Below are 57,671 nucleotides of genomic sequence, written 5' to 3'. Positions count from 1 at the left end.
GATCCAGCAAGCTTATCATACCAAGAATGGGTAGACGTAGGCATGGCACTAAAAGCAGAAGGATATACAGCACACGACTGGGAAGAATGGTCAGCCAGTGATAGCCGACACAAATCTGGAGAATGTTACTTCAAATGGGATACGTTCCAAGATACAGGTATTACAGGAGCAACTATTACACAAATGGCCAAAGACAATGGCTGGCAATCAAAACGCAGCAATATACAAGGTGGCGCATTGTCATGGGATTCAGTCATTTCAGATGAGTTACGCATTGTAGACGATGCTTGGATTGAAGATAGAGAAGTACATGAGCCAGTTAATTGGAAGCCACACGAAGAAGTCATTCGCTACATTAATACCTTATTTGATTCCAATGATTACGTTGGATATGTGACGAGTACATACGAAACAGGCGATGGTAAGCATTTACCAAGTAAAGGTATCTACTCAAAGACTGCCGGTCAAATTATTGAAGATATCAAGAAATATGGTGACGACTTAGGTGCTGCTTTAGGAGATACAGACCCTGAAGCGGGTGCTTGGGTAAGATTTAATCCACTAGATGGTGAAGGTGTTAAAAACGATAACGTTACAGATTATCGCTATGCCTTAGTAGAGTCAGACAATACAGAAATCGCTCGTCAAAACTCATTGCTTAGAGAATTAGAATTACCAATCGCCATGTTAGTACATAGTGGTGGACGTTCCTTACATGCCATTGTACGTATAGATGCCAACTCATTACCACAATATAAGGAACGTGTGAATCATCTATATACCGTGTGTCAGCGTAACGGTTTAGAAGTAGATACGCAAAACAAGAATCCTAGTCGATTAAGTCGACTGCCTGGAATTATGCGGAATGGTAAAAAACAATTCATTGTTGATTCTAACATTGGTAAATCGTCATATGAAGAATGGTCAGAATGGATTGAAGAAGTTAACGACGATTTACCGGACCCATCGCCTTTATCAGACGTATGGGACAGCATGCCAGAGAAAGCTCCAGAGCTTATTGAAGGTGTGCTTAGACAAGGACACAAACTATTGTTTGCTGGTCCATCTAAAGCAGGTAAGTCATTTGCTTTAATCGAGTTGGCCATAGCAATTGCTGAAGGTACTCGTTGGTTAGGTTGGCCATGTACACAAGGACGTGTACTGTACGTCAACTTAGAATTGGACGACGCCAGTGGTTATCATCGATTCAAAGACGTATATACCGCATTAGGTTTACAACCGTATAATATCCAAAATATCGATATTTGGAACTTACGTGGTAAGACTGCACCACTTGATAAATTAGCACCGAAGCTGATTAGACGTGCGGAAAAGAAAGGCTATATCGCCGTCATCATCGACCCTATTTACAAGGTTTTAACAGGGGATGAAAATTCAGCCGAGGATATGGCAGCCTTTACAAATCAGTTTGACAAAATCGCCACATCATTAAAAACTGCAGTAATCTATGCTCATCATCATTCAAAAGGTGCTCAAGGTGGTAAACATTCAATGGATCGTGCCAGTGGTTCAGGCGTATTCGCCCGTGACCCGGATGCAATTCTAGACTTGATTGAACTTGATGTAAACGAAGGCATCCGGAATCAACAAGCAGATAGAGCCGTATGTGACGAAATTGTTCGTTGGTTCAAACATTACAACCCAGGCTACTTTGATACATGGGTAAGTCGTGATGATCAGTTAAGTGTAGTGGCCATGGATAATCATGCGAAACAAGGTTTGAAAGAGTACCAACAGCAATTAGTAGTGGCTACTATTGAAGCTGGGCAACGCGCCAAGAAGAAATCAGCATGGCGGGTTGAAGGTACATTACGTGAGTTTGAGAAGTTTGCGCCAGTTGACATGTGGTTTGAGTATCCTACTCATAACATTGACGAAAGTGGAATATTGAAACAAGTTCAGCCGGAATCTGAAAAGGCTCCTTGGCAGAAAAAAGGACCAAAAGCAAATAAGGATAATAAAGAAGAAAGAAAGCAATTGCGATTAGAAGCACTTGAAGAAACGTTTGATGACTTAGTTGAAGATGGAAAAGTAGATGTTAAAATCGCTGCTGAAACCATGGGAAAATCGGACAGAACTATTAGAAGTTATGTTAAAGAACACGAAAATTTTGAAATAGTAGATGGATTTATTGTAGAACGTTGAAGTGAAAAAGTTGGGTAAATTTCATAATTTCAAGATGAGTGAAGAAATGAAAAAGTCCCATGAGTTTCACGCTGAAAGAAATGAAAAAGATGCAACAATTTCAAAACTTTCACAGTGAAAAAGTTGGGTAAATTTCAATTTCTTCAAAACTTGCAAAATCCAGTCATATCAACGTTTGAAACAGTGAAATGAAAAAGTACTTCCCAAGGGAAGTATATGGAGTGTTTTGCAAACTAAAATTCGTGAGTAGGAAAGTCCGGCTGAGTTGCCCGGACATTTCCCTAACTCATTTCACGCAGAAGCGAATAGCGCGGAAAATATTAAAAATTTTGGAGGTATAAAAATGACAAATGATATTTATATCTACACAGGTAAACAGCTGCTTTGGGAATTGTATCAAAAGTTTATGTCGTTTGATGATATCGTTTGGAGAACATTCTTAAATGATTATGACGAGTTTGGTAATTTTAAAGATATCGAAGCAGATAGACTATATGTTGTGAATTCAGAATTAGAAATTTTAAGAGAAGCACATATTGAGGATTTAACTTTTCAAGAAGTCTTAAAAGCATTTCAAGATGCTGCACCTTATTGGCGTGATCAATGGCTAAAAGAGTTAAGAGATAGATTTAGTGGGAAGGTGAAATAATGTCAATTTTGACTATTCTAATTGTCTCCATACTAGGTGGCGGATGGATTGCATTAATGATTTGTTTCACTAGTGCCTTTAAAACTGTCGTCAAATACGAAGATACAGACATTAAAGAAATGGAAGAGCACCGAGAACGTATAAAAGATATTAAATAATGAGGTGATTAAGTGCTTGAGTTTTTTATGCCAATGAAGAATCCACCAACGACTACACATCAACAGAAACAAGTAACAATCATAAAGGGCAAACCGGTATTTTACGAACCAGATTCACTGAAAGCTGCTAGAGCTCAATTGATGAATCACCTAGCGCCTTGTGTGCCTGATGAACCGTTTAACTCAGCAGTACAATGCACAGTTAAGTGGCTATTCCCGACTACTAGACATGAAGATGGGGCTTGGAAAAAAACTAAGCCAGATACGCATAACATGAATAAGTTACTTTTTGATGTGATGACAGACCTCGAATTTTGGAAAGATGATGCACTAGTAGTTAGCGAACACATTCAAAAGTTTTGGGTCAACGGATCAGTGCCAGGGATCTACATCCGGATTGAGGAGGTATAGGTCATGAGACAGTTTTACATGGATTTAGCTGATTGGGTAGAGTCAGTGAATCTAAATAGTCAAACACTTAGTGAAAGTGATTACTGGGATTACGTCATCATGTCGTGTGGAGAATTAGAAGTTAAATATAAAAGAAATCAATTGGTAGTTGATGTTTTAGTTGCACACCTTAAGTTTTTAGATAAAGGTCGAGGGTGAATGCATTGGTTATTTTATTATTTTTACTATTTTTAGTAATAGCATGTGTAGTGGTCATAGGGTCATTTTTGCTACTTACTTTCATTTATTTTGATGAATGGTTTTTTGAAAAGCTGCAAGAGGAGGAAAGAAATGTACGTAACGCAAGCAGATTTATTTAGAATTTTGTCTTTTGAGTATGGTGTGACACAAGCAGATATGCAACGACATTGCGGTGTTGGCAAAAGCCTTTGGTTTAAAAATGTACTTGCAGATGAAATGATACCTAAAATCGATAAAGGTTTAGCTGATTTGTTTGGTAAAGATTATCGAAGTGAACGAAATATTAATAAATATTTACGACACGAAGAAATTATAAAAGATGTGGATATTTCGTTAATTAGAAAACGCCGCCAGTTTTTTGATCTAACTACTGCAGAGATTGGTGACATGATTGAACTTTCAAAAGGAAGTTACCAAAAAATTGAACACGGGAAAAACGATGTGAAATCATGGAAAATGTATATCGATTTAACAATGATATTAAAAAGTGATTTGCTGAAAGCAGATAGCAAATTCAAAGTAAAACGAAATAATAAAAGGTCAACACCTAAAAAGTACATCACGTTTAAAAATGTAGGTGGACGCTGGGTGCTTGGTCGCAAGATGGTTTACTAACATATAAAGGAGATTAAAATATGACACCAATAATTTATTCTAAAAATGACTGTATGCAATGCAACTTTACTAAAAAATACTTAAGCGAACGAGGTATTGAATTTATTGAGAAGAACGTTGAAGAAAACGAACAGTATCGTGAGGAAGTTAAAGGGATGGGTTATAAATCGGTCCCAGTTATTATTACTGCCAACGAGACTTGGACAGGTTTCCAGCCAGATAAGTTGGCGAAGTTGGTGGAATAGATGGACCTAATAACACAACTGTTATTGTACATTAGTGCATTCGCATTGATCGTTGTGGTAGGTACATTCATTTTCATAATGCTGAACACGATATTCGATGTAATTGAGGAGCAACAGCAAGCGAGAGAACGTGATAAAACGAATAGGAGTGATTGAGTGGCAAGTAAAGATTTTAAAAGAGTTGAACAACTTTTAGAAGATTACCCTAAATTAGATAGCGAAATAAAAAAACGTCGATTAGCACTTCTATACCCTGTTAGAGAATATGATGAAAATATAGGGGGTAGCAAATCACAGTCTAATACTAGTCTAGCTGAAAACTTTGTGGTAACGCTCGACCAAGATAGGCGATTAGCTAGGCTAGAAGAACAAAAGTTTATCATCGAAGAAGTGTTAAAAAAGCTGCACGAAGATGATTATAGTGTAATTAAACTATATTACTTCGAAAAGCCAAGAACGTTAACTTGGGACGGTATCGCTATGGCTACTAGAAACTCAAGATCTAGATGTTTTGAAGTTAGAAAAACTGTCGTTGAAGAAATTGGTAGGAAGTTAGGTGAATTGGACTAATTGCGGACTTTTAAGGCAATAATCTGATGTATATTGGTATTGTGATATTTAGGCGATGAGGTATCACATAGCCACCTCCTTAGTGGAAAGTCTTTATCATACGGAAATATGCATAAAGCAAACGCAGGTTCCTCCTGTGGATATATAAGCTACTGATGTTTAGCAGGTAAGAGAGTTGCGACCACTCTCCAGTAGCATAGCAAGGCACAGTCAGCTCAAATAAATCATACATTTAATCATCACTGACTAACCTTGCTTTATTTATTTATACAGAATAACCTTTAACATATCCACCAACTAGGACGATAGGTTGGCATGTTGATTCGGTTACTATATTAACGAAAATGCAGGATGTGGGTTATTCGTATAAGTAAGTAATTTCCGTTACGCTTTAATAAGTTAGGGACGCCTAAGGTAAACAGCGTTATAAAAAAACTTTCCAGCCAAGTTTCGGTTTAAAGCTTGGGGCAACTAACCTATATACTGTTGTAGCAACAGTCGGGTATGGTTGCTTATTGAAAACTGCACAATGTCGATAGAGTAATTGCATTTGGTAGCTACTTATGCGATTGTCCTAAAACCGGGTGGGCAAACGGCCTTACATTTTGATTGGACTCGATAACTCTGGGGGTTGTGTAGTTTTGAGTAATAAAAATAGCATCAATAGCTACCCAGCCTAAAAATAGGCACACTTACGAGTGATGGGTGGCTTTTTATTACGTCGTGAGGTGATTGATATGTGTAGCGATATGCAGATGAATAAGGGGAGTGATCCATTATCTTGGATTGACTGACATGCAGTCAAGCATTAGCTAAAGTGCAAAGGAGATGTGATAACTATCTTAGATACTTCAAGTAAGAAAGCTAGACGAATATTCTATACAAGTTCTGATTGGCGAATGATGAGAGCTTATATATTAGAGCGCGATAACTATGAATGCCAGTGGTGTAAGAGAGATGGTAAGGTTACTAGTCAATTAGACTCAGTCCTTGAAGTAGATCATATCAAAGAGCTGAAAGACTATCCTGAACTTGCACTTGATGAATCTAATTTAAGAACACTGTGTAAAGATTGCCATAACAAACGTCATAATCGCTTTAATTATCGCGAGAAAACGAAAAATATAAAATGGAACGATGAGTTTTGGTAATGGGTACCCCCGGTCGAAAAGGTTGATACAAAGCCATTCTAGGAAACCGGTGGGAAGGGTCTTTTGCACGGTCGTAACCGTTTCTAGCACCCCTATCCCCCGCCATATTAATTGTTTGAAGAAAGGAGGTTGAGTATGGTTGGAATTGAATATTAACACACGTATTAAACGACTAAGAAATGAACATAAATTAACTCAAAAAGAGCTGGCTGAATCAGCAAATATTTCTGAATCTTATTATCGAAAAATTGAAACAGGAAACAATTCACCGAGTATAGAAACATTAAACAATATCGCTAAAGCATTAGATGTTTCCTTGCTTTATTTAATCAATGACCGTATAGAAGAAATGGAAAATCGTTCTGAAATTGAAGAACTAAGATTACGTGAAATTTTCAAAAATATACCAAAAGAGCAACTAGATATTGCTGAAGGTTTAATCATTCAAGCTGCTCGACTACGTATCCTTTTGGATGACAATTGGAAGGATATTTTGGAGAATGGAGAGTACGAGCGATTTAGTCAATCAAAAGACCAAATTCCATACGACCGAAAACGACCGATTGTTGAAAATTATGATAATCGAGATAAAACTTATAAAGATATTATTAAGCAGCTAACTGAATTATTGCCAAAAGAAGCTAAAAGTTCAGCGAGAGAAAACTTGTTGGGTGGTTAGCCTATGTTGCGTACAGAACATGTTGATTTTTATTTGGAACTATTTCAAGAAGGTTATTTGGTATTCAATGAAAAACGGGTTCAATTAGTGGAGTGGTTAAAAAGAGATATCTTATCCAAAGATAATGAGTATTACTTTGATGACCAGCAAATTGAAGATTATATTAATTTTAGTGAGCGATGGTACTATCCCTTAGATGATTGGGAAAAGTTCCTCGCTTCTTTTGTTTTCTTTTATAAGCGTTCTAATGACACACCAGTATTTAGAATATTCATCTTGGTTATGGGCCGTGGTGCTGGTAAGAATGGTTTTATATCAACAATGGCTCATTTCTTGGCATCAAGTTTGCATGGAATTGAAGAATATGATGTCTCAATTGTGGCCAACTCGGAACATCAAGCAAAAACTTCCTTTGAAGAAATTTATAACAAAATAATCAAAGACCCTAGATTGTCAGCAGTTAATACTCGTGATACTACTTTTGAAGATGAGCCTATTGGTGAGTTTGAACCTTGGAAAAGCAAGATTATTAGTCAAGAAACACAATCTAAAATTATGTACCACACCTCCAATGCCAAAACAAAAGATGGTGGTCGTGAAGGTGCGTTGATATTCGATGAGTTCCACGAATATGAGAATTCAGAATTGGTAAAAGTGTTTACTGGTGGTCTTGGTAAGAAACCAAATCCGAGACAATTTTTCATTGGTACGAAAGGATTCATTAGAGAAGGCTATTTCGATATGCTCTATGATCGTGCAACAAATATTTTAAACGGTGATGCACCATTTAATGGCCATTTTCCATTTATTTGTGAGTTGGATGATATAAAAGAGATGGATAGTCCAGATTTGTGGGAGAAAGCTAATCCTACTCTACAGAAACCATTAACAGGACGTGCGGAACGATTGCTTCAAACGATGGAAGATGAGTATGCAGACTTAACCTATGAGCCGTCTGGACGACCTATGTTTGTTACAAAACGAATGAACGTAATTGAGGGTGACTCTGAACATAGCGTTGCTAGTCGAGAAGAGTTACTAGCAACTAACCGACCATTTTTTGATTTAGACGGATTAAAACCTATTGGATCGCTTGATTATGGATCTGTTCGAGATTTTGCAGCATGTGGACTTTTATTTAAAAAAGGAGAAGAGTATGCATTCAAAACCCATTCATTCGCTATTAAACATTTTGTTGATATTCATTATGGTTATTCAAATTCAGCAAATGCATTGGGCGGAAGCAAGAAAGCCCCCATAAAAGCTTGGGAAAAACAAGGACTCATGTCAGTTATTGATGAGCCATCTCTTGATCCAATGCATATCGTGGAGTGGTTTGTAAATGCTAGAGAAAAATATGGCGTTGAAAGAATTGTGGCCGATAACTTTAAGTTGGATATATTAAGGCCTTTACTTGAAAAGGAAGGTTTTGAGGTCGATTTAATTAAACGTCCGCAATCTATTCATCCGCTTGTTGCACCAAGAATTGAAGATGGATTCGCAAATAATAAAATCATATTCGAAGATAATCCTCTGATGCGTTGGTACACCAATAATGTGTATGTAAAAGAAACATCTAACGGTAAAATTTTCGATAAAAAAGAAGAAGTGAAGCGTAAAACTGATGGATTCCAAGCTTTGGTACATGCAATGTATCGTGCTAATGAATTGGACGACCAGACTGATTTAGACGAATTTTTCGATATGGTTAGCCAATTACAATATTAGAAAGGAGGGAAATTTTGGGACTATGGGAATCAATTAAGAACCGAATAAATAAAGTAGAATTGATTGGTTATGAGTATCCGATTGATGATCACACGAAGCGTGTTTATTTAAAACAAACATCCATTGATAAAGTCGTGAATTATGTTGCAAGAACAATGTCTACTGCTAAATTCATTATCAAGACACCGGATGGTAAAGATGATGATTTTACCCACGATTGGGAATACAAGTTAAATGTACGGCCTAATAGAAATCAGAATGCTACAGAATTTTGGCAAAAAGCGTTCTATAAGTTGTTATTCGATAATGAGGTTTTGATTATTATGTCAGACGATGATCAGATGTTGATTGCAGATTCATTTGTTAAAGATGATTCTATAAGTTTATATGACTATCGATTTACAGATGTGGTTGTTGGTCAATATACCTATAAGAGACCATTTATTCGTTCTGAAGTTCTATATCTAAAATATGGTAATGAGCAACTGTCTAAAATGATTGATGGTCTTTTTGAAGATTATGCGGACTTATTTAATTCATTACTAAAATCAGTTTGGCGTAACGGTCAAGTCCGTGGTTCTGTTTCTATTAACAAAACCGGTACTTTTGCAGATGCTAAAGAACGGACGGAGCAGGTCCAAAGTTATTTGAATAATATGTTCAAAATTTTTGATACTAAAGAAACAGCTTATGTTATGACACCAAATGGCATGGATATTGAAGAATTCTCTAATAAAGGGAATTCAAGTAATATACCTTTTAGCGATTTAAATAGTGCGCGTTATGCGATGACTGCTGAAGTTGCTGAATTAGTCGGAATACCATCAAATTTAGTGTTTGGAGATAAACTAGAGTTAGAACAAAATAAAAAGTTGTACAAAGAAAATGTGGTTAATCCGCTGATTAAAATGCTTACCGATGAGATGAATGGTTTAATGATATCTCAATCAGATTATCAAAAGGGATTACGATTAACTATTTCAAACGTACTGACTACAGATGTTTTTGAGTTATCTACTCAGATTGATAAGTTGGTAGCTTCAGGAGTCTTTAGTCCTAATGACATTCTAGAAGAACTAGGACGTGATAAAGTGGATGACCCCATGATGGATAAACACTATATCACGAAAAATTACACTGAATATCAGAATAATGAAAGGGGTGAGGAAATAAGTGAAGAAAATTAAAGTACACGGTACAATTGTAACTAATGATAATAAATGGATTTATGATTTATTTGATATGGATTCAACTAGTCCTAAAGATATTTCTGATACATTAGCTGATATGACTGATGATGTAGTTATTGAAATTAATTCTTATGGCGGATATGTTGATGCAGGTAATCAAATTTACTCAGATTTAAAAAACTACCCGGGAAATGTAACGGTAGAAGTATTAATGGCCGGTTCTGCAGCATCAGTTATTGCGATGGCTGGAGATAAAGTTAAGATGTCACCAGTCGGACGTATTATGATTCATAATGCTTCAGTTGGTGCGCAAGGCGACTATCATGCAATGGATGCAGCTAGCGAAGCATTACAAATGGCTAACTCAGCAATTGCAAATGCATATGTTGGTAAGTCTGGAATTGCTAAAGAAGAAGCGTTAGCTTTGATGAACAAAGAAACGTGGATGGATGCTGATAAAGCATTAGAATACGGATTTGTTGATGAAGTAATTGAATACACTGAATCGACACCAGTATTTGAACTTGTAGCAAACGGATTAACGAATGGTATCATCCCTCAAAACGTGATTGATAAAGTTCGGAATGATAAACAGCTACCAATGGCTAGTGTTCAAGTAAACACTGATGAAATTGTGGACAAGATTTATGAAAAGCTAAAAGCTGATTTTGATGTTGAAATTGAAAATAACAAGAAAGAGGAACCCAAAGCTAAAAGTTTTGAACGGTTCCTTTTTTAGTACAAAATTAAAGGAGAGAAAAATTAAATGTTTAAATTAAAATCTATGACAAACTTCGCTTCTAAACGCGAGGAATTTATTAATGCTGTAAAAAATGGCGCTGATCAAGAGGCACAAGGTGACGCTTATTTAAATATGATTAATGCATTAGCTGAAGATGTAATGGATGAAGCTAAGAAAGAAGTTAATCTTCAAGTTGACCAAGCTGCTAACATCAACAAGGCTAAAATGAGCAAAGAAACGTATGAATTCTTTAATGAAATCAATACTGAGGTTGGTTATAAAGAAGAAAAATTATTACCAGAAACAACAATTGATGAAATCTTCGAAGATTTAACAACTGAACATCCATTACTAGATGCAATCGGCTTAAAATCCGCTGGTATTCGCTTGAAATTCTTACGTTCTGAAACGTCTGGCCAAGCGGTTTGGGGTAAAGTGTTCGATGAAATCAAGGGTCAATTAGATGCGACATTCAGCGATGAAGTTGCGATTCAAAACAAGTTAACAGCATTTGTTGTTGTTCCAAAAGACTTAGCAGATTTATCTGTTAACTGGATTGAACGTTTTGTTCGCTTGCAAATCACTGAAGCATTTGCAGTTGCTTTAGAAGCAGCATTCCTATCTGGTGATGGTAATGATAAACCGATTGGTTTAAACCGTGATATCGATAATGGTACTGTATCTGGTGGCGTGACGACTTATCCAGTTAAAACAGCTCAAGGGACTTTATCATTTGCCAATACAGATTCAATCATTCAAGAATTTAAAGATATTAAGAAGTACCACTCTACTAAATCTAATGGACAAGCAATTAATACTGCAGGTCAATTATACCTAGTAGTTTCTTCAGAAGATAAAGCAGATATCGAAGCGAAATTTACTATCTTAAATGCAAATGGTGTTTATGTAAATGCAGTGCCATTCAACATCAATATTGTTGAATCTGTTTTCCAGGAAAAAGGTACGGCAGTATCGTTTGTTAAATCTCGTTACGATGCGTACATTGGTGGTGGTATTACTTTACGTAAGTTCGACCAAACATTCGCATTAGAAGATTTAGATTTATACACTGCTAAACAATTTGCTTACGGTAAAGCAAAAGATGGTAAAGCAACTGCAGTTTGGACATTAGCTGAACCAGCAACTTTACCAGAAGGGTAAGGTGAAATAGATGGCTAAATATAAAGTTTTAAAAGATTTTAAGGATATTAAAAACGGTAAAGTTTATAACAAAAATGATGAAATCGAGATGACGGTTAAACGTTCTACGGAAGTAGCTGAAAACTTAGACGATACTTTCTTAGAGCGATTGGATGAACCAAAAACTGAAAAGTAGGTGATGAATATGGTTGATACGCCATTGCTAGAAAGTTTCAAAACTTACATGCGTATATTCCATTCTGTTGAAGATGACTACTTAACAGACTTACTTGGCGCATCAGAGCTTGATATCTTGTCTCTGGTGGGCGGTAGTCTGCTGGATAGGGAAGTGAAGGAGCTTGTCTTTAATCGTGCGAGATACGCTTATACGGGTAATTTAGAGTTCTTTTACGAGAACTTCCAATCTCGTATTTTTGACTTATCACTAAGACTAAATGGTGAGGAGTTGATGCAAGATGATGAATCGACCGTATAAGAAACCTGTAACAGATATCGGGGAACTGCGTACACCAGTAAGTTTCTATGAATCAAAAACGAGTGGTCCAGAACCTAATCAAACTGGACTAACTAAATTGTTTTATTGCTATGCAGAAGTATACAACCCATCGATGAAGGACTTGGAAATTATGCATAGTACGAGTGTGAAACAGGGTATCACGATTAAAATTCGAGACCCGTTAACTGACTATCAACCACAGTCTCATCATGTAGTTATTATCGATGATTTTAGGTATAAAAACATGCAGTGGAATATTACTGATATTCGTCCGGATGTTCAAAATAGTGAGTTCATTACGGTTCTGCTTGGAGCGGATGCGTAATGGACTTTAATTTTGAAATCAAAGGTGCTGATGAAATTGTTGCTAATTTAGAAAAGCAATTTTCTGAAAGGCGTGTCTCAAGTATCGTCAATAAAGCGATTAATACCGCAGCAGATGAATATACTGAGGGACTGGCTAAAGCTATCAGTTCATACAAGGATACAGGGGCTACGGTTGAAGAAACAACCCATGGTAGAGCGACTAAAAACTCTAGCGGTAGACATATTGCTAAGGTTGGCTGGCGTGGGCCAATGCAAAGGTATAAGTTAATTCATTTAAACGAATTTGGCTATGTTCGTCATGGACGTTCGTACAGTCCTCGTGGAATGGGTGTAATCCAAGGGTATATTGATGGTTCAAGAAATCAATTCTTGTCAAATATGCGTGAAAATTTAAGTGAGTTGGTGAAATAGATGTTAGACATGCTGGATATAATTTATGATGAATTGAATTATGATGAGATTATACAAGAACAAGTTAAAGGTCGTATACGCTATTATACGCACAACGATAATGATGAAATGGTCACACCTTTTATTATTATCAGACCCTTTTCAACACCAATACCAGCTATCTATGGATCTAATCAAGAACTGGCAATTGAGATGACTTATCAATTGAGTGTTGAAGGTGGTAATCGCAAGCAAGTAAAAGAACTAGCATATCGCATTAAGCAATTAATGTGGGAGTTAGGTTTTGGTCAACTGGAATTTGGATTGGATGAGTATCTAGACGATGTTCAACGATTTGTTGATGTCAGAAGATACCGTAAAGTTACTAATTTATACGAAACGAATTATTAAAGGAGAAATAAAATGACATTAGTAGGATTTAAACGTGCTACCATCGGTATTTTTGGATCAGATGGTACAGTAACTGAAAAAATTATTGTTGAAGGTAAGGCTGAGAAAGGTGCAACTACCACAGCAGAAATTACAGGATTATCTAAAGAAGCAACTCGAGTGTACGGTTCAGATATTGCTTACTACGTATCGCAACGTGGTACTGGTGACGTATCAGTTAACTTAGGCTTGTTAGATTTACCAGATGCAGCAAATGATAAAATTCTAGGCTATAAAACGACCTCAGAAGGCATTTCATATATTGGTAATGATACTGAAGCACCATATGTAGCGATCATGCTTGAGTCAGGAAACTTACAAGGAGAAAAAGCCATGCTAGGTTTCTTTAAAGGAAAAATCTCAAAAGAATCAATCACACTAAATACTTTGAACAATGAAGCATTTACGCCTGAAGCTGAAACTTATGTATTCAGCGCAATTGAAGATACTAAAGAAGGCGAATCATTTGGTCAAGTAGTTGGTAAATATGTGGGGGATGCGCAAGAATCAATCACAAAATTAGAAAAACAAGTATTCCCAACAACATTACCAGTAGGATAATTTTACAACAGTTAACGGCTACTTCCATATGGAGTAGCCTATTTTTTGGAGGTTAAAAATATGGCAAAAGAATTACGATTAGAATTAAAAGATGAAAAAGGCAACATTAATACATTTATTCAGAAAGATATTCCAATGCGAAAATTATTTGAATGGGTGGAAATTGAAAAAGCGATTGAAGAGGGCGAGATTAAACAAGGTTTGGATGTTATGGTTAAAAAACTTGAATTTGTCGCTGGTCTATTTGATGACGAACGTGTGACACCAGAAGCTTTATTAGATGGACTAGATGCTCGTGATTTCCAAGAAGCAATCCAACAAAAGATTTGGGCAGTGTTAGGCGTAGAACCAGACCCAAAAAAAGAAGAGACAGCGGAAAAATAACCGCTAAAGAGGCTTTAGATAATCTCTACAGCTTAGTTAGAAACATCGTTAAGGGTATAGATGGCTACACAATTAATGAAGTGTTAGACACTGATTACGACATGCTAATGGGCGTGCTATTTAGTCAAAAATCCACTAAGCAAGATGCGGTTGATTTAGCAGACTTTATCAAAACAATTTAGGAAAGGAGGTAAAATATGGCAGGGAATGCACCTTTAGGACAAATGATTATTGAATTAGGATTGGATAGTTCCGATTTTGGTAAAGGTCTACAATCTTCAAAAAGAGAAGTAAAGACTTGGGCTAATTCAATGAAAGCTGAAATGAATGCAGCCAAATTAGCCGGAAACAAAATGCAAGGACTAGAAGCTAATTTCAAAGGCTTAACTAAAGTCATCGAAGCTCAAAAGAAACAAGTCGATTCACTAAAAAAATCTTACGAAGGATCATTTGTTGACGGAAAGGCTACCGCTCAAACTGAAAAATTAGCTGGTCAACTGAAACAGGCAGAATCCCAATTATTCAATTATCAAAACCAATTAAAGAATACAGCAGGCGAAATCGCTCGTACTAAGGTTGAGACAGAAGGTTGGACTGGTGTTCTAAATAAAGCCAGTGATCATTTAGTCACTGGTGGCGAAAAGATATCTAAATTTGGTCAAGGGGTTGCTGATATTGGTGGCAAAATGACCACGGGTATCACACTTCCAATCATCGGATTAGGTGCGGCAGCAGTTAAGACAGCGATATCTTTCGAAGATTCTATGAGCCAGTTACAATACGCTTCTAAAGCTTCAGGCGAAGAAATGAGTCGATTGCGAGAACTAGCTATTCAGATGGGTGAAGATACTATTTTTAGTGCAAAAGAATCAGGCGAAGCTATGGTTGAATTGGCTAAAGGTGGTATGAGTGTCGCTCAAATTGAAGCTGGTGGTCTAAAGACTGCAATGGACTTAGCAGCGGCGGGTAATATTGCTTTGGCGGATGCGGCCGAAATGACTGTTCAAGGGATGAACATGTTTAATATTGAAGCTGAGGATTCAAGTCGAATCGCTAATGCTTTAGCCGGAGGTGCGGATGCATCTACCGCTAGTGTGGAATCTATGGGTCAAGCTTTGAGTCAGGTTGGTACAGTAGCCAACACGGCAGGATGGTCAGTTGAAGATACAACTGCTGCAATTGCTGCGATGGCGGATGCCGGTATTCAAGGTTCGGATGCTGGTACTTCACTTAAATCAATGCTTCAAAGACTTTCAGCACCGACTTCTAAAGCATCAGAACTAATGGCTGATTTAGGTATTAATCTATATGATGCTGATGGAAATATGAAATCAATGACGGAAGTTGCCCAAGAGTTACAAGATGGATTCACTGGACTATCTCAAGAGCAGCAACAACAAGCGATGGCTACTATTTTCGGTAGTGATGCCGTTCGTGCAGCTACCGTATTTATGAATGAAGGTTCTGAAGGATTAGGCGAATATAAGAAAGCTACTGAAGATGCAACTGCTGCTCAAGAAGCGGCGGATTCTCAAATGAGTGAATCAGCACGTAATTGGGAAGAATTACAAGGTTCATTAGAAACATTATCAATTACAGTTGGCGAGAAGTTACTACCCATCTTCAATGATGGTGTTGAATATATAACCGGAATTGTTGAATCCTTTAGCGAATTATCAGAAGAACAGCAAAATAATATCTTAAAATGGGCTGGTATTGCAGCGGCAGCTGGACCAGTACTTACAATAGCGGGTAAGGGAATATTCGTTTTCGGTAAATTAACCACCGGTGTTGGTAAGCTAGGTAAAGGCTTAATCAACTTAATGTCTAATAATGCTGGTAAAAAGGCAATGAAAGATATCGCTGACAGTGCTTTAGATGCTGGTAAAGGTCTTGATGATGTTGGTAGTAAAGCAGGAAAAGTATCTGGCTTAGGTGCTACAGCATTTAACCCATGGGTATTAGGTGCAGGATTAGCTGTTGCAGCAATTGGTGGGATTGGTTATGCCATTTACCATGAAGCAACAGAACCACAAAGGCGAGCGAAAGAATCTGTAAAAGAAACAGATGGTGCTTATCAAAGTTGGTTTGATGGCGTTACTTCTGGTATCGATTCGGTGAAAGAAGTCGGAAATATAGCGGTTGATGGCGCAGAAGCGAGTGCTGAAGCATATAAGCAAGCTGCTAAAGATATTCAAAAAGCGAATGCAGATATTCAGAATTCACTTGATGCAATGTTTGATGAAGGTTTGATTAATAATCAACATCAATTCTTTAAAGGGGATCTCTTCAAACAATTTACTTTAGAATTAGATGAAGTTAACCAAAAAATGAAAGAATTTGGTGCATCTGAAGAAGAAATCGCAAGGGTATCTGAAGCGTTTAATAATTATGGAACGATGCTAGGTAATGCTAGCTCGGAAGTAATGCGTGCTTTAGAAGATAATATCAAAGTGACTCCAGAATGGGCATCTGCTCAAATCCAAGCAGTTGAAGGTGTTACTACCCAAACTATCGCTTCTTTACAGGAACGCAGACAAGCTGAATTGGATGCTTTAGAAGCACGAAAAGAAATGTATAGCCCAGAACGATACCAACAAGAAGTCGATGCGATAAACGCACGAACTCAAAATGAAATTTATGCAATTCAGACCTCTCAACAATCTATCACTGAAATTTTAACGAATGCTGCTAAGGGGAGACGAGAACTAACCGAAGGTGAAGCATTGTCGATGATCCTTAGCTTGAATAAAATTTCTGAAGCAACCGGTGAGTCATTAACTGAAAACGATGAATTGATGGCGATGTTGGGCGATAACATGGAATTGTTAACCAGTAAGACTGCAATTGAATCAATGAATCGAATGGGCATCTTAAATGATGAAGCAATTGAGAATTTAAAAAATGCAGGAACTACTGAAGAAGCAATGAATATTGTTATAGAAGCTTTGGATCGATATGGTGCTAAGGAACTCCCACCTAAAAATTTGGATATTGATACCGACTATTCGGTGGAAAAAATTGAAGAATTATTAACTGAATTAGACATTTGGAATAATCTAACTGCTGAAGAAAAAGAGTTACTATATCAAGTGCAAAATGGCGAAGATTTAGAAAAAGCTCTGCAAGATTTAGGCAAATGGAATGATTTACCAGTCGAGGATAAATCAGCAGTATTAAAAGGTGAAGTAGATCCAGAAGTTGCAAATGGAATTCAGTCTATGGGGTTATGGTCAAACGCTGAGTTTGTAGATAAATTTGCATCGATTGACACCAATGCGGATGATGCTACTGATAAAATCGGTAAATTGCTTGAACAATGGGGCGTTATGTCCGCCGAAGAGTATAAGAAATTAGTAGTTGATAGCCAGGACAATGGCCAACAAGCTATTGAGACTGTACAAGAATTTATGCAATTGCCGGATGCTGAAAAGATGCTGCATGCAACTGACCAAACAGCAGATGGTGTAGCCACCGCAACTAACAATATTCTATCAGTTCCAGAAGCTAGAAATACGTTCTTTACTGCACTAGAGAGTCTAACTCCAGTTGCTGGAAATGTGAACGTCGCAATCGGTAGTGTACCTATAAGTAAGCACACGAATTTTGGTGCATCGGAACAAGTATCAGCAAACGCAAGTTCCGCCAAGGGAGCTCATGCTAGTGTACCGACGAGTAAGCATACTAACTTTGGATCTAGTGAACAAGTTAGTTCTAAAGCTAGCAGTGCTAGAAGCGCGCATTCGAGTGTACCTACAAGCAAACAGACAAACTTTAATTCTAGTGAAAGTGTATCTAGTACAGCTGCATCTGCAAGGGGTGCAATAAGTTCAGTACCGACATCCAAAACGACTACATTTACAGCTAAGCTAGCCGGAGCATGGGGCAAGGTTAAGTCATTCTTCGGATATGAACGAGGTACCAACTACCACCCGGGTGGTTTTGCTATAGTCAATGACCAGAAAGGTTCACGATTCCGTGAAATGATTGAGTATCCGGATGGGACACAGTACATACCTACAGGACGAAACGTCATTATGGACTTACCTCGTGGTTCGAAAGTATTGAAAGCTGCAAGTACTGCCACGATGTTTCCTGGTTTACCACAATACGCAGATGGTGTTGGTATAACAAATGATGCTCAGTTTATTAGAGATTCCACTAGTTTGGAACGAGCTAATGTACCAACTAATGTTAATATGCCAACTATTGATTTAAAACCGTTAGAAGCACTTTTAGAACGAATTAACGATAGCATTCAAGAAGGTAAGGTTATTCATAATCAGTTAAAAATAGATGGTCAAGAAGTTGCAAAAAATACATATCCATACATTGATAATTTGATGAATAATAGCACAAAAAGAAGTAGTGTAATGCGTATTGGAGGTGAAGGCTAATGGAAATTAATCAAATTAAAGTTAATGGTTCTTCAACATTAGACTTTCCTTTTGAAACTGTCGTAGTTGAAAACGGTGGTTTTACTTATGCAAGAAAGAAGAACCAGTTTGTTGAAACAGATTATCTTACAAGTTCTATCAAGACCGAAGTAGAAGCTTGGGCACCAATTGAAAAATCATATAAATTATTCTGCTATACAACTAATGTAGCGCAGTTACGAGTTGTCAAAAAGTGGGCAAAAGATAATGGTATTTTAATATCAAGTGATGAGCCAGATGTTTTCTATGAAATTTTAGATGTGGTAATAGAAGATTCTAAAAGAGATGGTAAACCTTATTTTATATTGGAAATTACTTTTAAACTATCACCTTTTGGGTTTGAACTCAATCAGACAACGAGGACTTATAAAACGGGTGATAAAATAACTAATCACACGAATGCACCAATGTATCCATTGATTACAGTGTTCGGTACATCGAATACACAAACGAATATCAAAATTGGGAATCAAACGGTATACATAGCCAAACTGATCGATAAGCTAACCATTGAAAACAAATATTTAGAACAAGATGTTCGTGACAGAAATAATGCTCAGGCGAACAATATTATGCGTGGGGACTTTTTCGAAATTCCTGCTGAGAGTACAAATACAATAACTTTAGGTAGTGGCATTGACCGTGTAGAAATTTTAGAAAGGTGGGGTTGGCTATAATTTACATATATGATAGTACAGTGACTGACTTTACCTATAACGGTCAGCCACTAAATAAAGCTTACGAAGTTGTTGTTGATAACATGATCAATGACAGCTTTTTTGTTACCTTCAATCATCCTTTAGATGATAAGGGGATATATAAAATCATCGAAAAAGATAAAATTGTCAAAGTACATACGCCAGACGGTATGCAACCTTTTAGGATTATGGACCGTGTGAAATATATGGACCATGTTTCAATCGAAGCGTGGCCATTGTTTTATGCTGATATGCGTAATAAATTGATCAGACCATTAACTATCAGAGGATTAAGCGGTCAAGCAGCGATGAATATGTTTGTGAATAACCTATTGATTGACACACCATTCACGTTTACATCAAATATTACAGATATGCACGATTATCATACGCAAGATGCCGAAGAGCGAGAGAATAATCCTAACCAGCTCTACAATGCATTAGACGTATTCAAAGATATCGTGAAACGTTGGCAAGGGGAATTAGTCATTAACGGATATGATGTTCGTGTAGTGAACAGATTAGGTAAAAATACGGGTGCGTTACTGTACGAAAAGAAAAATATCTCAGACTTCACGGACGAAGAATCTATTCAAGATATTACTACTCGTTTATATGGAAAATCTGAATGGACAGAACGTCCTGAGGGTACTGACGAAGAAGTTAAACATGAAATATCTGTAAAGGTAGAAAGTCCACTTATCAATGCTTATAGCGGTATTGTGTTTGAAAAGCAATACACTAATAACGATATTCGTACAGAAAAAGAAATGAAAGATTGGTTGAATCTAAAATTCACCACTGATAATATTGACAAACCATCTCGGAATATCAAGGTTGGTACTAACATTGTTGATGACACAGTTATTAACATGGGTGATTCCCTGGTGCTTAAATACGTTAAACATGATGTGGATATGGAAATTAGAATGGTGGGTTACACATATGACGGGTACGCTAACCGATATATCACTATTCAATTAGGTGACGCTAAGCAATCTTATGTCGGTAATGTTCAAAATACTGTTAGGGAACTTGAAACGAACGTCAGCACCTCCGTCAAACAAACCGTTAACCAAATCTTAAACGCCAACGGAGAACGTATGATTTATTCAGTTACTGAACCAGTAGGTAACTTTAAAAACGGTGATGTTTGGTACGATCAACAGGGTGGCATGTATTTCTGGGATGAAGAAAGTGGAATGTGGATAGATCATCCCTACAATCGAAACATGCGCGTCATGGAGGATGAAGTCAACACCGCAATTGAAACTGCTGAAAGTGCAAAAGCGTTGGCGGTAAGTGAAGCAGAACAAGCTTTAATTAACGCAAATAAATATGCTGATGATCAAGACGCATTAATTACGCAACAAGTAAACACCTCTGTGAGCACAGCTATATCTACGGCCGAAGAAGCTAAGCAAGCAGCAGAGACCTCTTATACTAATGCTGTAGCAGAAGCTGAAAGACTAGCAGGAGAGCAATCTACAGCTTTCAATAAGAAGTTTGAAGAAAACGCCTTGTCGATGAACACTTTATCTCAAGCTACTCAAGATGCAGATGCTAAAGCACAATCGGCTCTAACTAAAGCTGGGGCTAATGCTAACTTATTAACTACTCATCAAAACACGTTAGACGCGATCAACAATACGACCATTCCTAACATCAATTCATCTATTTCCGATGCTATGGCAGAAGCAAGTTCAGCAATGACTGAAGCCCAGAAGGCTGACACTAAGATTGCTGATTATGTGACGTCTAAGGGCTTAGTAAGTGGTACCACTGTTGACACTAAGATTAATGCTGCTACAGGAGAGATTAAAAAGAAGATTACAACTGTCGAGGGTAAGATACCAACCGAGATTGGTGGGCGTAACTTGTTACAGAATACTTCTGATGAGTGGAAAACATTGTCTATGAGTGCTGGTGTCTGGTTTAAGGATTTTGGCTACGATGAAAATTATAAAGTTGAAGTTGGTCAAACATACACTTTCTCCATTATTGTGGACAAAGTAAACGATAACGATACTGTGCCAATTAACTTACATATAGGTTTAGGTAACACTAGAGGTTCATATAACTATGATTTCCAAAGCTGGCGACAAGATAATATCCCAATGGGTGAAAAGGTTTCATTAACTTATACGATCACAGAAAGTGATGTCGCCGGTGGTAGTAGATTATGGTTTGCATATCGTTTAAGGAATGAACAAAAAGCAACTTATATCAGATATAAGGAAGCTAAACTTGAAAAGGGGTCTATCCCTACCGATTGGTCTCCAGCTCCAGAGGAAAACCTATCACAATCAGAGTTCCAAATCTTTGAAAGTACGTTTAATGAAGATGTTAAAGGTATTAACTCCACTCTAACAGATTTATCTACCAAAAAGTTAGATGGAACGACATACCAAAACTTTTATAACAATGAGTATAAGCAAACGGCTCAAGGCGTTACAGATGCGTGGACAGCAGTCAATAAGATTATTGACGCAAATGGGAATTCGACAGATGCATTTGCTAAGGCTGTTTACGATAAGAACGCAACAAGACAAGCTGCGGACTTTAAATCAGTAACCGATGGTTTAGTTAAGACGACTACTTATGAAGAGGGTATTGATGGCGTTAAGCAGAGCATTACTAGCGTTAGTGGCAGAATTGATGAACTATCTGTTGGCGGAAGAAACTATTTTAAGAATTCAGATGTAGAAAGAACAGGGTCGAGAGAGTTTGTTAACCATTATACATGGGATATGTCTCCTGTAATTAATGAGTTCGGTACAAATACTTACTATACTGTTTCATTCGATATAAAATCGAAAGTTGCGGGGAATATAAACGTTTACGCACAAAATGGTAATGGTACAAAATATAGTATTGGTACAAAGGGCGTATACGCTTCTACCACATATAAAAGATTCTCATACACTTTTAAACCAGTATTAAGTAGTTCAACTGAAACTATGTCAATGCTTGCATTTTTTGGTAGTTATGACTCTGGAAGAATACCTACAATAAAAAATGTAAAATTTGAAGTAGGTAACTTTGCTACCGATTGGACACCAGCTCCAGAAGATATGTTAGGCAAAGCTGAATTTACACTATTTAAAAACGATTATGAAGAAACTGCTGAAAGTGTCGAACGTAGACTTACAGCTATTGATAGTAGCGAGGAAGGCTCAGTTGTAACCCGTTTAAATAAAACGGAAAAGACAGCTAGTGGAAATACGACTACCATTTCTAACATTAAAACGAAGCCAGGCGAGCAAATAACAGGCTATCAAACGATTAAAGACCGTAGCGACTTATACGAGCGTGTCATTGGTAGTTCAAGTGAAGCTAACGTTAAAAACAACATGGCACGTATTGTTATGGCAGATAGTATATTTAAAACCGAGGTCATAGATAAGACTAATGTAGACGACTCTAATGTGTTTTCTTCAAGCACAAAGGTGGCAGCTTTATCTAATATAGGAAGTATAGTTAGAAACGATAGTCTTGCGCCTAATGGGTTTAGAATAACAGGGGTTAGTGGGAACAACGGTAGTTTTAGACTTTATGATGTTATAACGTCAAACGGTTGGTGGACTGTATCTGGATGGGTTAGGGGTAGCCAAAACGCTGATATTAAGTTTACCATTGATATTTGTGACTCACCAGACAGTAAGCAATTCAATACAGGAACCGCAAATGAATGGCAATATTTTGAGTTTAGTCATAATGTTACAAACTATACTTCAACATATAGTTTTGTGGACTTTAATGGTATTGCGTGGGCTTACTATTACTTTAAAGACATTAAAGTTGAGAAAAATCATCATGCGACTGCTTGGACACCGTCAGCTATTGATTTTGCTACACAGTCACATATTACTCAATTAGCTGATAATATTAACTTAAAAGTGTCTAACAAAGACCTACTAAGCGAAATCAACGTCCAAGCTGGTAACGTACTTATCCAAAGTGGCACGAACAAGCTGAACATCACTCCAACGACTACATCCATTCAAGACGCCACTATCAAGTCGGCTATGATTGATACCATTGACGTTAAGAAAATAACGGGTATCGCCGCAGATTTCACTACAATGATTACTAAGGGTTTGACAGCTGATGTAATCACGTCAACTATGATTAAAGCTGATACGGCATTGTTCGATATGTTGTTCAGTACAACGCTAGCGACCGATAGATTAGCCGCACGAACTGCTTGGATAAAGAGTGCTAACATTTCTACATTAGATGCAAGCAAGATTACTTCTGGAACTATCGCTGCCGCTAGATTAGATGCTGGTGCCATTGTAACTGCAGGCTTAACAGCCAATGTGGTTAAGAGTGCTCATATTGAAGCTGGAACAGCTTTAGTTGATAAAATATTCTCAACTTCCGCATACATTACGCAACTTACAAGTAAGGCAGCATTTATTAGTTCAATACAGGCTATAAATATTAGCGCAAGTAGAATTACAAGTGGTACATTAGATGCAAGTAAAGCGACTATTACTAATATAGATGCAAACAACATCACGGCCAACAAAACGTCATTCGTGCAAACAGCTTGGAACGACATTAATTCAGAAGTCGCGATCGATGGCTCTGGTATTAAGACACAGAATACTAATGGAGACTTTAGTCGTATTGTGTCTGGTGAATTACGGTCATTTAATGCAGATAGCTCTTCTACAGCCATATTAGGTAGTGGGCGGTCGCAATATTTTGATAGGAACGGTTCCCAATTTATTTTAGGGAAAACCTTGCATGGTACTGATTGGATTAACGAAGGTACTTTACAAGTTACCTACAATCGTAAGTTTGCAATCGGGAGATATGCGGATTACGCTGGAAATAATGGTAACTTCCATCCTTATATTGCTTTGGAATACGCTGTAGATAAGCCCGGAGATGAGCCGAACGGTATTGTGAGATTGTATAAGGCAGTTTACTTACAGAAAGGAATATACGCTGGAAATAACGACATCAGTGCTTTGAGTAAAATATCATTTTACAACGGTGGTCTTATCGAAAGCCAATCGAGCACATCGAATCTTTTGATTACAGCAAGTAATAAAATGGTTGCTTATGCTGCGGGTACTAATGCCTTTGAAATTGATAGCGGATATATGTACCTTCGTAGGAATCTTTCAATGGAAGGTAATAACATCACGAATCAATCAGATAGACGCTTGAAAACTAACATTGTAGATACGCCAGTTGATAGCTTATCCGCAATTTCAAACTGGGGTTTCAAGGCTTTTGATCGTGTGAACAATGGTAGTCATGACGATATTGGTTTGATTGCACAAGACACTTCTGAAATTGTAGTTTACGATGAAGAAAACGACATATACAACGTCAATTCTAGTAAGCAAATTATGATGAATAGCCACGGTATCCAACAGTTGAATATCAAGGTAGATGACGAAATATCCCAATTAAAAGCACAAGTAACAAACTTACAGGAAGAACTAGCATTACTTAAAGGAGATAGAAAATGAAACTAACTAACAACCAAATATTTGCCGTCAATGGCGTTTTATCAGAGCTTGTCAACGAGAAATTGACAGGCTCTTTTAAATTCAAATTATTCAAGACCAAAGCAGAACTAGAACGTGCGATCGAAATCGTTCAAAAGGCATTGGAAGGGGTGGTTGATGAAGAAGAAGTAACGGAGATTGCAGAGCAGACGCAGGACTTGAACATTGAATTGTTGACGGAAGCAGAATTAGAACCACTACCACTTAGCATGGCACAACTAGTATTATTACAGGCTATTATCAAAGAAGGAGATAAATAATTATGGCATTAAACGCACAAAAAACAACATTCATTATTTCTCGTATCAAAAACGGTGTAGAAGAAGTAGCCCAATATAATGATTACAATGGAACAATCTACTGGTATTCAAACCCAGATAGCGCAACAGACTTTGAAGATTTAGAACTTGCTAAAGGTATGTTACAAGTCCAAGATATGATGGCTAAATTAACCAAGCAAGACGTTACTTTCAAACTATACCAACTGGACGCTGAAACTTATGAAATTAACACAGACGGCGAACGTGTACTGGTTGAAGAAGAAACACCAACAGAAGAAACAGCGTAACATTAAGAATGCACTCAATTCATTTTGGGTGCTTTTTTAACTCTCAGATATGCTATATTATAGTAAAAGTTTGGGAGTGGTTTTTATGACAGATGAGCAGTTTAAAGAATTAATTGATGTTTTAAGAGGTTCTACATGGTCACGTCTATGGCCAATATTACTGACATTTGCACTTGGTTTATGCGCTTCAGGAATTACTAGCTATTTATCTAAAAAAATAAGAAAATGTAATGAAAGAAAAGAGTTACCAAATAAAATAAAAACAATAATCAAGATCAGTGAAGAAGTTAAGGATATTATGTCCAAGGATATTGACTTGCATAATACGACTATTGTTTTAGGCAGCGACGCAGATAGTTTAGCTGATGGTGTCTTGAATGATATCGAGATTATTGACTTAGAATTTAATAAAGTTTATGAGTATCTTATTTCGAATAGGAATACCTTAAGAGCTACTTTAATGATCAAAAGACAGATAAATATACTAAAAAAAGTGGTTCCTAGTGTCCTTTTAGATCCACAAAAAGTTCATGGAATTCAAGATAGTGATAAGAAGTTTATTACAAATAGTTTAGAATTATTGCAAGAGAGTCTATATAAAACATACGATACATTAACGAATAATTAGTTAAAAGAGTAGCTCGCAAGCTGCTCTTTTTTGTTACACAAATTTAGAAAGGAAGTGGAAGATGCAAACAGAAGATCACGAAACACGTATATCACGGTTGGAAGAAAATGATGAAGAAATTTTTAAGCAAATCAAGAATATTAATGACGATTTAAAAGACAGATACTCACGTATTGATGAGAGTAATAAACATCTACGTGAATTATCGTTGAAGCAAAATGACCAGAATGCACAGATACTCAACGCAGTCTTGAAGGGTAACCAAGACTCTGAAAAAAGAGCAGATGAACGTAAAAAGTCAGTGGATGAAAATCGGGGTCAGTTATTGCTAACAATCTTAGGTAGCGGTGGGATTATCTACATTTTCATCGAGGCATTACTAAAGGTATTTGGAGGATAGGTATATGGACATTTTAAATTATGTCGTGCAAGAAGGACTGGTCATGATTCCAGTCCTTTTTATTATTGGTGAGATTGTGAAAGGAACGGAGTTATTATCAAATAAATGGATACCATTAGCGTTATTGGTAGTAAGCATTGGCTTCACACCATTGTTATTAGGATCATATACAGCAGATAACATCGTGCAAGCGGTGCTAGTTGCAGGAGTAACTGTCTTTGGCAATGAGTTGATTAAGCAATCTAGTAAAGGGGATGTTAAATAATGTCTTACACAATTCAAAAAGCCTTAACTTTAATTAACAAAGGTACTAAAGGTTTAAACAACCCACAGTGGATTATCGAACATTTCGTGGGCGCAGCAGGGCAAGCTTGGGGAAACGCTAACTACTTTAAATCAGTGTATCGTGGCGCTTCAGCACATTACTTTGTAGATCCCAATAACATTGTTCAAGTAGTAGAGGACGACACACCAGCATGGCATGTTGGGGATGGCTCACGTACAGGTAAAGGTGCATATAACGGTTACTACGGCTACGGTGCTACTAACAACAATGCAATCGGTATTGAAATGTGTCAGGATACGTCAACTGGTAAGGACGTATGGCATTGGGAATTTGACCCCGAAACTATCAAGCGTGCTAAGTGGCTAACTAAGCAATTACAAGCTAAGTACAATATCCCCGATGAGCGTGTTATCCGTCACTATGACGTTTCGGGCAAATTGTGTCCGGGTAACTGGCAGTGGAATGACTGGCAGAAATGGAAGAACTTTAAAGCTGAATTGGCAGGTTACAAAGTGGCACAACAAGCTACAAACACCACTCAAAATGATGGCTATGTGTCTGTAACTGCTAAAATGCACACAGTACAAGCCGGAGAAACTTTAGGTGCAATTGCTAAGAAATTTGGTGTAACGGTTGATAATCTAGTTAAATGGAATAAGTTAGAAAACCCTAACTTAATTTTCCCAGAATCAAAACTGTATGTAGCCAACCCAACAACTACAACGTCAACTGGTCAACAATTACATTTACCAGCAAGTGCTAAAACTTGGCGAGTATATAATGCTAATGGTCCATACACTATGGGTAACGAGGTGCACTTATTAACACCTAGCGCTTATGGTGGTTTAACTTATGATATCTTAGGAAACCCAGCGCCACACGTTTACTTAATTAAGACTAGCGTTAAGGGTACAGTGGCAATCTATGCTGGACCGGGTACTGGTGCTACTATCACTGGTAAAGGCGGTAGCGTGGCTAACACTACTAAGAAACTACACTTGCCAGTTAGTGCTGATACTTGGCGTGTATATCGTGTCAAAGGACCATACACGGCAGGTAATGAGATCCATTTATTAACACCAAAAGCTTATGGTGGTCTGACTTATGATATCGTGGGTAACCCAGCAAAAGATATCTACTTAATTGATACTGACGTCAAAGGACGAGTGGCTATTTACGCTGGTTCAGGTACAGGTGCGATGATTCAATAGTTTTAAATTAGTAGAGGTAGTGGGCTTAATTGTCTGCTACCTCTTTTTTTGTTATATTTGAAAATGCGAAAAGATTTATATATAAATTATTGACAAATTATTGTTGAATGATAAAATCTAACTAATAGATCAAGGTCTACCCTCGCTTTATGCGCAGATACGTTCTGAGGGGTAGACATTTTTTGTATAGAGAGGTAAAAGATGAATCATTTAACCTATCAAGAACAGATGCAGAAATTTATCTCGAGAGGGATGAAATCAAATGATGTTGAAAAGGACGCAAGGAAATTACAAAATATTTCCTATTATAAATTAAAAGAAACTGCCCGCGTTTTTGCCAAAATAACAAAAACTGATGGAGAACCATCAATTGATTATCAGGGTGTTTATTTTGATGAAATACTGAAACGTTTCTATCAAGATAAAAATCTTCGGTTACATTTACTACATGCAATTGAAGAAATTGAAATTTCTATAAAAACTAAACTTGCCTATATTTTAGGCAGAGATAATTATTCAGCGTTTGGGTATCTAGACTTTTCTTCGTGGTGTAATCGCAATAAATTCACTAAAGCAGATTTAGCTATGGAAGAAAGCAACTTTAAAATTAAAATATTAAAGAGAATAAGGAATGAAAATTCAACTGAACTTAAATTAAAGCTAAAAAATAACGCTTACCCTCCAGTATGGTTGGCAATTAACTTGTTAACATTAGGAGAAGTGATTCACTTGATTGGGTTCATGTCTAACAAAAACTTAAGAGTACTATCTGGCGAGTTTGAAATGACACCAAATGATTTTATCTCAAAAATAAAATGTGTCCACCTAGTGAGAAATATTTGTGCGCACAATTCATCTATTGTTGATTTTAAGATTAAAACTATGCCTTCTATTTCTTCAGAAGTCAAAGTGCACTTATTTCATTTTGCAGATGGTAAAATTACAAATAGGGTAATAGTTCCAGTATCAATCGTTATAGAGTTTATGAAAATTATTAATCCTAACTATAATTTAAATTCAATAAAGAAAACAATAAACTCATTATGTCAGAATGACTTTAAATCCAAGCAATTTGGGTTTAATGATAGGAAGGCATGTAAAGCATACATTGGGATGGTATAAAATAAATAATTATTGGATAATTTAATTTCTTTATTTTATTCCCCTCACCCTAACCAGTAGAGATTTGAAATGTCTCCCAACATCAGTTATATTATTTATGTGCTTTGCTCCCAACTTAGCACAGTAAAGCACTCACTTCCTATAATGGGAGGTAGGGGCTTTTTTTATTTACTCTAAATTAGGCAAGGGTTTATGGAAATTAAAAAAGACAGCCTATTACAGACTGTCTTAAGAGTTCACACTTGAGTTCACACTTTTTTGTTTTTTATTGTCATTCTTTTACAACCGTTTTGTCCAAAACCCTATTAAATCAAGGTTTTTAATTTTCTTTAACGTTCTTTTTGTACTTATTTATGCCGAATGCAGGAATCGAACCTGTGACCCCCTCATTACGAATGAGATGCTCTACCGACTGAGCTAATTCGGCGTGTTTAATCATTTTGCCAAATGAAAAAACCACTAAAATAATGTTACGCCCATTTTTTTATTTTGTAAAGGAAAAATTATGGCTTGAAAAAAGGGGAAATGGCTTAAAATTCGTCAAATCTTTGATATAATGAACCGTATTGAAAATGAGTGGAGAAGATCAATTATGAATGTAAATCATTTATCTGATCGATTAGCTGCGGTGGCTTCTTTTGTCCAAGAAGATGCACGACTGGCAGATATCGGTTCAGACCATGCGTATTTACCGACGCATTTAGCAAGTACGGGTAAGATTACTTTTGCCATTGCGGGTGAAGTGGTAGATGGTCCTTTTCAGGCCGCAAAACAAGAAATTGAACGCCAAGATCTTAGCCATATGATTGAGGCACGATTAGGCAACGGCTTGGCCGTTGTAGAAGCAGAGGATCAAATTGACACTGTGACCATTTGTGGCATGGGTGGCGCATTAATTGTAGAAATTTTAACTGCTGGTCACGCGGATGATAAATTAGCAACGCATCCACGTTTAATTCTGCAAGCGAATGTTGCAGAGGAAAAAGTACGTGAATGGTTAAATCGTAATGCTTATGCCATCGTTGATGAAACCATCATTGAGGAAAATGAAAAATTCTATGAAATCATTGTGGCTGATTATACTGAAGAAACGCTTGAGCCATGGAGCCAAGAAGATTTGATGTTTGGTCGCTTTATCAAGACCAAAGAACCAGCTGTTTTTGCGCGTAAATGGCAAGCTGCATTGGACCGTACCAACTACGTATTGGGTCAATTAGAAAAAGCCCAAAATCCTGATCAAGCGAAAATCGACGCGCATCAAGCGTTGAAACAAGCTATTGAAGCACAGTTAGCCTAAGGAGGAAATGCCATGACACTTACTGTTCGCGAATTTATCAAACAATTTGAAACATTTGCCCCAGAAGCTTACGCCGTTGAGGGTGATCCAAGTGGTTTACATTTTGGCCGAATGGACCAAGAAATCCATAAAATATTGGTGACCTTGGATGTACGACCTGAAGTGGTAGCAGAGGCCGTGGCTGTTGGCGCAGATTTTATTTTTGCCCACCATCCACCAATCTTTAGACCGGTGAAACGTTTGACGGAGGATAATCCGCAACAAGCAATGTATGCAGGAATTGTTCGTTCAGGGATTGCCATTTACGCAGCCCATACGAATTTGGATGCAGCACCGGGTGGTATGAATGATTGGTTGGCTGATTTGTATCAAGTGGCAAATACGGAAGTTTTAACGCCACATACCACTGACGCGAAAACGGGTGAAGCGATTGGTATCGGACGTATCGGTGACTTGAAAACGCCACGTTCTTTTGATGATTTCGCAGCGTTCGTCAAAGAACAAACAGGCGTCAAAGGATTGCGGACAATCGTGGCCGACGCCAACAAACCGGTTCGACGCGTTGCCATCTTAGGTGGCGATGGTGGCTCTTATTTTGAGGATGCCCTGGCTAAGGGTGCTGATACTTTTATCACAGGTGATGTTTATTATCATACGGCGCATGACATGATTGCGGCGGGCTTAAATGTGATTGACCCGGGCCATCATTTTGAGTCGGTAGTGAAGACAGAAATGACAAAGAAAATTACGGATTGGCAGGATGAACTGGATTGGCAAGTTGAAGTAGTGGCGAGCCAATTGAATACTGATCCATTTACATTTATTTAGGAGGAAATTTTTTATGACATACCAAATTGCTAGTGAAGAATTATTAAATCGTTTTGTGAAATATGCGAAAGAAAATACACGCTCAAATGAAGAAAACTATACACAAGTACCTTCATCACAAAACCAAGTAGAATTTGCCCACAAATTGGCGAAAGAATTGGAAACATTAGGTTTCTCTGACATCTACTACAACACAAAAGATAGCTATGTAACTGCAACAATCCCTACAACTGACGACAGCAAAGAATACCCAACAATTGGTTTCTTTGCCCACGTGGATACTGCTGATTTCAATGCAGATAACGTGAACCCACAAATCGTTGAAAACTATGATGGTTCAGTAATCAAATTAGGTGATTCTGGTTATAGTTTGGATCCTGCAGAATTTGATTCATTAAACAAATACATCGGTCAAACGTTGATTACGACTGATGGTACAACTTTATTAGGTGCTGACGACAAAGCGGGTATCGCTGAAATCGTGACGGCTGGTAAATACTTGATCGACCATCCAGAAATCAAGCATGGTGAAGTAAAAGTTGCCTTTGGTCCGGATGAAGAAATCGGTATGGGTGCTGACCGTTTCGACGTGGAACGTTTTGCAGCAGACTTTGCCTATACCTTAGATGGTGGTCCATTAGGTGAACTAGAATTTGAAACTTTCCATGCAGCTTCAGCTGTTGTAAAAGTGACTGGTAAAAACATCCACCCGGGTTCTGCAAAAGACTTGATGATCAACGCGTTACAAGTTGCCATTGATGTTCACAACCAATTACCAGAAGATGAACGTCCAGAAAATACTGATGGCCGTCAAGGTTTCTTCCACTTGATGAAATTAACAGGTGATGTTGAAGGGGCTACTGCTTCGTACATTATTCGTGACCACGACCGTGCGAAATTTGAAGCACGTAAAGAAGAAATTGTTGCTGCAGCAGCGAAATTAAACCAATTCTATCGTGCTGAAATTGTGACAGTGACATTGAATGATCAATACTACAACATGGGTGAAATCATTGAAAAAGATATGCGTCCTGTAACTTTAGCAGAACAAGCTTTTGCCAAATTAAACATCGAAGCTGACATTAAAGCTGTTCGTGGTGGTACCGATGGCTCTAAATTAACTTACATGGGCTTACCAACACCAAACTTGTTTGCTGGTGGAGAAAACATGCATGGCCGTTTTGAATATGTAAGTCTTGAAACAATGGTAAAAGCGACAGAAGTTGTGCTTGCAATTGTTGAAGGCGCGGCATCATATAGCGAATTATAATCATTTGCGTTAAAATAGAATAAAAGTAGTTTAGATATACAATCTAGGCTCACATAGCGGAAGTTGGCATTGATGAAATGCCAACTTCTTATGCTATATAGGAAAATTTACCCTGGATTTAGATAGGAGGGCATGAAGTGAGTTTACAGTTTATCTTGAAAACACCCACCAAAGATAATATGACGAAAATCTATCAAGATATCGATCAATATTTACAAGCTGACGCAGACCATCAAGTGTTTATTATCACTGACGATAACATGAAATTTGAGATGGAAATGAAAGTATTGCGCGAAATGCGTAAGGTCCAATCAACTGGCGATAAGGCTAGCGATGGTCAACATGTCGGTATGATGCGATTACAAGTCCAATCCTTTAAACGCTTGGCATGGTATCTTTTGCAAAAACAAGACGCCAAACGAACTACAGGCATCAGTGATATTGCAAATATCATGTTAATTGGACGTGTCTTAGCTAGCATCAAGGACGACTTGGTCGTTTACCGTGGTGAATACAGCCAAATCGGTTTTATTGAAGCTTTAGCAGACCTGTTCAAGGAATTACAAGACGGTCAAATTTCAGCTGCATTCTTAGCGGATACCATGGATCAATTTGCCGAAAATCCAAATCCACTTGTAAAAAATCAAGTGAAAAAGATGAAGGAAATTGCCTATATTTTTAATCACTATGAAACGGCTGTTGCGGGTGAAACCCTAGGTGAAGAAGATGTTTTCGACCAGTTACGTCAGGCACTTCAAACACAAGATTTAAGTAAAACCAAAATTATCATCACAGGTTTTGATTATTTTAATGCTCAAGAGTTGGCAACAATCGTAACCCTTTTAGAACATACGCCATCTGTCCAAATCGTCTTAAATCTAGACCATGATTATAGTCAGCAAAATCCCGAGTGGTATGAATTGTTCACTGTCACAGGTAAAACCTATCATCAATTAATTAACTTCGCACGAAGCCAACAACTTGAGGTGGATTATCCTATATATGCAGAAGCGAACGACAGTTATGATCCAGCTTTTCAAGTATTAGACCACTATCTACAGACAGATAACCGGATTGAACGAGTGGATACCGCGCAAACTGCAGAGAATAAAGCGCTGATTCAGTCTATTATGGAAATTTGGGAAGTGCCATCTGTCTATATGGAAGCTGATCAAGTAGCCAGTCAAATTTATCAATTGATTGCAGATGAAGATAAGACTTTACGTTATAAAGATATTCAAATTCTGCTGCGTGATGAAGATGCCTATCAATACGCTTTAGAAGCAGCGCTAAAAGCCAATGATATCCCATATTTCGCCAATTTCCAGGATGCCATGGATTTGCATCCCCTCTATCATTTTATGAGTGCCTTATTCAAGGTCTACCGCAATAATTGGCGCTACCAAGATGTTTTCGACTTGTTGCGAACTGACTTATTGACGCCTTTAGATATTGACGACCTGACGGATTCGGTGCCAGTAGCGAATACCATAGTAGAAGATGAAGCACCTGGTTTAATCCAGGTGCAAACACGTTTTCGTGATGCCATCGATTTAACAGAGAATGTCGTTTTACGAAACGGCTACGAAGGCCAATTCTGGTGGTCAACAGACCGCACGTGGTCATATATCTTGGTAGATGAAGACGGCGAAAAAATGGGTACCGAACGCGACATTGCCATCGAAGCAACTGCCAATCGCGTAAAATCCTTTTTAGCCGGCGTTTTACAGCCATTATTTGTGAACTGGAAAAGAGCACAAACAACTACCGAAGCCGTAACCTACTTTTACCAATTTTTAGTGAAAAGTGGGGTGCCCGATAGCTTAATGGCATGGCGAGATCACTATCTTGCCCTAGGTCACTTGCAAGAGGGTCGTCAACACGAGCAAGCATGGCAAACTTTTGTCAATATGCTTGATGACTACGTCCAATTATTTGGTGAAGAGCCATTTGATGTTGACTATTTCTTCAGTATTTTAGACATTGCCTTTCAAAATGCTAGCTATGCCATTGTGCCACCAACTATGGATGCCGTGACAATTGCGTCATTCGATGAAGGTAAAGTAAAACCTAAGAAAATCACCTTTATCATGGGCATGTCCAAATATGCTTTGCCTCAAACCTATGAGGAGAAATCACTATTAACTGATGAGGACCGCGAATTGATGGCCGCGAAGTTGGATGACTTGCAGGCTTTTAAGTTGTCGGCGACGACTAAAAACAATAATGAAGCATACAAGGCCTATTTAGCCTTTTTATCAGCAACAGAACACCTATACATTTCCTACCCAATTAACAATGGAGACAAGAGTACTGAAGGCTTGTCACCGATGATTCAGCGCATTGCGCAAGCCTTTGATATCAAGACCAAACACTTGCGTCAACCGGATGCGTCCATGAATACGCCAGTGACCTTGAAACTGGGGAATGGCCATTCTCAAGTACGTTATTTATTAAATGCCATTGCCCAAAGTAAACATCAAGGGCAAGCCATTGCTACTGCATGGCAACCCGTATATCAACAGGTGACGGAACATCAAGCAACCACCAATTTATTGAAATGGTTGCGGACAAGTCTGGACTACCATAACATCGTGCGTCCATTGACTGCTGAACTAGCTAGGGAATTATATGGTGAAGTGTTAAGCGTTTCAGTATCACAATTAGAACTCTATAACCGTGATCCATTCTCTTATTATTTAAAATATGGCTTGAAGTTAAAAGAACGACCAAGCTTTAAACTAGATGCCTTGCAAACGGGGAATTACTTCCATGATGTACTGGACCATGTTTTTAAAGCTATCGATGCCCGTGATTTTGATATGGCCAATTTGTCGGAAGCTGAAGTGGATAGTATTTTAGCTGATGTCATGAAGGCTTTTGAAGATTCGGCTATTTATCCTGAATATACTGTTTTTAGCGTCAATAATCGTAATCATCATTTACAAAATGCCATGAAAGATACTTTACGTTTGTTAATTGAAAATATCATCAAACAAAAACAAGCGGTGCATTTGAAGACAATCGAAACCGAGCGTACTTTTGGTTTTACGACTTCAGAAGAAGAAACGGATACATTGACCCAATTCCACTTGGCCAATGGTCAGGAAGTGCGTTTACGTGGTAAAATCGACCGTTTAGATGCAGCTGAAACCACTGACGAAACGGGTAACCATCAGTATATCCAAGTGGTGGATTATAAATCTTCTAAACATGATGTGAAATTTGATGAAATTTATCTTGGTGCGCAATTACAATTGTTTACCTATTTAGGTGTAGCGCTTGAAGCATTAAGACGTGAAGGACATTCCGTTCAAGCCTTGGGTGCGTTTTATCAACGTATATTCCAACCGATGGTGAAAATCAAAGAACAAAAAGACCTAACGGATGCGAATATCGAAGAAAAAATCATGTCAGAATTGAAACTTTCTGGGTACGTGCGCGCGGATTACAATGTATTAGATGAAATTCATGAGGGTGGTTTACCAGCCAGCGCTAAATCAACAGTATATAGTGCTACACGTAAGAAAGACGGCGACTTTGATAGGTATTCTAAAGTGTTAACGCAAGACGAAATTGAGCAGATGCTGGGCTTCGTACAGCAAAAAATTGTGGAAACGGCCGAAGAAATTGTGTCAGGACATATTGCCTTGTACCCAATTGAAGGTGATAAATTTATCCCATCCATGACTGAGCCGTACCGTTCAGTGTCCATGTTTGATGCGACAGATTACATGAATAAATATCGCCCGCATCCAAAATTAGACAAGGAAAACTTCTTTAAGGTAATTCAAGCCAATCAAAATGACCAAGATACAGACGAGGAGGAGACGCTAAATGATGAAGAAACAACGCATTAGACAGACCGCAATTCCAATTCAAACCGAAGAAAATGCACGCTATACCGCTGATCAGTGGGCTGCAATTCATTTAGAAGGCAACAATCTTCTCGTTTCAGCGTCTGCTGGTTCTGGGAAAACGAGTGTTCTTGTCCAACGTATCTTGCAAAAAATTCGACGCGGCTACGGTGTAGATGAATTGCTGGTCGTGACTTTCACCGAGAAAGCAGCCAGCGAAATGAAGGAACGTTTGGAAGTAGCGCTACAGGAAATGATCAATGAAGAGTTTGATTCAGATATGCGCCAACATTTTCTCCAACAAATTGCTAAATTACCGCAAGCCAATATTTCAACCATCGATGCCTTTTGTAAGCAAGTAATCCAACGCTACTATTTCTTAATTGATTTAGACCCGGTTTATCGTTTACTGACAGACGCTACGGAAAATACTATGCATTTAGAAAATGTCTGGGAGCAATTAAAAGAAGATTTGTTGGGTCAAGATGAGCCTAATTATTTATTGATAACTAGACATTTTGCGAGTGACCGTAAGGATGATAGTATTGATCAACTGATGTTTGATTTATACAACAAATCACGTGTACATACGGATCCAAATGCCTGGTTAGATGGGTTATTACGTCATTATCCAGATGAGGGTGTGGCTTATGGCGATTCGACTTTTTATCATGAGTATGTGAAACCGATTCTTTTGGATGAAATAGATAGTCTAATCAATAATATCCGTGTCTTGAAAACTGATGTTCCGGAAGCTGAGGCCGTTGGTTTTGGCAAAATTGTGGAAAGTCTTAAGAGTGAAATTACCTATTTAGAAAAGCTCAAGGAACAAATCGATGTTTCCTATAAAGATGCTTATCAAATGACCATTTCGGAAAAATTCCCTGGATTTTCACGTAAAAGCGCTAAAGACTACGATAAGGATGAAGCGCTAATAGCTGAGCATGACCGATTGAAAAGTCGTCATGACGATGTCGTGAAAGGGGTCTACGATAAGGAAATTATGCCGTATTTTGCCTTTGATGAGACGCATCAAACGCAATTTATCCAAGATGCCAAAGCTTTGAGTCAAGCCATTATTGAGATAGAAAAGACCTTTAGTCAGGCAATGACCACCTATAAATTTGGCCAACGTATTCTTGATTTCTCTGACATTGAACTCTTCACTTACCGTATCCTGACCAAAGCAATGGATGCTGATGAGGGCATGAATGAAGCCAAGGCTTATTACCGTCAAAAATTCGAAGAAGTGATGATTGATGAATATCAAGATGTGAATGCCTTGCAAGAGGCCATTTTACAAGCAGTGTCCGGTAACCCAGATGATCCAAACATGTTTATGGTTGGTGACGTGAAGCAATCTATTTACCGCTTCCGTTTCGCTGAACCAGGTTTATTCATTCGGAAATTTAACGATTTTGCTGATGGTGAAACGGGGAATCGCATAATCTTAGCGGAAAACTTCCGTTCTCGTGCGGATGTGTTAGATTTCACCAACTTTATTTTTCGTCAAGTCATGGACCCGCAAGTAGGACAAATTGCCTATGATGAGGATGCTGCTTTAAAACTTGGTTTTACAGCTTATCCGGAAACGAATACCATGCAAACAGAAGTACTACTTTATGACGAAAAAGATGCCGAAACAAGCGAAGAATCATCATTTATCATTGAGGACCTAGATGACGATGGACCAACTGATGGTACACGCATGCAAGCAGAATTAATTGCCCAATCCATCCTTGAAAAAGTGAACGGCAAACATATGATTTATGACAAAAAATTGCAGGCAGAACGCCCAATTACCTATGACGATATTGTCATCTTGGTAGCGACTCGCCGTAACCATTTGGAACTAGAAGAAGTTTTTGGACAATACCAAATTCCGATTATTTTGGATGATGCCGCCAATTACTTCCAACGTACAGAAATCCGTATCATGCTAAATATTTTGAAATTTATTGATAATCCGTATCAAGATATTCCACTAGCTGCTATTTTACGGTCACCCATTTTGGCACTAGATGAACAGGCCTTAGCGAAAATCCGAATTGCAGATAAGTCAGGTACCTTCTATGATGCCATGAAGACGTATTTAGCGAAAACTGATGAGGATGATCGTATTCATAAGCAATTAGCGCGACTAGACGAATGGCACCAATCATGGCGTGATATTGCCCGAGATAAACCAATCGCAAGTCTGATCTGGCAAATTTATACAGATACGGGCTTCCTTGATTATGTCGCAGGTATGCCGAATGGGGATATTCGTCAAAATAACTTGCATGGTTTTTATCAGATTGCAACAGATTACGAAGCCTCAGCCTTCAAAGGAATTTTCCAATTCATTCGTTTTATAGAAAAAATCCAGGAAAAGGAAAATGACCTTCAAGCACCGAAAAGTGGCGATGATGCACGTAATGCCGTCAATGTATTCACCATTCACCATTCAAAAGGACTGGAATTTCCGCTTGTATATGTCTACAACATTTCCAAACGCTTCAATGTCCAAGATTTAAGAGGGCCAGTTATTTATAATGATGAAGTGGGTATCGGTGTGAAATTAAATGACCGGTCACGTAACATTTCATATCCCAATGTATTTGAACTCGTGGCCAAACGTAATGAGAAGAAGGATATGTTAGCCGAAGAAATGCGAAAACTATATGTAGCTTTAACCAGGGCAGAACAGCAATTGGTTTTGGTGGGTATGGTAAAAGATTTCGATAAGGCTGTGGAAAAATGGCAAACTGTTTTAAGTAATCAAGAAATTTTATCTGCTAACGGTCGTCTAAAAGCCTTATCTATTTTAGATTGGGTTGGACCGGCCTTGTTACGCCATCATGATTTTGACGCGGTTAATGAAACTGTGCATGTAGAAGATTACTTAGCCACAGGAAATACCCATTTTAAAGTGGCTGTGCACAATCAAGCAGAAACAGTTGAATTACGTAATCAATGGTTTAGCCAAATGGGGCAAAATAAACAGGATGAAACGCAAGTTGAACCATTTGCTATCGATGCTCTTTTTGCAGACAAGCAAGTTGAAACGCCTGATGTGACCATTGATTTACCACCAGTTGCAATTGAATATGCCTACCAATCAGCGACTAAAACGACCTCATATCAATCCGTTTCAGAATTGAAACGGATGTTGCAGGATCCTGATGAAGCATATTTACAATCTTGGTCAAAAGGGAATCAAAATAGTTTAACCCAGACCTTTAGATATACTGAAGATGAGTATGATCAACCAAAATTCATGCAGGCTGCCCAAGCAGTATCACCGGCAGCTATTGGTTCAGCATCCCATTTATTGATGCAAAAAATTGATTTGGACAGCAAGTTACAAGTAGCTGATTTTAAAGCCTTATTTGACCATTTGGTGGATAACCAATTATTGCAAGATACTTTATGGCCTCATTTAAAAGTAGATCAATTAGTTGCTTTCTTTGATACTGCGATCGGTAAAGAGATACTGAGAAATAAAGATAAACTGTATCGCGAAGAAACCTTCTCACTAGCTATGCCTGGTTCAGAAATTTTCAAAGACATGACTAGCGGAGACGATTTACTTGTCCATGGTACCATCGATGGTTTTATCTTATTTGACGATGAAATTCACTTGTATGATTTCAAAACGGATAGGGTAGCTTATTTAAATGATAAGCAACAAGAAGAAACGCTGATGAATCGTTATCAAGCGCAGATGGATTTATATGCCAAAGCACTTGAAACAATCTGGCATCGACCGGTTACGAGAAAAATGATTATATCTTTAGATACATTAAAAACATTTTTTGTCTAAAAAGACTTGCAAAAATAATACGAGAGGTGCTATAATATCTCTTGTAATATTTTTGCNGTCTAAAAAGACTTGCAAAAATAATACGAGAGGTGCTATAATATCTCTTGTAATATTTTTGCATGCGGGTGTAGTTTAATGGTAAAACCATAGCCTTCCAAGCTATCGTCGCGAGTTCGATTCTCGTCACCCGCTTAAATTTTTCAATATTTGCCGAAAAATCGGTTATAATAAGTGGGACAGTGGTCTCACTTTTTTTATTCTAAAGATCTCTGTAATGCAACGGAAAGTGAGCTTTTATTCATGGGAAAATTTTATGCTGTAAAAAAGGGGCGCCAACCCGGCATTTATACCACTTGGCCTGATTGTCAAAAACAAGTTTCTGGATTTTCTGGGGCTATATATAAATCCTTTGCTAGCAAAGCTGAAGCTGAGGCTTTTATGGGTTCATCGAGTACGAGTAAAGCACCTGCTAAGACGAGTGATGGCCAAGAAATTCGTTGGTTAGGTGACACGCACGCTGTCGCCGTTGATGACAAAGCATCCATGTCAGTTTATGTGGACGGTTCTTTTGACAAAAGTTCTGGCTACTTCGGTTATGGTGGGGTTGTGCTGTATCAAGGTGAGGTTTCTAAGTATAGTGGTGGCCGGAATGATGCGGAATTTGCTAAACAGCGAAATGTGGCTGGAGAAGTGATTGCTGCGATGCAGGCTGTGAATATTGCGCTGAAAGCCAACGCTAAGCAAGTGGTGATATTCCATGACTATATGGGTATTGCGGAATGGGCATTGGGTTCGTGGCAGGCGAAGAATAAGTATACGCAAGAGTATCGCGATTTTATGCAAGCCAAGGCTAAAGAGATTGCCATTGGTTTTACAAAAGTAGCTGCGCACACGGGCGATACTTATAATGAAATGGCAGACCAATTAGCCAAAAATGGTATTCAAGAAGCTAAGAAGGCAAATAGATAAGTCACTATTTGTAAAGGAAGTAATCAAGGTCAAATTAGGAGGAGCTATGTTTTTATACTATATTTTAATCGCAATTATTGTCGGTATTGACCAATTAGTGAAAAATTGGACAGTTGCCAATTTAAATTTATTGGAAGCGAAAGAAGTGATTCCAGGTTTCTTCTCATTATTTTATTTACAAAATGATGGTGCTGCTTGGGGGATTTTCTCTGGTCAAATGTGGCTATTTTACTTGATTACATTAGTTGTTGTTGGTGTCTTGGTGTATATGTTACACAAAGAAGGAAAAGAGTCCCGTTTGCTATCTGTTGGTTTATCCTTCATGATAGGTGGGGCTTTGGGAAATTTCATCGACCGTCTACATTTATCTTACGTTGTAGATATGTTTAAACTAGATTTCATCAATTTCCCGATTTTCAACGTAGCGGATGTAGCTTTAACAATCGGTGTGATTTTAATGTTGATCTATATGCTGGTAACGCCAGAAGAAAAAATGAAGACTGAAAAATAAGAAAACGCAATAAGCAAAAAAGAAGAGGTGATGTCATTTTGACAGAAACAAATGAAATGAAGTTTGAATTTGATTTTCAAGCTGATGAAAGTGTACGTCTTGACCAATTTGTAACGGAAAAATTTACAAGAGAAAGTCGTACGACTATCAAGAAATGGATCAAAGATAAATTAGTGAGTGTAAATGGTAAAGTTGCGAAAGCATCGCTACCATTGGTGAAAGGCGACAAAGTTGTTGTCCAAAAACCTGAAGTTGTAAATGCTGAAGATTTTATTCCAGATCCAGAAAAAATGGATTTAGATATCGTGTTTGAAGATGACGATATTTTAGTTGTGAATAAGCCAGTTAACCTAGTGGTGCATCCATCAGTGAATCATCGTACGAATACATTGGTGAATGGTTTGTTATACCACGTACAGCAAAATGGTTCACAATTAGCAATTGGACGTGAGTCATATCGTCCAGGTATTGTGCATCGATTGGATAAGGATACGACAGGACTTTTAGTTGTTGCGAAATCACAAGTTGCCCTTGAAAAATTAATTGACCAAGTTGCGAATCACGAAATGAAACGTATTTATTCTGGATTAGTTTATGGTGAAATCTTTGAAGCCGGCGGAACTGTAAATGTACCTATTCGTCGTCACGAAAAAGATCGCTTAAAATTTGAAGCGAATGAAAATGGCCGTCATGCCGTAACACATTTTTCTGTAAAACACCGCTATGTTGGCTATACTTTAGTCAATTTCCAATTGGAAACGGGAAGAACCCATCAAATCCGTGTACATGCTCAATTTATGGGACATCCGATTGTGGATGATCAATTATATGCACGCCAATATAAGGAACGCTTTTTCGATGATGAAGGGCAATTATTACATGCCCATCACTTAGAGTTGACGCATCCAGTGACTGGTGAACATATGGCATTTGATGCACCAATTCCAGAACATTTCCAAGCGATTCTAGATGACTTAATCTGGAAACGCGCGTAAATTTCGGAAAAAGTTTTGCAAAAAGGCCTATACTTTAGTAAAATCAATTCTTGTAAGCGTATGAGAGGGGTGTAGATATTAATGAGTACAGGAGCTTGGATTCTGATTGTAATCGTCGCAGCAATTCTTGGTGCGGTCGGTGGATTTTTCATCGCACGTAAATATATGGTGAACTATTTCGAAGAAAACCCACCAATTTCTGATGACATGATTCGTTCAATGATGTTGTCTATGGGACAAAAACCATCTGAAAAACGTGTTCGTCAAATTACACAATCTATGAAAAAATCAACAAAGAAAAAATAATAGCGTAGCGAAACAAACATAAATTGTTTCATACAAATGATAGCCTCCGTGAGTTTTTAATTTACGGAGGCTGTTTCATTGTTCAAAAAGGTGTTATTCTTCGCATTTGGTCAGTATTTGTTAGATAATATAGGAGCTATGTGCATTTAGGAGGGAAGAAATGTTTTCAATATTCAAAAAGCTTGGTTGGTTTTTTAAATTGCGGTGGAAAAGTTACGCCTTTGGGGTTGTAGCCTTGATTATTTGTGCCATTTTGTCAGCTATTACACCTAAGATTGTAGGGAATATGGTAGACCAAATCGCCAATGGTAATCTTACTTGGCAATTACTTGTGACCCAAACAGGATTAATTTTATTTTTCGCATTATTAATGTATGCCTTACGCTATGGATGGCGAACAGCTATTTTTGGTAATTCTACTTTATTAGAATCCATCATGCGTAATCGTTTATTTAGCCATTTTACAAAAATGGATGCAAGTTTTTATCATAAATATCGTACGGGTGATTTAATGGCCCATGCAACAAATGACCTAGCTGCCCTACGTTTTGTAGCTGGTGGTGGGATTTTGACATTAACAGACTCAATTTCAATTTCGATTGTCACCTTATTCTCAATGGTCGTTTTGATTGACTGGAAATTGACTGTTTTGACGATTTTACCTTTTCCATTGTTGATTATTGCAGCAAGAATTTTAGGAAAAATCATTAATGTTCGTTTTAGACGTTCCTTAGAAGCTTTCTCTAGTATGAATGACGAAGTACAAGAGAACGTAGCTGGGATGAAAGTCATCAAAACTTTCGGTGAAGAGGAAGACTATTATCAAGATTTCGTAAAACGTACGGATGATGTGGTGGAGAAAAACCGTCAAGTTTACCTTGCAGATGCGGCATACTCACCAGTCATTGAAATCATCACTGGTTTATCTTTTGTCCTTACAATTTTCTTTGGGACTTTCTTTATTCAAAGTGGCCGTATTACCATAGGTGATTTAATTGCTTATATTTCCTATCTATCTATGATGGTTTGGCCATTACTCGCGGTGGGTCGTTTGGTGAATACCTTGGAGCGTGGGAATGCTTCTTGGGACCGTGTGAAAGAATTACTTGATGAAACATCAGCTATTGTTGAAGCAGATAATCCTATCACCGAACCAATTCATGGGGATATTCATTTTGATATTAAGAGTTTTGGTTTCCCGGATGATCATCAAGAAAAAATTCATGATGTGACATTTGATTTAAAAGAAGGAAATATGCTGGGTGTCGTTGGACGTACTGGTTCAAGTAAAACCACTATCTTTAAACTGTTATTGAGAGATTATGACCAATACGAGGGTGAAATCTTGTATGATGGCAAAAATATTAAAGAATATAGTCGTTTAACCTTATCTAGTGCGTTTGGTTATGTCCCACAAACAAACTTTTTATTCTCAAATACAATTATTGAAAATATTCGTTTTGGGAATCCAAATCTTTCGGATGAAGAAGTGTATGAATATGCCAAATTAGCGGATATCCATGATGATATTATGGCTTTCCCAGAAGGCTATCAAACAGAAGTCGGCGAACGTGGGGTGTCCTTGTCTGGTGGGCAAAAACAACGTCTTGCGATTGCACGTGCCTTAGCAGTTGATCCAGAATATTTGATTTTAGACGATTCATTGTCAGCGGTCGATGCCCAAACAGAAGAAAATATCTTGAACAACTTACGCGAAGCACGCGCAAATAAAACGACAATTGTTGCCGCACAACGATTATCTTCAGTCATGAATGCTGAGGAAATTATTGTTATGGATGAAGGTACGATTGTAGAACGTGGTCGCCATAATGACTTGGTAGCTATGGATGGTTGGTATGCACATACCTATAACCAACAACAATTACAAAGAAAATTGACGGAGGAGGATGACGAAGATGGAAATGAATAAAAAAACAAAATTCTCCTTGGCTGAACAAGGGCACATTTTGAAAGGTATTTTGTCATTCGCCAAACCCTATTGGAAGGAATTTGCCTTTACCTTCGTTGCGACAGCAATTGTTTCTTCAATTGCTGCGTATCTACCTGTCGTACTTCAACGTTATATTGATGAAGTGTTAGGTCAAAATGCAGCAACAATTGGGATTACTACTAGAGTTGCGGCTTTGTATTTTGGCTTAACGATTGTCAAAGTAATTATTTATTACTGTCGAGACTATATTTTTAAGTTGGCTTCTGAAAAAACAGTCGCTCACATGCGGAATACGGTATATCACAAAGTTGTTCATCTGGGCATGCGATACTTTGATCAAACCCCAAATGGATCCGTTGTATCACGCGTGACAAATGATACTGAGACAATTAAAGAATTCTGGCAAGTATTTTTAGCTTTCTTTGATGGCTTGGTAAACATTTTAACGATTACATTTGCCATGTATTCATTGAATGCACGTTTGGCAACGATATTTATTTGCTTTATCCCAATCATGCTGCTATTGATTTACATTTACCAACGTCAATCTACCTATATTTACGGACGTATGCGCCAAGCTTTGTCGTCTTTAAATGCCAAATTGTCTGAATCAATTACAGGTATGTCAATTATTCAAAATTTTGGTCAAGAAAAACGTGCAATGGCAGAGTTTGATGAAGTGAATCAACGATACGTTGTTGCACGTAACGCAATGTTCCGTATGAATGCACTATTATTAATTCCAGCAATTAATGTCTTAGAAGCGATAGCCTTAGTAATCGTTCTGTATATCTTCGGTATTCAAGATTTACAAGGTTTGGCTGTGAATATTGGGGTGCTATATGCCTTTACTTCATATGCGACTTCATTTTTCCAACCAATGGGTCAAATGATGGATTCACTTTCTGTTTTCCAAGATGGTATGGTATCAGGTGCCCGTATTAATGCCTTACTAAACAATCCAGAAATTGCGCCTGAATCAAGTGAGGGTGCAAGTGGTAAAGTCACAGAAGGTCATATTGAAATTAAAGGCTTATCTTTCTCATATGATGATAAAAAACAAGTTTTACATGACATTAATTTAGATATAAAACCAGGTCAAACAGTTGCTTTTGTTGGTCAAACTGGTTCAGGTAAATCTTCTATTATCAATGTATTAATGCGTTTCTATGAATTTAATCGAGGAAATATTTATATTGACGGTCAGTCGATTAAAGATATGCCAATTGAACAATTACGCCAAGATATTGGACTTGTGCTACAAGATTCATTTATGTTCTATGGAGACATTGCACAAAACATCCGTTTGCACGGTGACTACTCGGATGAGATGGTTGCGTCAGCAGCTAAATTTGTAAAAGCCGATGACTTTATTGAAAGTTTAGAAGATGGCTATCACGCTAAGGTAATTGAGGGAGGGGCAGCCTTCTCTACAGGGCAAAAACAATTACTTTCATTTGCCCGTACTATCTTACGTGAGCCAAAAATTTTGATTTTGGATGAAGCAACGGCCAATATCGATACGGAAACTGAGCAAAAAATCCAAACAGGCTTGGCCAATATGCGCCTAGGCCGAACAACGATTATCATTGCCCATCGATTATCAACAATCAAAGATGCGGATCAAATTGTTGTCTTGAAACAAGGTCGCATAATCGAGCAAGGAAACCATGATAGCTTGATTGAAAAGGGTGGTACATACTATAATATGTATCAACTGCAAACTTATTCAGAAGCACATGAAGAATTAGATGAAGGGGAAATCGATGCTTTATAAAATACTATTAGGCATCATTGCGTTAATTATCAACGTAGTGAATGGCCCAACACGATATGAATACGATGATGACTTCGATCCAAGTAAAACCTATTTGGTTATTGGCCCTCACCGTTCCTTATTAGATCCTATTTTTGTTGCCTTAGCCTTACGACCAAAACAAATTGCTTTTATAGCGAAAAAAGAACTACTAGCGAATAAATTTTTAACTTGGTTTTTTACAAGCATCAACATTATTCCGGTGGACCGTGAAAATCCTGGTCCATCAACAATAAAAGATGCTGTCCGCACACTGAAAGAAGGGGACAAATATGTTGGTATTTTTCCTACAGGCTCTCGCTATTCAGATGAAATCAAACCAGGGGCAGTATCCATTGCCAAGATGGGAAAAGTTGAACTTTTACCTGTAAACTACCAAGGACCAATTGAAATTAAAGATATTTTTTCTTGGAAAAGAGAAGATCGAGCAAAAGTACGTGTAGGTAAGCCAATTCAAATACCGGATGTGAAGCGTCTAACGGAAGAAGATACGTTGGCAGTACATCAAGCCATTCAAGATGCTTTTGATGCGAATGACCGTTTGATTGATCCAAATTATCAATACGATATGGCGGCAGCTATCGCTAAACGTGATGCGAAACGTGCTAAAAAAGGTAAATAATACAGTATTTTAAATCAGAAAAGGAGGGGTTATATGCAAACGAATTTTTGGAAACGTGTCGGCTTACAAACAATCGATAATATCAAACTATATTTTGCAGCTGAATTAAAACTCCTCATTTTCACAATGTTGGTATATGGGGTAGCTTTTTGGCTATTAGATATTACGAATGCCTGGTTAATTGCCATTGGCATCAGCTTGGTAGCCTTATTACCAGTTGTTGGTTCAGGTATTGTTTTTATACCTTGGATTTTAATCGAATGGTTGCAAGGCGATGTCCAATTAGGTTGGTGGCTATTTGCCATTTATGTTGGTGTCGAAATTGCCCAAGAAATTATTCAGCCAATTTTAATTGGTAAAGATTTAAAAATTCCATTCTGGCTACCGATTGTTGTGACAATAGTGGCTACCATGATTTTTAATCTGTTTGGTGTTATTGTCGCAAGTATATTAATTCCCTTGATTGCGGCGTATCAACAAGTTAAAGCAGTAGATAAAAACCAAGATAGTGATAAAATTTAATTCGTGAAAAAAGGCTTTTAGTGGCGCCAATTTGTTTGGTGTTCGCTAAAGGCCTTTTCTATTGCAGATTGTCAGTCACCCAGTTGAATATAGATAATGAAAATTGTACAAGTGTATCTAATCGTCCATTAATATATGAATTTTTTCATAAGTTTGATATAATAAATTGATTAAGTAGCAACTGATTCAGAATTTTGGGGTGTATGATATGAAGTGGAGTATTCCAAGTAAGATAATCGAGCAAGGACGCGCTTTGGTGAGAGAAAACCGGGTATTAAAAGTTGTGCCTGATGAAGAAAACACTGTTTGGCGTTCAGAGGTGCTTGATGATGACACATATACCGTCATCTTAGATGGAACTGCTAAAGAAGAAGACGTCTGTCAATGTCAGGTATTTCAAAAGAAAGGCTACTGCGAACATACTGTAGCAGTAGAATTATTTTTACGAGAACTTGGCATGACTCGAGTTTTCAAATTTAACGAAGAATTAAAACGATTTCCAGAAGTCGATGAAGATGCTGAATTACAAGTAAATGAAGTCATCGAAGGCTATTTAAACTTACGTCAAGTGACTAAAGTGATTAAAAAAATGCCTCGATCAAGTCGTGTAAAAGTGACTTTTGAAATTAACTTCGACGAAATTCGACCTTATATTATTTCATACGAAGATATTGCCTACTTGCGTATTCGTGTAGGGGTCAATAACTTGTATTATGTGACAGATTTAGATAAGTTCTTCATGGCTGTTACGCAACAAGGTTTATACATATTACCAAATCGTGATCGTGAAGAGGTTTGGTTATCACCATCTACACTTGGTGAGGAAACCTATGCTTATTTATTGGCATTGGCAAAAGCATATCATTTACGCAATAACTGGTTGTTGATGGTAATGAATGCGCCTGAGAACAAGAAGAATAGTCAACGTTTTTATTTGTCAGGTCAATTGTTTAATCAATTGAAGGATTTATATTTGGGCGAAAGTCATTTAGACATCCGCTTTAAATTTGAAAATGGTGCGATGAAGCCACAATTTTCAAAAGAAAAAGCGCTTATTTTTACCATGACCAGTGAAAATGATTTGTACACCATCACTTGGGACCAAGAGGCTAACTGGTTGGCGAATTATGGCTTAGTGTTGCAGGATGAAACTTTCTTTGAAACGACAACAGAACAAAGTTACTATGAAGATTTACATTATCTACAAGGTTTCTTTGCAGAAAATGATTATAAAATTTCTTTACCACAAGAAGAAATGGCGTATTTCATCAGTTTATTTGGACATTTCTTAACGCAATTTAGTGAATTGGAAAACTTGTCGGCTTTCTTTGATTTAATTCAAGAGGACTTGCAAGTACAAATTACACTAGACGTTGAAGGTACAAGTTTAATGATTACGCCTGAATATGCATATGGTGAATACTTAATTTCGGATGATGCTGAACGACAAGTGCTACCGGATGAAGAATTTGTCCTTGTACGTGATTTCTCAAAAGAGGTTTCGGTTGAAAACACCTTAAAATCAATTGGCTTTGCACCACACAAAGGATCCTTTGTTCAAAAATTCGATAACCTTACTGATGTAATGTCGAATTTAGAAAACTTTGCGCATCTATTTGCGGGTCAATGGCAATTACAATATGGTCGTTTTGTACGCAGTGTTTATGATAATAAAGTAAATGCAACTGTAAAAATGACACCAAGTGATGGTAGTCGCTTCCTAGCTGTAGATTTTGAAATGTCCGACGTAGAACCTGTCGAAATCAATCGTATTTTAAATGCGATTATGGAAAATGAATCATACATTCGTTTACGCGACGGCCGAATTATCGACGTTCAAAATACCATGGATGAAGATCAAAAGAAAATGTTACAACAAATTCAAAATGCCAACAATGATTGGGAAAATGGAGATGTTGTGCCAATCTTCCAAACACTACGTTTCCAAACGCTAGTTGATGGTAATGAAGTGTTTGAAGAATTCTATGACGATATTGTACGTGCGAAAGATAAACCATTTACACCATCTCCAAATCTAAAAGCGACATTATCTGATTACCAGGAAACGGCTGTAAAATGGTTCCGTGGCTTAGCTAAGTATCAATTAGGTGGTTTGCTAGCCGATGAGATGGGGCTTGGGAAAACTGTCCAAACGATTTCATTTATTATTGATTATATTGAAAATAATCCGCATGAAAAATCACTTGTTTTGGCACCAGCGTCAGTTCTGTATAACTGGGCACATGAATTCCAACGTTTTACACCGACATTAAAAGTGGCGGTTGTCGATGGAACAATTGAAGAGCGTGAACAAATTCGAAATGATGATACCATCGATGTATGGTTGACTTCATACCAATCATACCGAAATGACCAAGATGCATATCAAAAAGTAAATCTTGATATCTTAGTACTTGATGAAGCACAAGCTATTAAAAACGATAATACGATTTTATATCGCTCTGTGAAAAAACAAGTTGCTAGTATGCGTATCGGTCTTTCAGGGACACCAATGGAAAACAACTTGAATGAATTCTGGTCATTGATGCAAATTATTGTGCCAGGCTTATTACCAAATAAACATGAATTCCAAAAATTATCTGTTGGGGAAATTGCCCGTATAGCAAGTCCGTTCGTACTAAGACGTACCAAGAACGATGTGGCATTGCAATTACCAAGCAAAACGGTTACCGATCGCTTCAGTATCTTAGATCAAGAGCAAAAGAATATATATCTTGCTTACTTGAAGAAAATCCAAGATCAACTGAACAACGATTCATCAAATGCAGGTCAAATGCATATGGAATTGTTGGCGGGTATTACACGATTACGTCAAATTTGTTGTCACCCACGTTTAGTGAAACATGACTACACTGGTTTATCAGGTAAATTTGAGTACTTCAAAGTTATGCTAAAACGTGCGCTAGAAGCTAACCGTAAAATCCTTATCTTCTCACAATTTACTTCAATGCTAGATATTATGGCTGAATACTTGGCTGAAGAAGGCATTGATTACTTCATGATGACAGGACAAACAAATAAAAAAGTTCGTCAAAATCAAGTAGATGAATTTAACGAAGGTAGTAAATCAGTATTCTTAATCTCACTACGCGCTGGTGGGGTAGGGATCAACTTAACTGGAGCGGACACTATTTTCCTATATGACTTATGGTGGAACCCTGCAGTTGAAGCTCAAGCAATTGGTCGAGCACACCGTATTGGTCAAAAGAACGACGTTGAAGTTGTTCGTTTTATCACTGAGGGTACGATCGAGCAAAGAATCGCTGAACTTCAAGAAGAAAAACGTTACTTATTTGAACAATTATTTGATGATGCAGGCGATGCCGGTCGTCAAAACTTAAGTCTAGATGATTTGAAATACATCTTGGGTGTATCGCAAGCATTATAGATACAAAAGGTTGGGCGCAAGCTCAACCTTTTTTGTGTGGGTAATTGTAGATATATACAAACAATTTGGCGTTAAGCGGTTTTGCTCGCACGCTGAAAACGTGTTCCATAAGGCAAATCCATCGTCACTTCAGATTAGTTTGCGTCGCACTTCGCACGTCACGGCACTAATCTTCCAGTGTCTTGGATTTAAACGCCTTATGTCGCACTCTATAAAAAATAATGCTTGTCAAGACAGTAAAAAGGTGGTAATATGTCATAGTGTCATTTGACACATATTTCACACTTTGTGGATGGAATCGCGTGGTGCTAGGTTTTCTAGTGGCGAGACTTTGAAGCAAAGGCGGAAAAATTTAAAAACCAAATGGAGGAATTCACATGCCAGTTATTAGCATGAAACAATTATTAGAAGCTGGTGTTCATTTCGGACATCAAACACGTCGTTGGAACCCTAAAATGGATAAATACATCTTTACAGAACGTAACGGTATTTACATCATTGACTTACAAAAAACTGTAAAATTAGTTGACCAAGCATACAACGCTATGCGTGAATTAGCTAGTGGAGACGGTATCGCATTATTCGTAGGTACTAAAAAACAAGCACAAGACTCAATCGCTGACGAAGCGACTCGTGCAGGTCAATACTACGTTAATCACCGTTGGTTAGGTGGTACTTTAACTAACTGGGAAACAATCCAAAAACGTATCAAACATTTAAAACACATTAAAGAAATGGAAGTAGACGGTACTTTTGACGTTCTTCCTAAAAAAGAAGTTGTAGGCTTATTAAAAGAAAAAGAACGTCTAGAAAAATTCTTAGGCGGTATCGAAGATATGCCTCGCATCCCAGATGTTATGTTTGTTGTTGACCCTCGCAAAGAAAAAATTGCGATCCAAGAAGCACACAAATTAAACATCCCAGTTATCGCTATGGTTGATACTAACTGTGACCCTGATGAAGTAGATTTCGTTATTCCTTCAAACGATGACGCAATCCGTGCAATCAAATTGATCACTGGTGGTATGGCTGAAGCTATCCTTGAAGCTAAACAAGGCGCTCAAGATGCTCCTGAAGCAGAAGTAACTGCTGAAGACTTCAAAGGTGACGAAGTTTTAGACGAGGTTGCTGAATAAGCATTGCTATAGTTGAAGACATCTTCAATTAGTAGTAGAATAAATACAGTAGATGGCTGTCTGATTAAGTTTGTCTAAGCTATATTTGGCTTTCCTTCTTAGTTTAGATGGCCTTTTTTGAAAGAATGCATGCATTAGGAGGAAGAATTTAAATGGCAATTACTGCAAAACAAGTTAAAGAATTACGCGACCGTACAGGTGTAGGTATGATGGACGCTAAAAAAGCGTTAGTAGAAACTGATGGTGATATGGACAAAGCCGTAGATTTCCTACGTGAAAAAGGTATCTCTAAAGCAGCTAAAAAAGCTGACCGTATCGCAGCAGAAGGTTTAACTAAAGCTGTTGTTCGCGGAAATGAAGCTGTAATTGTAGAAATTAACTCTGAAACTGACTTCGTTGCTCGTAACGAACAATTCATCAACTTAATTGATACAGTTGCTTTTGCGTTAATCGACCAAAAACCAGCTACAGTTGAAGCTGCATTAACTGATGTAACTATCGAAGGTAAAGACTTAGATACATACATCAAAGAAAAAGCTGCAATCATCGGAGAAAAAATCTCTTTACGTCGCTTTGAAGTAGTTTCTAAAACTGATAGCCAAGAATTTGGTACTTACTCTCACCAAGGTGGACGTATTTCAGTATTAACTTTAATTGAAGGTAATAACCCAGAATTCGCTAGCATGGTATCTATGCACATCGGTGGTATGAAACCTCAATACCTAAACGAAGAAGCAGTACCAGCAGAAGTTTACGAACATGAAAAAGCTGTTCTAACTGAACAATCATTAAATGAAGGTAAACCAGCTGCAATCGTTGAAAAAATGATTACTGGTCGTTTACGTAAATTCTTCGCAGAAATCTGCCTAGTAGATCAAAAATACTTATTAGATGACAGCAAAACTGTTGCAGAAGTTGCAAAAGAAAACAATGCTGAAGTTAAAGGTTTCTTCCGTTACGAAGTCGGCGAAGGTATTGAAAAACGCCAAAACGACTTTGCAAGTGAAGTAGCTTCACAAATGGGTAAATAATCAAAAAACATCCCGAAATAACACTTTTTTGAATTTACTCAGTAAGAAGAAGTAATTTAGTGGGAATTTAAAAAGGTTGGGAAAGGTTTCTTTCTCAACCTTTTTAGTAAGGAGAACAAAATGACTCAACCTAAATATAAACGTATTGTTTTAAAACTTTCAGGTGAAGCTTTATCTGGTAACAATGGCTTTGGTATTGACCCAGAAACAATGAAAGGTATTGCCAAAGAAATCAAAGAGGTACATCGTTTAGGTGTACAAATTTCTATCGTCGTAGGTGGCGGTAATATCTGGCGCGGTAAAACTGGTGAAGAAATGGGCATGGAACGTGCACAAGCAGACTACATGGGTATGCTTGCAACCATTATGAACGCATTAGGTTTACAAGATGTTTTAGAAAACATTGGGGTACCTACTCGTGTGCAAACATCTATCGAAATGCGTCAAATTGCTGAACCATACATCCGTCGTCGTGCAGAACGTCATTTGGAAAAAGGTCGTGTAGTTATCTTTGCTGGTGGTACTGGTAACCCATACTTCTCAACAGATACTACAGCATCATTGCGTGCAGCGGAAATCAATGCAGATGTTATTTTAATGGCTAAAAACGGTGTTGATGGGGTTTATAACGATGACCCTCGTAAGAATGCTGAAGCTGTTAAATATGAAAAATTATCACATTTAGATGTCATCAACCAAAACTTACAAGTTATGGACACAACCGCTTCATCATTAAGCATGGACAACGATATTCCATTAGTAGTCTTCAACTTAAATGAAGAAGGAAATATTCGTCGTGTAGTGCTTGGTGAAGAAATCGGTACCACAATCGAAGGGTAAGGGAGTTAGAAAAATGGCTATTGATACTTTATTAAAAGACACTAAAGAACGTATGCAAAAATCTGAAGAAGCATTCACTCGTACATTAGGCCGTATCCGTGCTGGTGTAGCAAATGCCTCTTTATTAGATGGTATTACTGTAGAATACTACGGCGTGCCAACTGACTTACGTCAATTAGCAACAGTAACAATTCCAGAAGCAAGAATGTTACAAATTTCGCCATATGATAAATCATCATTGAACGATATTGACCGTGCATTACAACAATCTGACTTAGGTATTCCACCTACAAATGATGGTAGCGTAATCCGTTTAATCATTCCTGCTTTAACACAAGATCGTCGTAAAGAGTTAACCAAAACTGTTGGTAAAGACTTAGAAGAAGCAAAAATCGCAATCCGTAACATCCGTCGCGACGCGATTGATGAAGCGAAAAAAGCTGAAAAGAATAAAGAAATCACTGAAGATGATGTTCGTACATACGAAAGTGATATCCAAGACTTAACAAATGCATCTATCAAAAATGTAGAAGCAATTGCAGCTGAAAAAGAAAAAGAAATCATGAACGTTTAATCGTTCCAAGATTTGAATATCCAGACATTTGAAAAGACCCTGAGACATTTTTCGTCTCAGGGTCTTTTTGTATGCTTGTACGAAGTACATCAATGTTAATCATAGTTTTTGGATAAACGAATTTGGAAGCGAACGCCTTGTGGTGCGATATCTTGTGCACTGATTTGACCTTGATGATCTTCTACAATTTGTTTGGCAATTGCTAATCCTAGTCCGTAGCCGCCAGTATCACTTGCTCGTGAATGATCATCGCGGTAAAAACGTTCAAAAATACGCTCTTTATCCTCATCAGAAATACTTGCTCCTGTGTTTTCCACCTCAATATACCAATGTTTGTTGGTTGTACGTGAAATCACGTGGATTTGATCCCCAGCTTCAGTATATTTCAAGGCGTTATCTAAGAGAATAATCATTACTTGTCGAATTTTCTTTTGGTCAATTTTCACAATCGCTTTTGCCTCGTTGTCAGTAGTTAAGGTTTTACCAGCAACATTTGCTAACTCGAAGAATGGTTTCGTCACTTCATTGATAAAAGGGCCAATATCAGTCAAGGCTAAATCTAGCGTTTGCTCATTGGCATCACTACGCGCAATTGTTAATAGATCCGTCGTTAATCCGGTTAAGCGACGGGTCTCATTCAAGGCTTGGGCAATATTTTCTGATTCATCTATCACAGTATGATTGGGATGTGTAAACATGTTTTCCAAGCTATTTTGAATAATCGTCAAAGGGGTACGCAACTCATGAGATGCATTTTCGACGAAGGCTTGTTGTTTTCGCCATGCTTTCATAATAGGTTTCATATTTTGTTGTGTTAAATAATAGGAAATTGCAATCGACACTAACCAGAAAAAAACTAAAGATAAGATCAAAATACGTTTAAAATTAGTGGTCGCTGACTCAATTTGATTGGTGTTAGCCAGAATAGTTACATATGCCACATCACTAGTATTCGTCGGTGCTTCAATTGTAATCGTTTGAAAATTTAAAATATCACTATTACTATCTGTTAGTTCAACATGATGAATTTCATTTATTTGGCTAGTATCCAGTTCAAGAGTCGTAATTTGGTTATATAAATCACCTAAGGCTTCTTGATTTAGAATAGTGCCATCTTCGTTCCACAGAATAATTTGACTGTTAAAACGATTTAGCCCTGGTCGATTGGGCGGTCCTTCGGGGTTAATAGTATTTTGTGTGTTACTCGTACTGTCTATTTCCTCCCGAATCAACTGCGTATCTTCGGCTATATTTTGCAGGGAGATGTTGGTTTCCGAATAAGCTGTGATATTCAGGATTTGCATCACAATGATACCTAGGGCGATAAAAATGATAGCAAAAGCACCAATATTACTGAAAAAATATCGAATACGTTGCTTACGATTTTCATCGACACGAATTTTTTTAGCCATTTGCAGTCACCTCAATGACATCATCAGGATTCTCAGCCATGATATAACCAACATTACGTAAGGTTTTGATTGCTTTATCCAATCCTGCCACCTTTAAATGTTTCCGCAAGTTTGACATATACACCTCGACAACTGTGATGCCAGTTTCTGAATTAAAACCCCAAATCCGGTCAAATATTTGTTCCTTGGTTAAAATAATGCCCTTGTTTTGAATTAAATAGGCTAAGAGTTCAAATTCTTTACCTTGTATATTGATATCATTATCAGCAAAACTAACGGTATGCTGGTTTAAATTCAAGCTAAGAGGACCATATTTTAAACTATTATCGTTAAACAAACCAAGACTTCTACGCAAGAGTGCTTGAATACGTAGTAAAAGTTCCTCTCTATAGAAGGGTTTGGTTAAATAATCATCCGCGCCATTTTGGAAACCTTCTACTTTATCCTCTAAACCATCTTTGGCCGTTAATATCAGGACGGGTGTCTCAATGCCTGCTTGACGCGTTTTGGCTAATACTTCATAACCATTTAAGCCAGGTAACATTAAATCCAGAATAATTAAATCATAAATACCTGAACTCGCTTCAAAATGGCCTTCATCACCATCATAGACTTGGTGAAGCTTAACTTGGTCGATTTCCTGACAAATTTTTTTGATATTATCTGACAGTGTTTTGTCATCTTCTACTATTAATATGTTGATCACGGGATTCACCTTCTTTTATGTGTTTTATTGTTATTAGGATACCATGTAAAACTGAAAGCTAGCTTAAAAAATAAGAGAATAGCAATAATTTTCAAGTTTTTTTGCCAAATCTGATTATTTTTTTCTACCTTTAAGCTTGGTTTAAGTTAAGCCAAGTATATTAATAGCATACCAAGTGGCCAAGCAATAAGGCGACTGAGATAGAGGAGGAAAACACGATGAAACTAAAAAATGTTTTTCAACGTAAAGAAACCAAATATATATTAGACGAAGAAAAATTCCATGCCTTCTTCCATGACTTACAGGAAGAAATGCAGGTGGATGAATATGGTCAGCATACTATCTTATCATTGTATTTTGATACCGATGATTTTCAATTGATCCGCAAATCTATGGATAAACCAGTATATAAAGAAAAATTCCGAATTCGCGCTTATGGGGTTCCATGCGAAGGGTCAATGATTTTCTTAGAAATTAAGAAAAAAGTGCAAGGGATTGTATATAAAAGACGTGTGCCCATGCAATATGAAGAATATGTCCATTGGTTAGAAACTGGAGAATTTCCAGTACACACAGGTAACGTCACATCCATTTCAAAACAAATTGAAGAGGAAATTACCT

Annotated in this window: 52 protein-coding genes and 2 tRNA genes (2 of these 54 cut by a window edge); 51 read left to right on the top strand and 3 right to left on the bottom strand. The window is 37.6% G+C overall.

Annotated elements, in window-relative coordinates; translation table 11 throughout:
* The 31 genes from EF384_RS01195 to EF384_RS01055 all read left to right on the top strand — a co-directional run.
* Nucleotides 1-2,166 carry the 3' portion of an AAA family ATPase gene (locus EF384_RS01195; RefSeq protein WP_123779156.1) on the top strand. Its footprint begins 39 nt before the window's first position, so 2,166 of the gene's 2,205 nt are visible here — the last part of the coding sequence; the start codon falls outside the window, past its left edge; its stop codon occupies nt 2,164-2,166.
* A gap of 343 nt (nt 2,167-2,509) precedes the next feature.
* Entirely contained in the window at nt 2,510-2,815 is a 306-nt protein-coding gene (locus EF384_RS01190) for a hypothetical protein (RefSeq protein WP_123779155.1), read from the top strand.
* Nucleotides 2,815-2,973, top strand: coding sequence for a hypothetical protein (locus EF384_RS09700; RefSeq protein WP_158607393.1), 159 nt, complete (start codon nt 2,815-2,817; stop codon nt 2,971-2,973). Before EF384_RS01190 ends, EF384_RS09700 begins: the two co-directional genes overlap by 1 nt.
* Nucleotides 2,974-2,985: 12 nt before the next feature.
* Nucleotides 2,986-3,384 carry a RusA family crossover junction endodeoxyribonuclease gene (locus EF384_RS01185; protein WP_199729691.1) on the top strand — a complete coding sequence of 133 codons (399 nt, stop codon included), beginning with the start codon at nt 2,986-2,988 and terminating at the stop codon, nt 3,382-3,384.
* A 3-nt stretch (nt 3,385-3,387) separates the two neighbouring features.
* Nucleotides 3,388-3,582, top strand: coding sequence for a hypothetical protein (locus EF384_RS01180; RefSeq protein WP_123779154.1), 195 nt, complete (start codon nt 3,388-3,390; stop codon nt 3,580-3,582).
* Nucleotides 3,583-3,714: 132 nt separating this feature from the next.
* A complete protein-coding gene (locus tag EF384_RS01175; protein ID WP_123779153.1) occupies nt 3,715-4,239 on the top strand; it encodes a hypothetical protein in 525 nt (174 codons plus the stop codon).
* A gap of 20 nt (nt 4,240-4,259) precedes the next feature.
* Nucleotides 4,260-4,484 (top strand): glutaredoxin-like protein NrdH, encoded by a 225-nt coding sequence (gene nrdH, locus EF384_RS01170; RefSeq protein ID WP_123779152.1) that lies wholly within the window; start codon nt 4,260-4,262, stop codon nt 4,482-4,484.
* A gap of 156 nt (nt 4,485-4,640) precedes the next feature.
* A complete protein-coding gene (locus EF384_RS01165; RefSeq protein WP_123779151.1) occupies nt 4,641-5,054 on the top strand; it encodes a DUF722 domain-containing protein in 414 nt (137 codons plus the stop codon).
* Between the two features lie 839 nt (nt 5,055-5,893).
* The gene (locus EF384_RS01160) at nt 5,894-6,205 is read left to right on the top strand and encodes an HNH endonuclease (protein ID WP_123779207.1); all 312 of its coding nucleotides are present in this window, start codon (nt 5,894-5,896) and stop codon (nt 6,203-6,205) included.
* A 139-nt stretch (nt 6,206-6,344) separates the two neighbouring features.
* Entirely contained in the window at nt 6,345-6,884 is a 540-nt protein-coding gene (locus EF384_RS01155) for a helix-turn-helix domain-containing protein (protein ID WP_233569996.1), read from the top strand.
* Nucleotides 6,885-6,887: 3 nt separating this feature from the next.
* Nucleotides 6,888-8,612, top strand: a complete 1,725-nt coding sequence (locus EF384_RS01150; RefSeq protein ID WP_123779150.1) for a terminase TerL endonuclease subunit — start codon at nt 6,888-6,890, stop codon at nt 8,610-8,612.
* Between the two features lie 14 nt (nt 8,613-8,626).
* Nucleotides 8,627-9,799 carry a phage portal protein gene (locus EF384_RS01145; protein ID WP_158607392.1) on the top strand — a complete coding sequence of 391 codons (1,173 nt, stop codon included), beginning with the start codon at nt 8,627-8,629 and terminating at the stop codon, nt 9,797-9,799.
* Nucleotides 9,786-10,541, top strand: a complete 756-nt coding sequence (locus EF384_RS01140; protein ID WP_199729690.1) for a head maturation protease, ClpP-related — start codon at nt 9,786-9,788, stop codon at nt 10,539-10,541. Before EF384_RS01145 ends, EF384_RS01140 begins: the two co-directional genes overlap by 14 nt.
* Before the next feature lie 27 nt (nt 10,542-10,568).
* Nucleotides 10,569-11,705, top strand: a complete 1,137-nt coding sequence (locus EF384_RS01135; RefSeq protein ID WP_123779148.1) for a phage major capsid protein — start codon at nt 10,569-10,571, stop codon at nt 11,703-11,705.
* Nucleotides 11,706-11,715: 10 nt separating this feature from the next.
* Nucleotides 11,716-11,880: a hypothetical protein gene (locus EF384_RS09730; protein ID WP_199729689.1), complete on the top strand. Its 165-nt coding sequence runs from the start codon at nt 11,716-11,718 to the stop codon at nt 11,878-11,880.
* 9 nt (nt 11,881-11,889) lie between these two features.
* On the top strand, nt 11,890-12,180 hold the full coding sequence (locus EF384_RS01130) for a head-tail connector protein (protein ID WP_123779147.1): 291 nt from the start codon (nt 11,890-11,892) through the stop codon (nt 12,178-12,180).
* Nucleotides 12,161-12,526 carry a phage head-tail adapter protein gene (locus tag EF384_RS01125; protein ID WP_123779146.1) on the top strand — a complete coding sequence of 122 codons (366 nt, stop codon included), beginning with the start codon at nt 12,161-12,163 and terminating at the stop codon, nt 12,524-12,526. The genes EF384_RS01130 and EF384_RS01125 overlap by 20 nt, the downstream gene beginning before the upstream one ends.
* On the top strand, nt 12,526-12,939 hold the full coding sequence (locus tag EF384_RS01120) for a hypothetical protein (protein ID WP_111856905.1): 414 nt from the start codon (nt 12,526-12,528) through the stop codon (nt 12,937-12,939). Before EF384_RS01125 ends, EF384_RS01120 begins: the two co-directional genes overlap by 1 nt.
* Nucleotides 12,940-13,329 (top strand): hypothetical protein, encoded by a 390-nt coding sequence (locus EF384_RS01115; RefSeq protein WP_148076694.1) that lies wholly within the window; start codon nt 12,940-12,942, stop codon nt 13,327-13,329.
* A gap of 12 nt (nt 13,330-13,341) precedes the next feature.
* Nucleotides 13,342-13,929: a major tail protein gene (locus EF384_RS01110; protein ID WP_123779144.1), complete on the top strand. Its 588-nt coding sequence runs from the start codon at nt 13,342-13,344 to the stop codon at nt 13,927-13,929.
* 60 nt (nt 13,930-13,989) lie between these two features.
* Nucleotides 13,990-14,313, top strand: coding sequence for a phage tail assembly chaperone G (gene gpG, locus EF384_RS01105; protein WP_123779143.1), 324 nt, complete (start codon nt 13,990-13,992; stop codon nt 14,311-14,313).
* Between the two features lie 197 nt (nt 14,314-14,510).
* Nucleotides 14,511-18,710: a phage tail tape measure protein gene (locus EF384_RS01100; RefSeq protein WP_123779142.1), complete on the top strand. Its 4,200-nt coding sequence runs from the start codon at nt 14,511-14,513 to the stop codon at nt 18,708-18,710.
* Nucleotides 18,710-19,426: a hypothetical protein gene (locus tag EF384_RS01095; RefSeq protein WP_123779141.1), complete on the top strand. Its 717-nt coding sequence runs from the start codon at nt 18,710-18,712 to the stop codon at nt 19,424-19,426. Before EF384_RS01100 ends, EF384_RS01095 begins: the two co-directional genes overlap by 1 nt.
* Nucleotides 19,417-24,939: a phage tail spike protein gene (locus EF384_RS01090; protein ID WP_148076693.1), complete on the top strand. Its 5,523-nt coding sequence runs from the start codon at nt 19,417-19,419 to the stop codon at nt 24,937-24,939. The genes EF384_RS01095 and EF384_RS01090 overlap by 10 nt, the downstream gene beginning before the upstream one ends.
* Nucleotides 24,936-25,238: a hypothetical protein gene (locus EF384_RS01085; protein ID WP_123779139.1), complete on the top strand. Its 303-nt coding sequence runs from the start codon at nt 24,936-24,938 to the stop codon at nt 25,236-25,238. Before EF384_RS01090 ends, EF384_RS01085 begins: the two co-directional genes overlap by 4 nt.
* 2 nt (nt 25,239-25,240) lie before the next feature.
* Nucleotides 25,241-25,546, top strand: coding sequence for a hypothetical protein (locus tag EF384_RS01080; RefSeq protein WP_123779138.1), 306 nt, complete (start codon nt 25,241-25,243; stop codon nt 25,544-25,546).
* An 85-nt stretch (nt 25,547-25,631) separates the two neighbouring features.
* Entirely contained in the window at nt 25,632-26,174 is a 543-nt protein-coding gene (locus EF384_RS01075; RefSeq protein ID WP_123779137.1) for a hypothetical protein, read from the top strand.
* Nucleotides 26,175-26,235: 61 nt separating this feature from the next.
* Entirely contained in the window at nt 26,236-26,574 is a 339-nt protein-coding gene (locus tag EF384_RS01070) for a hypothetical protein (protein ID WP_123779136.1), read from the top strand.
* A gap of 4 nt (nt 26,575-26,578) precedes the next feature.
* Nucleotides 26,579-26,839, top strand: coding sequence for a phage holin family protein (locus tag EF384_RS01065; RefSeq protein WP_123779135.1), 261 nt, complete (start codon nt 26,579-26,581; stop codon nt 26,837-26,839).
* Nucleotides 26,839-28,071, top strand: a complete 1,233-nt coding sequence (locus tag EF384_RS01060) for an N-acetylmuramoyl-L-alanine amidase (RefSeq protein ID WP_123779134.1) — start codon at nt 26,839-26,841, stop codon at nt 28,069-28,071. Before EF384_RS01065 ends, EF384_RS01060 begins: the two co-directional genes overlap by 1 nt.
* A gap of 201 nt (nt 28,072-28,272) precedes the next feature.
* Nucleotides 28,273-29,193 carry an Abi family protein gene (locus EF384_RS01055; protein WP_123779133.1) on the top strand — a complete coding sequence of 307 codons (921 nt, stop codon included), beginning with the start codon at nt 28,273-28,275 and terminating at the stop codon, nt 29,191-29,193.
* 354 nt (nt 29,194-29,547) lie between these two features.
* Here EF384_RS01055 and EF384_RS01050 read toward each other — a convergent pair.
* Nucleotides 29,548-29,620 (bottom strand) — tRNA-Thr (locus EF384_RS01050).
* Nucleotides 29,621-29,785: 165 nt separating this feature from the next.
* Between EF384_RS01050 and EF384_RS01045 the strand changes: the two genes are divergently transcribed.
* The 19 genes from EF384_RS01045 (at nt 29,786) to frr (ending at nt 54,932) form a co-directional block, all read left to right on the top strand.
* Nucleotides 29,786-30,490: a tRNA (adenine(22)-N(1))-methyltransferase gene (locus EF384_RS01045; RefSeq protein WP_123779204.1), complete on the top strand. Its 705-nt coding sequence runs from the start codon at nt 29,786-29,788 to the stop codon at nt 30,488-30,490.
* A 12-nt stretch (nt 30,491-30,502) separates the two neighbouring features.
* Entirely contained in the window at nt 30,503-31,318 is an 816-nt protein-coding gene (locus EF384_RS01040) for a Nif3-like dinuclear metal center hexameric protein (RefSeq protein WP_123779132.1), read from the top strand.
* Between the two features lie 13 nt (nt 31,319-31,331).
* Nucleotides 31,332-32,588: a peptidase T gene (gene pepT, locus EF384_RS01035; RefSeq protein WP_123779131.1), complete on the top strand. Its 1,257-nt coding sequence runs from the start codon at nt 31,332-31,334 to the stop codon at nt 32,586-32,588.
* Nucleotides 32,589-32,725: 137 nt separating this feature from the next.
* Nucleotides 32,726-36,448: a PD-(D/E)XK nuclease family protein gene (locus EF384_RS01030; protein WP_123779130.1), complete on the top strand. Its 3,723-nt coding sequence runs from the start codon at nt 32,726-32,728 to the stop codon at nt 36,446-36,448.
* Complete coding sequence (gene addA / locus EF384_RS01025) at nt 36,426-40,250, top strand: helicase-exonuclease AddAB subunit AddA (protein ID WP_233569995.1); 3,825 nt, start codon at nt 36,426-36,428, stop codon at nt 40,248-40,250. Before EF384_RS01030 ends, addA begins: the two co-directional genes overlap by 23 nt.
* A gap of 121 nt (nt 40,251-40,371) precedes the next feature.
* Nucleotides 40,372-40,442: transfer RNA gene (locus tag EF384_RS01020), tRNA-Gly, on the top strand.
* Nucleotides 40,443-40,550: 108 nt separating this feature from the next.
* Nucleotides 40,551-41,219, top strand: coding sequence for a ribonuclease H1 domain-containing protein (locus EF384_RS01015; RefSeq protein ID WP_123779129.1), 669 nt, complete (start codon nt 40,551-40,553; stop codon nt 41,217-41,219).
* 46 nt (nt 41,220-41,265) lie between these two features.
* Nucleotides 41,266-41,730 carry a signal peptidase II gene (gene lspA, locus EF384_RS01010; RefSeq protein ID WP_123779128.1) on the top strand — a complete coding sequence of 155 codons (465 nt, stop codon included), beginning with the start codon at nt 41,266-41,268 and terminating at the stop codon, nt 41,728-41,730.
* 38 nt (nt 41,731-41,768) lie between these two features.
* The gene (locus EF384_RS01005; RefSeq protein WP_233569994.1) at nt 41,769-42,725 is read left to right on the top strand and encodes an RluA family pseudouridine synthase; all 957 of its coding nucleotides are present in this window, start codon (nt 41,769-41,771) and stop codon (nt 42,723-42,725) included.
* Between the two features lie 81 nt (nt 42,726-42,806).
* Nucleotides 42,807-43,031 carry a YneF family protein gene (locus tag EF384_RS01000; RefSeq protein WP_123779127.1) on the top strand — a complete coding sequence of 75 codons (225 nt, stop codon included), beginning with the start codon at nt 42,807-42,809 and terminating at the stop codon, nt 43,029-43,031.
* 160 nt (nt 43,032-43,191) lie between these two features.
* Nucleotides 43,192-44,961, top strand: coding sequence for an ABC transporter ATP-binding protein (locus tag EF384_RS00995; RefSeq protein WP_123779126.1), 1,770 nt, complete (start codon nt 43,192-43,194; stop codon nt 44,959-44,961).
* Nucleotides 44,948-46,759 carry an ABC transporter ATP-binding protein gene (locus EF384_RS00990; protein ID WP_123779125.1) on the top strand — a complete coding sequence of 604 codons (1,812 nt, stop codon included), beginning with the start codon at nt 44,948-44,950 and terminating at the stop codon, nt 46,757-46,759. Before EF384_RS00995 ends, EF384_RS00990 begins: the two co-directional genes overlap by 14 nt.
* Nucleotides 46,749-47,420, top strand: a complete 672-nt coding sequence (locus EF384_RS00985; protein WP_233569993.1) for a lysophospholipid acyltransferase family protein — start codon at nt 46,749-46,751, stop codon at nt 47,418-47,420. The genes EF384_RS00990 and EF384_RS00985 overlap by 11 nt, the downstream gene beginning before the upstream one ends.
* Before the next feature lie 33 nt (nt 47,421-47,453).
* The gene (locus EF384_RS00980; RefSeq protein WP_123779123.1) at nt 47,454-47,942 is read left to right on the top strand and encodes an AI-2E family transporter; all 489 of its coding nucleotides are present in this window, start codon (nt 47,454-47,456) and stop codon (nt 47,940-47,942) included.
* Nucleotides 47,943-48,150: 208 nt separating this feature from the next.
* Nucleotides 48,151-51,351 (top strand): SNF2-related protein, encoded by a 3,201-nt coding sequence (locus tag EF384_RS00975; RefSeq protein WP_123779122.1) that lies wholly within the window; start codon nt 48,151-48,153, stop codon nt 51,349-51,351.
* A 377-nt stretch (nt 51,352-51,728) separates the two neighbouring features.
* On the top strand, nt 51,729-52,487 hold the full coding sequence (gene rpsB, locus EF384_RS00970; protein ID WP_123779121.1) for a 30S ribosomal protein S2: 759 nt from the start codon (nt 51,729-51,731) through the stop codon (nt 52,485-52,487).
* A 152-nt stretch (nt 52,488-52,639) separates the two neighbouring features.
* Nucleotides 52,640-53,518, top strand: a complete 879-nt coding sequence (gene tsf / locus EF384_RS00965; protein WP_123779120.1) for a translation elongation factor Ts — start codon at nt 52,640-52,642, stop codon at nt 53,516-53,518.
* 120 nt (nt 53,519-53,638) lie between these two features.
* On the top strand, nt 53,639-54,358 hold the full coding sequence (pyrH, locus tag EF384_RS00960; protein WP_094517735.1) for a UMP kinase: 720 nt from the start codon (nt 53,639-53,641) through the stop codon (nt 54,356-54,358).
* A 13-nt stretch (nt 54,359-54,371) separates the two neighbouring features.
* Nucleotides 54,372-54,932, top strand: a complete 561-nt coding sequence (frr, locus tag EF384_RS00955; protein ID WP_123779119.1) for a ribosome recycling factor — start codon at nt 54,372-54,374, stop codon at nt 54,930-54,932.
* A gap of 95 nt (nt 54,933-55,027) precedes the next feature.
* Here the strand turns inward: frr and EF384_RS00950 are convergent, their stop codons facing one another.
* Nucleotides 55,028-56,332: a sensor histidine kinase gene (locus EF384_RS00950; protein ID WP_123779201.1), complete on the bottom strand. Its 1,305-nt coding sequence runs from the start codon at nt 56,330-56,332 to the stop codon at nt 55,028-55,030.
* A 4-nt stretch (nt 56,333-56,336) separates the two neighbouring features.
* Nucleotides 56,337-57,050, bottom strand: coding sequence for a response regulator transcription factor (locus EF384_RS00945; protein WP_123779118.1), 714 nt, complete (start codon nt 57,048-57,050; stop codon nt 56,337-56,339).
* Nucleotides 57,051-57,268: 218 nt separating this feature from the next.
* Between EF384_RS00945 and EF384_RS00940 the strand changes: the two genes are divergently transcribed.
* Nucleotides 57,269-57,671 carry the 5' portion of a polyphosphate polymerase domain-containing protein gene (locus EF384_RS00940; protein WP_123779117.1) on the top strand. Its footprint extends 335 nt past the window's final position, so 403 of the gene's 738 nt are visible here — the first part of the coding sequence; it begins with the start codon at nt 57,269-57,271; the stop codon falls past the right edge of the window.

The organism is Aerococcus agrisoli, assembly GCF_003797145.1.
Taxonomy (GTDB): domain Bacteria; phylum Bacillota; class Bacilli; order Lactobacillales; family Aerococcaceae; genus Aerococcus; species Aerococcus agrisoli.
The sequence above is the reverse complement of the archived record's forward strand: the minus strand, read 5'-3'. Positions and strand labels throughout refer to the sequence as shown.

Bases quoted from the DNA above. Each gene is read 5' to 3' on its own strand.
- EF384_RS00980 (WP_123779123.1), top strand. From the start codon at position 47,454: ATGCAAACGAATTTTTGGAAACGTGTCGGCTTACAAACAATCGATAAT.
- EF384_RS00990 (WP_123779125.1), top strand. From the start codon at position 44,948: ATGGAAATGAATAAAAAAACAAAATTCTCCTTGGCTGAACAAGGGCAC.
- EF384_RS00995 (WP_123779126.1), top strand. From the start codon at position 43,192: ATGTTTTCAATATTCAAAAAGCTTGGTTGGTTTTTTAAATTGCGGTGG.
- EF384_RS01060 (WP_123779134.1), top strand. From the start codon at position 26,839: ATGTCTTACACAATTCAAAAAGCCTTAACTTTAATTAACAAAGGTACT.
- EF384_RS01095 (WP_123779141.1), top strand. From the start codon at position 18,710: ATGGAAATTAATCAAATTAAAGTTAATGGTTCTTCAACATTAGACTTT.
- EF384_RS00985 (WP_233569993.1), top strand. From the start codon at position 46,749: ATGCTTTATAAAATACTATTAGGCATCATTGCGTTAATTATCAACGTA.
- EF384_RS01180 (WP_123779154.1), top strand. From the start codon at position 3,388: ATGAGACAGTTTTACATGGATTTAGCTGATTGGGTAGAGTCAGTGAAT.
- nrdH (WP_123779152.1), top strand. From the start codon at position 4,260: ATGACACCAATAATTTATTCTAAAAATGACTGTATGCAATGCAACTTT.
- pyrH (WP_094517735.1), top strand. From the start codon at position 53,639: ATGACTCAACCTAAATATAAACGTATTGTTTTAAAACTTTCAGGTGAA.
- EF384_RS01150 (WP_123779150.1), top strand. From the start codon at position 6,888: ATGTTGCGTACAGAACATGTTGATTTTTATTTGGAACTATTTCAAGAA.
- EF384_RS01115 (WP_148076694.1), top strand. From the start codon at position 12,940: ATGTTAGACATGCTGGATATAATTTATGATGAATTGAATTATGATGAG.
- gpG (WP_123779143.1), top strand. From the start codon at position 13,990: ATGGCAAAAGAATTACGATTAGAATTAAAAGATGAAAAAGGCAACATT.
- EF384_RS01110 (WP_123779144.1), top strand. From the start codon at position 13,342: ATGACATTAGTAGGATTTAAACGTGCTACCATCGGTATTTTTGGATCA.
- EF384_RS01120 (WP_111856905.1), top strand. From the start codon at position 12,526: ATGGACTTTAATTTTGAAATCAAAGGTGCTGATGAAATTGTTGCTAAT.
- lspA (WP_123779128.1), top strand. From the start codon at position 41,266: ATGTTTTTATACTATATTTTAATCGCAATTATTGTCGGTATTGACCAA.
- EF384_RS01190 (WP_123779155.1), top strand. From the start codon at position 2,510: ATGACAAATGATATTTATATCTACACAGGTAAACAGCTGCTTTGGGAA.
- EF384_RS01100 (WP_123779142.1), top strand. From the start codon at position 14,511: ATGGCAGGGAATGCACCTTTAGGACAAATGATTATTGAATTAGGATTG.
- tsf (WP_123779120.1), top strand. From the start codon at position 52,640: ATGGCAATTACTGCAAAACAAGTTAAAGAATTACGCGACCGTACAGGT.
- addA (WP_233569995.1), top strand. From the start codon at position 36,426: ATGATGAAGAAACAACGCATTAGACAGACCGCAATTCCAATTCAAACC.
- EF384_RS01135 (WP_123779148.1), top strand. From the start codon at position 10,569: ATGTTTAAATTAAAATCTATGACAAACTTCGCTTCTAAACGCGAGGAA.
- EF384_RS01045 (WP_123779204.1), top strand. From the start codon at position 29,786: ATGAATGTAAATCATTTATCTGATCGATTAGCTGCGGTGGCTTCTTTT.
- EF384_RS01125 (WP_123779146.1), top strand. From the start codon at position 12,161: ATGATGAATCGACCGTATAAGAAACCTGTAACAGATATCGGGGAACTG.
- pepT (WP_123779131.1), top strand. From the start codon at position 31,332: ATGACATACCAAATTGCTAGTGAAGAATTATTAAATCGTTTTGTGAAA.
- EF384_RS01070 (WP_123779136.1), top strand. From the start codon at position 26,236: ATGCAAACAGAAGATCACGAAACACGTATATCACGGTTGGAAGAAAAT.
- EF384_RS01055 (WP_123779133.1), top strand. From the start codon at position 28,273: ATGAATCATTTAACCTATCAAGAACAGATGCAGAAATTTATCTCGAGA.
- EF384_RS01175 (WP_123779153.1), top strand. From the start codon at position 3,715: ATGTACGTAACGCAAGCAGATTTATTTAGAATTTTGTCTTTTGAGTAT.
- EF384_RS01080 (WP_123779138.1), top strand. From the start codon at position 25,241: ATGGCATTAAACGCACAAAAAACAACATTCATTATTTCTCGTATCAAA.
- EF384_RS01015 (WP_123779129.1), top strand. From the start codon at position 40,551: ATGGGAAAATTTTATGCTGTAAAAAAGGGGCGCCAACCCGGCATTTAT.
- frr (WP_123779119.1), top strand. From the start codon at position 54,372: ATGGCTATTGATACTTTATTAAAAGACACTAAAGAACGTATGCAAAAA.
- EF384_RS01085 (WP_123779139.1), top strand. From the start codon at position 24,936: ATGAAACTAACTAACAACCAAATATTTGCCGTCAATGGCGTTTTATCA.
- EF384_RS09700 (WP_158607393.1), top strand. From the start codon at position 2,815: ATGTCAATTTTGACTATTCTAATTGTCTCCATACTAGGTGGCGGATGG.
- EF384_RS01065 (WP_123779135.1), top strand. From the start codon at position 26,579: ATGGACATTTTAAATTATGTCGTGCAAGAAGGACTGGTCATGATTCCA.
- EF384_RS09730 (WP_199729689.1), top strand. From the start codon at position 11,716: ATGGCTAAATATAAAGTTTTAAAAGATTTTAAGGATATTAAAAACGGT.
- EF384_RS01000 (WP_123779127.1), top strand. From the start codon at position 42,807: ATGAGTACAGGAGCTTGGATTCTGATTGTAATCGTCGCAGCAATTCTT.
- EF384_RS01075 (WP_123779137.1), top strand. From the start codon at position 25,632: ATGACAGATGAGCAGTTTAAAGAATTAATTGATGTTTTAAGAGGTTCT.
- EF384_RS01040 (WP_123779132.1), top strand. From the start codon at position 30,503: ATGACACTTACTGTTCGCGAATTTATCAAACAATTTGAAACATTTGCC.
- EF384_RS00975 (WP_123779122.1), top strand. From the start codon at position 48,151: ATGAAGTGGAGTATTCCAAGTAAGATAATCGAGCAAGGACGCGCTTTG.
- EF384_RS01130 (WP_123779147.1), top strand. From the start codon at position 11,890: ATGGTTGATACGCCATTGCTAGAAAGTTTCAAAACTTACATGCGTATA.
- rpsB (WP_123779121.1), top strand. From the start codon at position 51,729: ATGCCAGTTATTAGCATGAAACAATTATTAGAAGCTGGTGTTCATTTC.